The organism is Pseudomonas sp. WC2 (assembly GCF_050586545.1).
In the GTDB taxonomy this organism is placed as follows: domain Bacteria; phylum Pseudomonadota; class Gammaproteobacteria; order Pseudomonadales; family Pseudomonadaceae; genus Aquipseudomonas.
This window is the reverse complement of the sequence record NZ_JBOBDR010000010.1, coordinates 170,319-227,989: the sequence shown is the minus strand read 5'-3', so window position 1 is coordinate 227,989 and position 57,671 is coordinate 170,319. Positions and strand designations below refer to the sequence as shown.

General features: G+C 60.0%; 47 protein-coding genes and 1 pseudogene (2 of these 48 cut by a window edge). 28 read left to right on the top strand and 20 right to left on the bottom strand.

Going from position 1 to position 57,671, the window contains the following annotated elements; translation table 11 throughout:
• The 5 genes from ACQ4OE_RS14825 to ACQ4OE_RS14805 all read left to right on the top strand — a co-directional run.
• A protein-coding gene (locus ACQ4OE_RS14825; RefSeq protein WP_122592903.1) for an asparaginase crosses the window boundary here: on the top strand, positions 1-5 show its final stretch. The gene continues 1,000 nt to the left of window position 1, outside the view; 5 of the gene's 1,005 nt are visible here — the last part of the coding sequence; the start codon falls outside the window, past its left edge; its stop codon occupies positions 3-5.
• Between the two features lie 166 nt (positions 6-171).
• Positions 172-1,164: an AraC family transcriptional regulator gene (locus ACQ4OE_RS14820; protein WP_430947064.1), complete on the top strand. Its 993-nt coding sequence runs from the start codon at positions 172-174 to the stop codon at positions 1,162-1,164.
• 127 nt (positions 1,165-1,291) lie between these two features.
• Positions 1,292-2,317 carry a histone deacetylase family protein gene (locus ACQ4OE_RS14815; protein WP_430947063.1) on the top strand — a complete coding sequence of 342 codons (1,026 nt, stop codon included), beginning with the start codon at positions 1,292-1,294 and terminating at the stop codon, positions 2,315-2,317.
• Positions 2,314-3,414 (top strand): polyamine ABC transporter substrate-binding protein, encoded by a 1,101-nt coding sequence (locus ACQ4OE_RS14810; protein ID WP_430947062.1) that lies wholly within the window; start codon positions 2,314-2,316, stop codon positions 3,412-3,414. The genes ACQ4OE_RS14815 and ACQ4OE_RS14810 overlap by 4 nt, the downstream gene beginning before the upstream one ends.
• A gap of 135 nt (positions 3,415-3,549) precedes the next feature.
• Positions 3,550-8,085, top strand: a complete 4,536-nt coding sequence (locus ACQ4OE_RS14805) for a hypothetical protein (RefSeq protein WP_430947061.1) — start codon at positions 3,550-3,552, stop codon at positions 8,083-8,085.
• Here ACQ4OE_RS14805 and ACQ4OE_RS14800 read toward each other — a convergent pair whose 3' ends face one another.
• On the bottom strand, positions 8,086-9,639 hold the full coding sequence (locus ACQ4OE_RS14800; RefSeq protein WP_430947060.1) for a PLP-dependent aminotransferase family protein: 1,554 nt from the start codon (positions 9,637-9,639) through the stop codon (positions 8,086-8,088).
• Between the two features lie 92 nt (positions 9,640-9,731).
• Here ACQ4OE_RS14800 and ACQ4OE_RS14795 point away from each other — a divergent pair, with 92 nt between their 5' ends.
• The 3 genes from ACQ4OE_RS14795 to ACQ4OE_RS14785 are packed head-to-tail and all read left to right on the top strand — an operon-like array spanning position 9,732 to position 11,496.
• Positions 9,732-10,355, top strand: coding sequence for an FMN-binding negative transcriptional regulator (locus ACQ4OE_RS14795; RefSeq protein ID WP_430947059.1), 624 nt, complete (start codon positions 9,732-9,734; stop codon positions 10,353-10,355).
• Between the two features lie 10 nt (positions 10,356-10,365).
• Entirely contained in the window at positions 10,366-10,812 is a 447-nt protein-coding gene (locus tag ACQ4OE_RS14790) for a GNAT family N-acetyltransferase (RefSeq protein ID WP_430947058.1), read from the top strand.
• Between the two features lie 12 nt (positions 10,813-10,824).
• On the top strand, positions 10,825-11,496 hold the full coding sequence (locus tag ACQ4OE_RS14785) for a GNAT family N-acetyltransferase (protein WP_122592918.1): 672 nt from the start codon (positions 10,825-10,827) through the stop codon (positions 11,494-11,496).
• A gap of 56 nt (positions 11,497-11,552) precedes the next feature.
• Here the strand turns inward: ACQ4OE_RS14785 and ACQ4OE_RS14780 are convergent, their stop codons facing one another.
• On the bottom strand, positions 11,553-12,458 hold the full coding sequence (locus ACQ4OE_RS14780; RefSeq protein WP_430947057.1) for a homocysteine S-methyltransferase family protein: 906 nt from the start codon (positions 12,456-12,458) through the stop codon (positions 11,553-11,555).
• A 112-nt stretch (positions 12,459-12,570) separates the two neighbouring features.
• On the opposite strand from ACQ4OE_RS14780, the gene ACQ4OE_RS14775 reads away from it, so the two are divergent.
• Together ACQ4OE_RS14775 and ACQ4OE_RS14770 are read left to right on the top strand one after the other, a co-directional pair.
• Positions 12,571-13,392, top strand: a complete 822-nt coding sequence (locus ACQ4OE_RS14775; protein ID WP_430947056.1) for an ABC transporter substrate-binding protein — start codon at positions 12,571-12,573, stop codon at positions 13,390-13,392.
• Positions 13,389-14,225: an amino acid ABC transporter permease gene (locus ACQ4OE_RS14770; protein WP_430947055.1), complete on the top strand. Its 837-nt coding sequence runs from the start codon at positions 13,389-13,391 to the stop codon at positions 14,223-14,225. The genes ACQ4OE_RS14775 and ACQ4OE_RS14770 overlap by 4 nt, the downstream gene beginning before the upstream one ends.
• A 32-nt stretch (positions 14,226-14,257) precedes the next feature.
• On the opposite strand, the gene ACQ4OE_RS14765 is transcribed toward ACQ4OE_RS14770, so the two are convergent.
• Entirely contained in the window at positions 14,258-14,536 is a 279-nt protein-coding gene (locus tag ACQ4OE_RS14765) for a helix-turn-helix domain-containing protein (protein WP_430947054.1), read from the bottom strand.
• Positions 14,537-14,753: 217 nt separating this feature from the next.
• Here ACQ4OE_RS14765 and ACQ4OE_RS14760 point away from each other — a divergent pair, with 217 nt between their 5' ends.
• Both ACQ4OE_RS14760 and ACQ4OE_RS14755 read left to right on the top strand, forming a co-directional pair.
• The gene (locus tag ACQ4OE_RS14760; RefSeq protein ID WP_430947053.1) at positions 14,754-17,711 is read left to right on the top strand and encodes an autotransporter outer membrane beta-barrel domain-containing protein; all 2,958 of its coding nucleotides are present in this window, start codon (positions 14,754-14,756) and stop codon (positions 17,709-17,711) included.
• 328 nt (positions 17,712-18,039) lie between these two features.
• Complete coding sequence (locus ACQ4OE_RS14755; protein WP_430947052.1) at positions 18,040-20,085, top strand: autotransporter outer membrane beta-barrel domain-containing protein; 2,046 nt, start codon at positions 18,040-18,042, stop codon at positions 20,083-20,085.
• Positions 20,086-20,284: 199 nt separating this feature from the next.
• On the opposite strand, the gene oadA is transcribed toward ACQ4OE_RS14755, so the two are convergent.
• Both oadA and ACQ4OE_RS14745 read right to left on the bottom strand, forming a co-directional pair.
• Positions 20,285-22,093: a sodium-extruding oxaloacetate decarboxylase subunit alpha gene (gene oadA, locus ACQ4OE_RS14750; RefSeq protein WP_105704709.1), complete on the bottom strand. Its 1,809-nt coding sequence runs from the start codon at positions 22,091-22,093 to the stop codon at positions 20,285-20,287.
• Between the two features lie 11 nt (positions 22,094-22,104).
• Entirely contained in the window at positions 22,105-23,520 is a 1,416-nt protein-coding gene (locus tag ACQ4OE_RS14745; RefSeq protein WP_430947051.1) for an acetyl-CoA carboxylase biotin carboxylase subunit, read from the bottom strand.
• Positions 23,521-23,710: 190 nt separating this feature from the next.
• Here ACQ4OE_RS14745 and ACQ4OE_RS14740 point away from each other — a divergent pair, with 190 nt between their 5' ends.
• Positions 23,711-24,673: a LysR family transcriptional regulator gene (locus tag ACQ4OE_RS14740; protein ID WP_016984010.1), complete on the top strand. Its 963-nt coding sequence runs from the start codon at positions 23,711-23,713 to the stop codon at positions 24,671-24,673.
• Here the strand turns inward: ACQ4OE_RS14740 and ACQ4OE_RS14735 are convergent.
• From ACQ4OE_RS14735 to ACQ4OE_RS14725, 3 genes are all read right to left on the bottom strand, one after another.
• Positions 24,615-24,818, bottom strand: coding sequence for a PA3496 family putative envelope integrity protein (locus tag ACQ4OE_RS14735; RefSeq protein ID WP_077575111.1), 204 nt, complete (start codon positions 24,816-24,818; stop codon positions 24,615-24,617). The two genes, ACQ4OE_RS14740 and ACQ4OE_RS14735, sit on opposite strands and share 59 nt — an antisense overlap.
• 161 nt (positions 24,819-24,979) lie before the next feature.
• The gene (hexR, locus tag ACQ4OE_RS14730) at positions 24,980-25,846 is read right to left on the bottom strand and encodes a transcriptional regulator HexR (RefSeq protein WP_008078846.1); all 867 of its coding nucleotides are present in this window, start codon (positions 25,844-25,846) and stop codon (positions 24,980-24,982) included.
• A gap of 127 nt (positions 25,847-25,973) precedes the next feature.
• Positions 25,974-28,844 carry a putative bifunctional diguanylate cyclase/phosphodiesterase gene (locus ACQ4OE_RS14725; protein WP_430947050.1) on the bottom strand — a complete coding sequence of 957 codons (2,871 nt, stop codon included), beginning with the start codon at positions 28,842-28,844 and terminating at the stop codon, positions 25,974-25,976.
• Between the two features lie 257 nt (positions 28,845-29,101).
• Here ACQ4OE_RS14725 and uvrD point away from each other — a divergent pair, with 257 nt between their 5' ends.
• From uvrD to ACQ4OE_RS14710, 3 genes are all read left to right on the top strand, one after another.
• Positions 29,102-31,285 carry a DNA helicase II gene (uvrD, locus tag ACQ4OE_RS14720; protein ID WP_430947049.1) on the top strand — a complete coding sequence of 728 codons (2,184 nt, stop codon included), beginning with the start codon at positions 29,102-29,104 and terminating at the stop codon, positions 31,283-31,285.
• A 299-nt stretch (positions 31,286-31,584) separates the two neighbouring features.
• Positions 31,585-32,460 carry a Tim44 domain-containing protein gene (locus ACQ4OE_RS14715; protein ID WP_430947048.1) on the top strand — a complete coding sequence of 292 codons (876 nt, stop codon included), beginning with the start codon at positions 31,585-31,587 and terminating at the stop codon, positions 32,458-32,460.
• Positions 32,461-32,598: 138 nt separating this feature from the next.
• Positions 32,599-33,006, top strand: a complete 408-nt coding sequence (locus ACQ4OE_RS14710; RefSeq protein ID WP_008078852.1) for an SMI1/KNR4 family protein — start codon at positions 32,599-32,601, stop codon at positions 33,004-33,006.
• 21 nt (positions 33,007-33,027) lie between these two features.
• Here ACQ4OE_RS14710 and ACQ4OE_RS14705 read toward each other — a convergent pair whose 3' ends face one another.
• Positions 33,028-34,791: a cation:proton antiporter gene (locus ACQ4OE_RS14705; protein WP_430947047.1), complete on the bottom strand. Its 1,764-nt coding sequence runs from the start codon at positions 34,789-34,791 to the stop codon at positions 33,028-33,030.
• A 279-nt stretch (positions 34,792-35,070) separates the two neighbouring features.
• Between ACQ4OE_RS14705 and ACQ4OE_RS14700 the strand changes: the two genes are divergently transcribed.
• Positions 35,071-35,553, top strand: coding sequence for an acyl-CoA thioesterase (locus ACQ4OE_RS14700; protein ID WP_003229693.1), 483 nt, complete (start codon positions 35,071-35,073; stop codon positions 35,551-35,553).
• Between the two features lie 105 nt (positions 35,554-35,658).
• Here the strand turns inward: ACQ4OE_RS14700 and pdxY are convergent, their stop codons facing one another.
• Positions 35,659-36,531 carry a pyridoxal kinase PdxY gene (gene pdxY, locus ACQ4OE_RS14695; RefSeq protein WP_422608980.1) on the bottom strand — a complete coding sequence of 291 codons (873 nt, stop codon included), beginning with the start codon at positions 36,529-36,531 and terminating at the stop codon, positions 35,659-35,661.
• Positions 36,532-36,648: 117 nt separating this feature from the next.
• Between pdxY and ACQ4OE_RS14690 the strand changes: the two genes are divergently transcribed.
• Positions 36,649-37,062, top strand: coding sequence for a DUF3301 domain-containing protein (locus ACQ4OE_RS14690; protein ID WP_430947046.1), 414 nt, complete (start codon positions 36,649-36,651; stop codon positions 37,060-37,062).
• Between the two features lie 6 nt (positions 37,063-37,068).
• Here ACQ4OE_RS14690 and ACQ4OE_RS14685 read toward each other — a convergent pair whose 3' ends face one another.
• A complete protein-coding gene (locus ACQ4OE_RS14685) occupies positions 37,069-38,034 on the bottom strand; it encodes a CobW family GTP-binding protein (protein WP_430947045.1) in 966 nt (321 codons plus the stop codon).
• Between the two features lie 29 nt (positions 38,035-38,063).
• On the opposite strand from ACQ4OE_RS14685, the gene ACQ4OE_RS14680 reads away from it, so the two are divergent.
• Entirely contained in the window at positions 38,064-38,420 is a 357-nt protein-coding gene (locus ACQ4OE_RS14680) for an NADH:ubiquinone oxidoreductase (RefSeq protein WP_430947044.1), read from the top strand.
• Here the strand turns inward: ACQ4OE_RS14680 and ACQ4OE_RS14675 are convergent.
• Entirely contained in the window at positions 38,417-39,061 is a 645-nt protein-coding gene (locus tag ACQ4OE_RS14675) for a DUF1826 domain-containing protein (RefSeq protein WP_430947043.1), read from the bottom strand. The genes ACQ4OE_RS14680 and ACQ4OE_RS14675 overlap by 4 nt on opposite strands.
• Positions 39,061-40,266 carry a zinc metallochaperone GTPase ZigA gene (zigA, locus tag ACQ4OE_RS14670; protein WP_430947042.1) on the bottom strand — a complete coding sequence of 402 codons (1,206 nt, stop codon included), beginning with the start codon at positions 40,264-40,266 and terminating at the stop codon, positions 39,061-39,063. The genes ACQ4OE_RS14675 and zigA overlap by 1 nt, the downstream gene beginning before the upstream one ends.
• 219 nt (positions 40,267-40,485) lie before the next feature.
• Between zigA and ACQ4OE_RS14665 the strand changes: the two genes are divergently transcribed.
• Positions 40,486-40,863 (top strand): glutamine synthetase, encoded by a 378-nt coding sequence (locus ACQ4OE_RS14665; RefSeq protein WP_430947041.1) that lies wholly within the window; start codon positions 40,486-40,488, stop codon positions 40,861-40,863.
• Here ACQ4OE_RS14665 and ACQ4OE_RS14660 read toward each other — a convergent pair.
• Positions 40,860-42,072: pseudogene (locus ACQ4OE_RS14660) on the bottom strand (N-acetylmuramoyl-L-alanine amidase). The gene ACQ4OE_RS14665 and the pseudogene ACQ4OE_RS14660 sit on opposite strands and share 4 nt — an antisense overlap.
• Before the next feature lie 84 nt (positions 42,073-42,156).
• Between ACQ4OE_RS14660 and folE2 the strand changes: the two are divergent.
• Genes folE2 through ACQ4OE_RS14630 form a run of 6 tightly spaced genes read left to right on the top strand, consistent with a single transcriptional unit; the run spans position 42,157 to position 47,363 of the window.
• Entirely contained in the window at positions 42,157-43,053 is an 897-nt protein-coding gene (gene folE2, locus ACQ4OE_RS14655) for a GTP cyclohydrolase FolE2 (protein ID WP_430947040.1), read from the top strand.
• Positions 43,050-43,718, top strand: coding sequence for a metal ABC transporter ATP-binding protein (locus tag ACQ4OE_RS14650; protein ID WP_430947039.1), 669 nt, complete (start codon positions 43,050-43,052; stop codon positions 43,716-43,718). Before folE2 ends, ACQ4OE_RS14650 begins: the two co-directional genes overlap by 4 nt.
• Positions 43,718-44,584, top strand: coding sequence for a metal ABC transporter permease (locus ACQ4OE_RS14645; RefSeq protein ID WP_430947038.1), 867 nt, complete (start codon positions 43,718-43,720; stop codon positions 44,582-44,584). Before ACQ4OE_RS14650 ends, ACQ4OE_RS14645 begins: the two co-directional genes overlap by 1 nt.
• 11 nt (positions 44,585-44,595) lie before the next feature.
• On the top strand, positions 44,596-45,471 hold the full coding sequence (locus ACQ4OE_RS14640; RefSeq protein WP_430947037.1) for a metal ABC transporter substrate-binding protein: 876 nt from the start codon (positions 44,596-44,598) through the stop codon (positions 45,469-45,471).
• Positions 45,468-46,028 (top strand): carbonate dehydratase, encoded by a 561-nt coding sequence (locus ACQ4OE_RS14635; RefSeq protein ID WP_122592964.1) that lies wholly within the window; start codon positions 45,468-45,470, stop codon positions 46,026-46,028. Before ACQ4OE_RS14640 ends, ACQ4OE_RS14635 begins: the two co-directional genes overlap by 4 nt.
• A 3-nt stretch (positions 46,029-46,031) precedes the next feature.
• A complete protein-coding gene (locus ACQ4OE_RS14630) occupies positions 46,032-47,363 on the top strand; it encodes a dihydroorotase (protein WP_430947036.1) in 1,332 nt (443 codons plus the stop codon).
• Between the two features lie 85 nt (positions 47,364-47,448).
• Here the strand turns inward: ACQ4OE_RS14630 and ACQ4OE_RS14625 are convergent, their stop codons facing one another.
• Positions 47,449-47,967 carry a DUF3617 domain-containing protein gene (locus ACQ4OE_RS14625; RefSeq protein WP_430947035.1) on the bottom strand — a complete coding sequence of 173 codons (519 nt, stop codon included), beginning with the start codon at positions 47,965-47,967 and terminating at the stop codon, positions 47,449-47,451.
• A 131-nt stretch (positions 47,968-48,098) separates the two neighbouring features.
• Between ACQ4OE_RS14625 and cls the strand changes: the two genes are divergently transcribed.
• Positions 48,099-49,538, top strand: coding sequence for a cardiolipin synthase (gene cls / locus ACQ4OE_RS14620; protein ID WP_430947034.1), 1,440 nt, complete (start codon positions 48,099-48,101; stop codon positions 49,536-49,538).
• A gap of 34 nt (positions 49,539-49,572) precedes the next feature.
• On the opposite strand, the gene cfaB is transcribed toward cls, so the two are convergent.
• From cfaB to hflK (ACQ4OE_RS14595), 5 genes are all read right to left on the bottom strand, one after another.
• Positions 49,573-50,760 carry a C17 cyclopropane fatty acid synthase CfaB gene (gene cfaB, locus ACQ4OE_RS14615; RefSeq protein ID WP_430947033.1) on the bottom strand — a complete coding sequence of 396 codons (1,188 nt, stop codon included), beginning with the start codon at positions 50,758-50,760 and terminating at the stop codon, positions 49,573-49,575.
• Positions 50,761-50,928: 168 nt separating this feature from the next.
• Entirely contained in the window at positions 50,929-52,836 is a 1,908-nt protein-coding gene (locus tag ACQ4OE_RS14610) for a heavy metal translocating P-type ATPase (protein ID WP_430947032.1), read from the bottom strand.
• Complete coding sequence (gene hflK, locus ACQ4OE_RS14605; protein WP_430947031.1) at positions 52,833-53,882, bottom strand: protease modulator HflK; 1,050 nt, start codon at positions 53,880-53,882, stop codon at positions 52,833-52,835. Before hflK (ACQ4OE_RS14605) ends, ACQ4OE_RS14610 begins: the two co-directional genes overlap by 4 nt.
• A complete protein-coding gene (gene hflC / locus ACQ4OE_RS14600) occupies positions 53,879-54,919 on the bottom strand; it encodes a protease modulator HflC (RefSeq protein WP_430947030.1) in 1,041 nt (346 codons plus the stop codon). Before hflC ends, hflK (ACQ4OE_RS14605) begins: the two co-directional genes overlap by 4 nt.
• Entirely contained in the window at positions 54,916-56,877 is a 1,962-nt protein-coding gene (hflK, locus tag ACQ4OE_RS14595; protein WP_430947029.1) for a protease modulator HflK, read from the bottom strand. The genes hflC and hflK (ACQ4OE_RS14595) overlap by 4 nt, the downstream gene beginning before the upstream one ends.
• A gap of 211 nt (positions 56,878-57,088) precedes the next feature.
• Here hflK (ACQ4OE_RS14595) and lpdA point away from each other — a divergent pair, with 211 nt between their 5' ends.
• A protein-coding gene (gene lpdA, locus ACQ4OE_RS14590) for a dihydrolipoyl dehydrogenase (RefSeq protein WP_430947028.1) crosses the window boundary here: on the top strand, positions 57,089-57,671 show its 5' end (the start). Its footprint extends 818 nt past the window's final position; 583 of the gene's 1,401 nt are visible here — the first part of the coding sequence; the start codon lies at positions 57,089-57,091; the stop codon falls past the right edge of the window.

Genomic DNA, 57,671 nt, shown 5'->3' with positions numbered 1-57,671 from the left:
TCTGACACAACGCAATACCCTGTAGGAGTGAGCCTGCTCGCGATAGCGTTCTGTCAGGCGCCATAGAGTTTACTGACCGTCCGCTATCGCGAGCAGGCTCACTCCTACATTTTGATCTTCATACGGCATGCAACTTGCTGCATTCCCGCCATCTCAAGGCTGGAAGATCCCATGCTCCACTCCCACCTCACCACCCTGAACGCGGTCTCGCTGATCCTCAACACCTTCAAGGCCGAAGGCCTGTCGAGCGAGGCGTTGCTGGCCGGCAGCGGTATCAGTGCGGCGGATTTGAACCGCGCCGACACGCGCATCACCACCAATCAGGAGATGCAGGTCTGCGCCAACGCGGTCGCGCTCAAGCATGACATTGGTCTGGAGCTGGGCCGGCGCATGCATGTTTCCTGCTACGGCATCCTCGGTTACGCCCTGCTGACGTGTGCCACCTTCGGTGACGCTTTGCGCCTGGCGATCCGTTATCCGGCGCTGTTGGGAACACTTTTCGAACTGAGCCTGGAAGACGATGGCGAGCGTGTCTGGTTCGTCGCCGCCGATTATCGTGAGAGCCCGGCGATGGCGGTGTTCAACGCCGAGTTCTGCCTGGTGTCGCTGAAAGTCATTTGCGATGACCTGCTCGGGCATCCGCTGCCCTTGCTCGCTACACGGTTCGAACACGGCGCGCCGGACTATCGCAACAGTTATGCCGAGCACTTCGACAGCCCGCTGCATTTCGCCGCCAAGGACAACGCCTTCGCCTTCGATCGCCACTGGCTCGATCAACCGCTGCCGCTGGCCGATGGCATTACCCATCAAGCCATGGCCGAACGGTGCCGCAAGCAGAATCTTGAGTTCACCGGGCGTCAGGCATGGCTCGGGCGCATCCGCCAATTGCTCAGCGCCCAACTCAACGCTGCGCCCGGGCTGGAAGGTCTGGCGCAACAGATGAAGTGCTCGCCACGCACGCTGCGCCGGCATCTCAAGGACATGGGCAGCAGCTATCAGGAACTGCTCGATGAACTGCGCTTCGAGCGGGCCAAGCAGATGCTCTGCGAGGATCAACTGCCGATCTACCGGATCGCCGAAACCCTTGGCTTCAGTGAGACCGCCAGTTTCCGCCATGCCTTTGTGCGCTGGAGTGGCGTGGCGCCGAGCCAATTCAGAGCCTGAAGAAGGGGCGAATTGCGGTCAGGATTTTTGGCCATATCGATCCCCTTTTGGCCTTTCCTGCCGTTCTCCGATTCGCTCCGCGCCGCAACACTGGACGCAACCGAATCAGCCCTGCGGAGAACAACAAATGCTGACGATCTACTCAGACGATCACCACTTGCACCATGGCCGCTGCGAACTCATCGATGGCCAGCTCAAACCGTGCTTCGAGATGCCGTCGCGCGCCGACCATGTTTTGCAACGGGTGAAAAACCAGAACCTCGGCGCGGTCGAAGCGCCGAAGGATTTCGGCCTGGAGCCGATCGCCCGGATCCACAGCCGCGACTATCTCGACTTTTTCAAAGGTGCATGGGATCGCTGGACCGAACACAACACCGACGGCGATCTGCTGCCCTACACCTGGCCGGCGCGCACCCTGCGTGCGATCAAACCGACCAGTCTGCACGGCCAGCTCGGCTATTACAGCTTCGACGGCGGCGCACCGATTACCGCCGGCACCTGGCAAGCGGCGTACAGCGCGGCACAGGTAGCCCTCACCGCTCAGGCAGAAATCCAGCGCGGCGCACGTGCGGCTTTCGCCCTCTGCCGTCCACCGGGACACCACGCCGCCAGCGATTTGATGGGCGGTTATTGCTACCTCAACAACGCCGCCATTGCCGCGCAAGCGTTCCTCGATCAAGGCCATAAAAAGGTCGCGATCCTTGACGTCGACTATCACCACGGTAACGGCACGCAATCGATTTTCTACGAGCGCAGCGACGTTCTGTTCACCTCGATCCACGGCCACCCGGAAGCGGAATTCCCGTTCTTCCTCGGCTATGACGACGAGCGTGGCGACGGCGCCGGTGAAGGCTTCAACTTCAATTATCCGCTGCCAGCCGGTTCCGGTTGGGACGTGTGGAGCGCGGCGCTGGATCAGGCCTGCAACGAGATCGACCGCTACGGTGCCGACATCATTGTCGTATCCCTCGGCGTTGATACGTTCAAGGACGATCCGATCTCGCAATTCAAACTCGACAGCCCGGATTACCTGGCGATGGGCAAGCGTATCGCCGCCCTCGGCAAGCCGACCCTGTTCGTCATGGAAGGTGGCTACGCTGTGGAAGAAATCGGCATCAACGCGGTCAACGTGCTGGAAGGTTTTGAGCAATGAAAAGCCTCACGCACGTCATCGCGCCAGCCCTGTGCGCCGCGCTGCTGAGCGGTGCCGTCCACGCTGAAGAACGCACGTTGCGCGTCTACAACTGGTTCGACTACATCACGCCCAAGGCACTCGAAGACTTCAAGGCGCAGAACACCCAGACCAAACTGATCTACGACATCTTCGACACCAACGAAGCACTGGAGGCCAAGTTGCTCACCGGCAACTCCGGCTACGACGTGGTGGTGCCGTCCAACGTGTTCCTCGCCAAGCAGATCGAGGCCGGGGTGTTCCAGCCGCTGGATCGCAGCAAGTTGCCGAACTGGAATCACCTCGATCCGAAACTGATGAAGCTGATCGAAGCCAACGATCCGGGCAACAAGTTCGCCGTGCCGTACATGTACGGCACCATCCTCATCGGTTTCAACCCGGCCAAGGTCAAAGCGGCGCTGGGCGACAACGCACCGGTGGACAGTTGGGATCTGATCTTCAAGGAAGAAAACATCAGCAAGCTCAAGCAGTGCGGTGTCGCCCTGCTCGATTCGCCGTCGGAGATTCTGCCGCTGGCCCTACAGCACCTCGGTCTCGATCCGAACAGCAAAAACCCGGCGGATTACGCCAAGGCTGAAGCGCTGTTGATGAAGATCCGCCCGTACGTGACTTACTTCCATTCGTCCAAGTACATGGCCGACATCGCCAACGGTGACATCTGCGTGGCGGTCGGTTATTCCGGCAGCTTCTCGCAAGCCGCCAATCGCGCCAAGGAAGCCAAGAACGGTGTGGTGGTCGACATGCGTCTGCCGAAAGAAGGCGCGCCGATCTGGTTCGACATGCTCGCCATTCCCAAGGGCGCGAAGAACACCGAGGACGCCTACACCTTCATCAATTACCTGCTGCAACCGGCAGTGATTGCCCCGGTCAGCGACTTTGTCGGCTATCCGAACCCGAACAAGGACGCCAACGAATGGGTCGATCCGGCAATCCGCAATAACCCCAACCTGTATCCAACCGATGCGGCGATGGGCACGCTGTACACCCTGCAACCGCTGCCTCGCGATGCCGAACGGGCGCGCACTCGCGCCTGGACCAAGATCAAGTCCGGCACCTGAAATCGCATCTGCCAGGCCAAGGCTCGTACACGTACGGGCCTTTTTTCATGGCATAAATAGTTACCGCCAAGCGCGGTGCGCGTCTCGATAACGTCGGTGGGGTGATTCCTTCTCCTGCACACCGAGGTAATTGTCATGAGCATCAAATCAACGTCGAATGCCCTTCAGGGCTCGACTGCGCTAGTGGAAAAAAGCGACTTGGTCAGCCAGACCAGCCATGGCCCGACCCTCAACGCCGTGGCTGCGCAATTGCTGCGGCAAGGGCTTGAACAACACTATCCGCAGCTGCACATCGACCCCGACAAAACCTTCGTCGGCACGCCGCAGTGGCAGGTCATCGATGACGAGGTCGCGGAGGGGCCGATCGCCTACGAATCGCTGACGATCGTTTTGCTGCGCCAGAGCCTGGAAGGTGGCTCCGCCGATTATTTTCCGGGCGAACACTTTCTGACCCTGGAACCGGACGCCATCGAACCGGTGCACCTGGCCGTTGATATCGAGCGGATCGCGGAAATACTCAATGACGGCACGGCGCGCTTGTTCATCGAACTGCAGAAATATCAGCTGCGGTTCTGGAATGAACAGGGCGAAAAACTGCCGCGCTGGCAAGAGCTGTCCAGCGCCTTGCAGAAAGTCTTGAATATCCGCGCCGTGAAAGGTCTGGATGAAGACGAATGCGCGATGGCCCGGGAAGTCTTCACCTACCCGGATAAAGCCGACCGCAAGAACTCGACCAGTCACCTGACAGATGTCCACGCCAGCCTGATCGATATCGATACCGTTGAAAACGAGGTCGCCACGCATCTCGTGCTCGGTGGCGCGCTGGTGCTTCAGGCCGAAGTTGAGAAACGCGATCTGCTGGTGATGTACACCATCGAGCGGGGCTTCGAGTCGTTCAGCTCGCTGCAGCAACTCGGCGATTCGCTGCCGGCCAGCCTGGAAGAACTGCTGGCGGGGCGCGACATGACCTGGCGGCTCTACCAGCCGGACGGCAACATTTTTGACCACATGGCCTGCGCACTGGTGACCTCGCAACTGGACGCGATCGGCGCACTGCAATCCGTGCAGGCGCCGCCATGGAGCGATGAGCCGCCACCGGCCGAACCCGATACAACCGACGCCACCCGACAACTGGAAGCCGCCGTTCCGCCGTGGCTGCGCCAGGCCTCGGGCACCGAGCTGCAGGATTACAGCCGTTACATCACTGGACTGGGCAAGCTCTATCGCGATCCCGAACGTCACAAGATCCGCAACGCCATCCCTTCCATCAACGCCTACGCCCAGCGTCAGATGAGCGCCGCCATCATCGCCGACAGCAGCGCCGTGGGTGCGGCGGATTTGCCTCTGGACCAACTGCGCATCCGAATCACCAACAGCTTCACTGCCGGCAATTTCACCCTGCCCAACCCGCTCGACCGTCGCATCATCAACCTGGCTGAATTCGCCTTGGAGAATGAGCCGCCCTTTCAGGCGACGTTTTCATTCGCCACGGATAAAAAGGTGCCGGCCTGGCTGACCCCGGCATTTCTCAACCGAATCGCCGCCGAGGTCGACATTGGCCAGGCCTATCCCGCACTGATCAAGAAAGCACTGATTGATGATCCCGTGCAGGCTGAACGGCAGAAAACCTTCTATGGCGAACAGTTGCGCTGGCTGCTGCCGCTGCTCGCGCTGGAGTGCAAGGTCCGCCACTCGGGGGGTGTCGACGAGCGCGGCTACGGCTTTATCTGCGACTTGCTCAGTCAGGACAGCGCCAAGCGAAAATCCATGGTGATCTGCCCACTGACCCTGACGCCGCAGCACCGGATCACCACCAGCAGCGACACCGTCAGCAACATGTTCATCATCCACTCCCGTCTGGCGCCTGACGGTATCTGCGTGCTGTACCGACCACTGATGGATCAAGCGCTGATGCAGTTCCCTTCGCCGCAGAACTTGCTGTACGCGATGCATCAACCCGGCGAACTGCGCGATTCCGTACTCGCCTGGCTGCCGGACAAAACCCTGAGTTTCGAGTACGCCCAGTACGTGTTTCCGGTGGGGATTCCGTCGCCGTGGCTGGTCGCCGAGCAATTGGTGAATCCGACCCTGCGCGCAGAAAACCTCGGTGAAGTGGTGATCGAACAAAACGAAATCAGCGATGACCTTCTGGCCACTCTGTTCAGCCACAACGCGCAAGCCATGGCCGAACTCGCCGATCGTGAATCTCAGTCCAATGCCGAGCGCCGCTGGACCTTGCTCAAAGACAGCGCAGCGGCGTTACTGGCCGTCGCATCGAACTTTCTCAGCGGTTCGGTGGGTGCCGCAGTGTGGGTCTGGCAGACCATTGATCAACTCCAGCAGGCGCTCGATGCCCGTGAACGCGAAGATGCCTTCAGCGAATGGACGGCAGCGTCGGACATCCTTCTTACCCTCGGCATCCTCCTCAGTCATCGCGCGGTTCAGCACAACCGCAACCTGTCGGCCAAGCGACCGTTGAAGTCCCTGCCGCTAAAGAAAGCGGCAAGCCCTCGGAGCATCATCACTACTTTCGATCCCGAGACCGTGAAGTCGCCGCTGCCCAGCGACCATCTGACGTCACTGGATACCATCGGCGTGCTGCCACGCCGCACGCCTGGCGCTCTGGGCATTTATCTGGACACCTTCAAGGTGCCTGCGCTCGATGTGGCGGACAAAGACGTGACCACCACCGGCATGCAGGCCCCGCATGTCTATCACTTCAACGAGAAGAGTTATGTGCAGGTCGGTGAGCGCTGGTTCCGGGTCGTGGAAACCTATAAAGCCGATGTGCAAATCATCGCGAACGACGACGCCAACAAAACCGGGCCGATGCTGACGCATAACCAGAAAGGCCAATGGTTCGTCGACGTGCGCCTGCGTCTGCGCGGCGGCGGTGGCAATGCCTATAGCAAAATCGCGGTCGATCCCAAGGAAGTGCGCTTCAATCGACTTGAAGATGCGCTGCACTCTTTCAAAAACCAGGAGAAAACCACACAAGCGCTTTTGCGCACCCGCCAGGTCGCCCTGAAAGACCTGTCCAATGAAGACTTTGCCAAGGAATCGAAGGTCTACGCGGAAGAACTGGCCGTTTCGATCCAGGCGCACCGGCAGGCGCTGGAGCAGTTGCGCGAATGGCGCACCTTGGGCGGCAAGGAAAACTACCGCGAGGATTTGCTGCGCATGACCACGACGCAAGCGTTGAATGTGGCGCAGTGGCTGATCATCAAGCAGTCGGAATATGCCGCAGCGATCAACGTCGTCCTGACCGAGCATGAAACGCAGCTGTCGCGAGAGGTTTTTGTCTCGAATGTTCAGCAGGCCTGCGACCTGTCGCGGGACATGGCCGACAAATTGACGCTGGCGACCACCACGCTGAACGACTTGCAGGCTACGGGCAAAATCGGCGTGGAAAAGATTCTCGACATCCGCAGGCGCCTGCCGACGTTCACCGTGCATGAACTCAAGGCCAACGAGATAGGCCTGTCCACCGAGCTGTGCCTGCAACATGTCGCCGAACCGTTGTTGAGCCAGTTGCATGGAAGTCTCGGCGGGGTTGGCATACGGGCGGCCATCGCTGCACGGGATGCGCTGGAAATGATCGACGTCAGCGGACCGCAAAGCCTGACGCCGCAACACATCGAGGGTTTGAGCAATCTGCTGGACACCTTTGCCGATGCCAGTCAGCGCCTGCGCGAGCTAGGGCAGACCTATTCCGAACAGCTGGAAGAGGAGCCGATGACGCACTTGCAGGGCCTGATCGATGAATTCATTCAATTGACCGAGACACGCACTCTGGAGCTACTGGCAGAAGTGCAGGCAGATAACGCCAGATTGGGGTCTACACGCGAACGCTATCCCTCAGGCTCCAGCCGCGCCACGGTGAAAGTGCGCAAGAGTCGGCCACGCACCTCTACAAGTGATGAACCGGCCCGGGCCAGAGAACTGCCGCTGACACCGTTCATTCCTGCCATACCCGCCACTGCACCGGCAGCGCCACGCCTCAAGGACCTGGAAATCATCAACGACGGTCTGGAGCTGAACCTCGATGCCAACGACTTCATCGAGCGCTCGCGCAAGGACGCCATGCGCCCGCGACGATTGGCCAGTGAAATGCAGGATGTGTTCGAGCAACAGGCACTCAAGCTTGCGCAAACCGCCGATAGCGTCGATGAAGCCATGAACCGGATCAAGGAGGCCAAGGGTGATTTACCGCCAGTCGCCACCCTTGGCAATGAGCTGCGTGCCGCTGCCGGAAAAACCCGACAACAGGGGCTGAGCACGCGCACTGCGTTGTACAAATTGCGCAAGCCGACCCAAAGCGCCTTCAAGTGGTTGAGCGACAACGCGCAAATCGATATCCGCCGCGATGAACGTGGGCGGATACAGACCAAAGGCCTGGGCGATTACTTTCAGGAGTACCGGATCCTCGACAAAAACAATAAAGACGCGCCGATGTGGGTGGCTCACTTTCATTACGAGCGCGCCACCAGCCCGGCGGACGAACCGAGCGCAGCCCACTTGAAAGTCGCCGATGACTATCTGGCAACGCTTACAGCAGCCCAGAAACAGACGCTCAATACCTTCGAACCGATTGATGGCGTCCTGCGCAAAATCACGGATCCGGCGCTTCGCCAGCTGTTCCTGACCCTGGAGCCCAAGACCCCACGCTGATCATCGGCGCCAGACCTTTTGCAGTTTCCCTAGCGCCGTGTTGATCGCCGCCTCGGGCACTGCCGCAAAGCCGAGCACCAGACCGGCACGTTGATCCAGCGGCGTGGTGGAATCCGGCAGCCAGTAACTGCTCAGCGCGTTGATTTCCACGTCGACGCTTTGTGCCTGTTCAATCAATTGCTGCTCGCGGGCCACGCTGTCGACTTTCACCGTCAGGTGCAGGCCGGCGGAGACGGCGGGCAGGCTGCCGACTCCGGGCAGATCCGCCGGCCAGCCCTCCATCAAAGTATTGCGCCGACTCAGTGCCGCGCGACGCATGCGCCGAATGTGGCGCTGGAAATGCCCGGCGGCCATGAACTCCGCCATCACCGCTTGCGTACTGACTTCTGAATGGCGCACGTCCACCGCGCGCCGTTGCGCAAAGGCATCGACCAGCCCCGGCGGCAATACCAGATAGCCGAGACGCAACGCCGGGAAGGCGATCTTGCCGAAGGTCCCGACGTAGAGAACATGGCCCTGCCGGTCAAGCGCCGCCAAGGGTGCCAGCGGTGCGCCGCTGTAACGGTACTCGCCGTCGTAATCGTCCTCGACGATCCAGCCTTGGTTGCGCTCGGCCCAGGCGAGCAATTCCAGACGCCGGGCCAGGCTCATCACCACACCGGTCGGGTACTGATGAGAGGGCGTGACGTAGGCGACCCGACAATCGCTGAGCCCGGCCATTTCCGCGCAGTCGATACCTTCGCCATCCACCGCTACCCCGTGCAAACGCGCACCGGCCACGGCGAAGGCATGCCCCGCTGCGCGATACCCCGGATTCTCGATTGCCACGCCGTCGCCCGGCGCCACCAGCAACTGTGCACAAAGGCTAATGCCCTGCTGTGCGCCACTGGTGATCACAATTTGTTCAGCCGTGCATTGCATACCCCGTGAACTGCGTAAATACGCCGCGATCATCCCGCGCAAGCGAGCGTCGCCCGCCGGGTCGCCGTAACACAGTTGCTGAAGATCCGGTTTGCGCCAGAAAGCCGCATTCAGCTTGGCCCAAACCTCAAAAGGAAACAGATCAAACGCCGGAACACCCACCCGAAAAGCCCGCGGCGGACCACTCGGCGGCGTCGCCAAATGGTTGTTTTTTATACGCTCAAAAGTCCCGCTGTGGATAACTTTACTGGATGGAACCACAGGTAAATCCAGCCAATTTGTGGATAAGGCTGTGGGTAAGCTTGTTGAAAACCCTGTGGATACTTTTGTGGATAGTTTTTTCGGCGATGTCAGTGCGTGGGTCAATTGCGCGACATAAGTGCCATCGCCGACTTTGCCTTCGATAAACCCTTCGGCGTACAACTGATCGTAGGCGCGCACCACGCTGTTGCGGGAAATGCCCAGCGCCGCGGCGAGGTCGCGACTGGCCGGCAAACGCGTGCCGCTGGCCAGACGCCCGTCGAGCACGCGCAGGCGCAACGCCTGATAGAGCTGGCGGCTCAAGCCTTGGCGACGATCCAGTTCGATCCCCGCCGGATTGAAGGGCATCGACAACGTCGGCGAGTCGGGCATGGCAATGGACCTATGAAATTGATCGTCAATGGCTCTTACAACAGACCAATAGCCTGCCTACGATGCAGGCATTCGCCAAGGAAAATCTGTCCATGTACACGCCCCGCGCCTTCGCCATCGAAGAACTGTCCCAGCTGCACGAACTGATCCTCGCCACTCGCCTGGCGATTCTGGTCACCCACGGCGAAAACGGCCTGCAAGCCAGTCATGTGCCGGTGCTGCTGCATTGCGAACAAGGCGAGTACGGCACGCTGTACGGACACTTGGCCCGCGCCAACCCACAATGGAAAGACCTGCGTGACGGCGCTGAGGCGATGCTGATTTTTGCCGGGCCCGATGCCTACGTCAGCCCAGGCTTTTATCCGAGCAAGGCCGAGCATGGCAAAGTCGTGCCGACCTGGAATTACATCGCCGTGCACGCCTACGGCCATGCCGAAACGTTCAGCGATGGCGGGCGCCTGCTCGACATCGTCAGCACCCTCACCAACCGCCACGAAGCGGGCCGCGCGCAACCGTGGTCCGTCGATGATGCGCCCGCCGATTACATCGACGGCATGCTTAAAGCAATTGTCGGTTTCGCCATTCCCATCGACCGCCTCGAAGGCAAACGCAAACTCAGCCAGAACCGCAGCGCCGAGGATATCGCCGGCGTGCGCGAAGGCTTGGCGGCCAGCCCCGAGGTCAACGACCAAACCCTCGCCCGATTGATGCGCTAAGGAAATCCCCATGAGTCAGATCGACATTCGCCAGGTCAGCGCCGCCGACCGCGCCGCGTGGCTGCCGCTGTGGCAGGCGTACCTGCGGTTCTACAACACCGAACTGCCGGACGCCGTGACCGACAGCACCTGGCAGCGCTTCCTCGACCCGAACGAACCGACCCACGCGGCGTTGGCCTGGGCCGATGGCAAAGCGGTGGGCATGGTGCATTACATCTACCATCGTTCGAACTGGAGCATCGAAAACTCCTGCTACCTGCAAGATTTGCTGGTCGCGCCAGACACTCGCGGCACCGGCGTCGGCCGCCTGCTGATCGAACACGTTTACGCCACGGCCAAGGCTGACGGCTGCTGCAAAGTGCACTGGCTGACCCACGAAACCAACGCCACCGCGATCCAGCTCTACGAGCGCATCGCCGAGCGCCCGGGCTTCATCCAGTTTCGCAAAGCCATTTAAGGAGACGCGCACATGACCGCTTCACTCGCTGACTGGAAAGGCGTCCCCGCCCCCACCGCCACGCTGCTCGAAGGCCGCTTCATTCGCCTGGAACGTCTCGATCCGGCGCGCCACGGCGAACAACTGTTCGCTGCCCTTGAAGGCCCCGGTGCCGACCCGAAACTCTGGGATTATTTGCCCTACGGTCCGTTCCCAGAACGCAGCGTTTTCGACGCCTGGCTGAACAATCATGCGGCCGCCAGCGACCCGTATTTCTTCGCCGTCATCGACCGCGCGACCCATCAGGTGCAAGGCATCCTCAGCCTGATGTCGATCGTCCCGGCCCAGGGCCGCATCGAAATCGGCCACGTCACTTTCGGCGCGCCGATGCAGCGCTCGCCGAAAAGCACCGAAGCGGTGTATCTACTCGCCAAGCACTCGTTCGACCTCGGTTACCGCCGCCTCGAATGGAAATGCAACAACGGTAACGCCCGTTCCAAATACGCCGCCGAACGTCTGGGCTTCAGCTTCGAGGGCGTATTCCGCCAGCACATGGTGGTCAAAGGACAGAATCGTGATACTGCGTGGTATTCGATTCTGGATTCGGAATGGCCGGCGATTGGCGCCGGGTTCGAGCGCTGGCTGAGCGATGAAAACCAGACCCCGGATGGACAGGTGAAAGGATTGGTTGAGTGCCGTAGTTAAGGCACAAAGCAAAAGATCGTCCGAAGGCTCGGGCCGCGTTCGGACGATCTTTTGATCTATTTCCAGCCTAGCTTTTGCGCCAGCACCGCAATGTGTTCCGGCCCAATCCCGCAGCAACCGCCCAAATGGCTGGCGCCACGCTGCTGCCAATCAATCGCCCAGTGCAGGTAACCCGGTGGATCAAGATCCTCGCGCAAAGGATCGAGCCCGTCATTGGCGGTGGCCTCTTTTGGCTGCGGCGGAAACGCATTGGCGTAAGCACCAATGTGAATCTTCACTCCCAAACGCTTGAAAGTTTCACGCGCGGCATCAATCGCAGCGCCGATCACTTCCGGCTGACTGCAATTGAACAACAACGTCTCGACACCCAACTCAGCCGCAACGGCAGCCGCTTCGGCGACCGGCTCACCGGAACGCAAACGCGGCACTTCATCAGTGTCTTCATCCTTCAAGGTGAACGACAACCAGAGCGGTTTGCCATCCTTCGGCAAACCGGCATGGATGGCTCGCGCTTCGATGATCGAACTCTGGGTTTCCGCCAGCCACAGATCAACGTGTGGCGCCAGACCGGTGACCAAAGGTGTCAGCAACTCGGTGACCCGGGCGGCTTCGAACAGATCCGGACGGTAGGAACCAAATAGCGGCGGCAATGACCCGGCGACACGCACTGATTTCCCCGAAGCCTGCACCGCGCGCCGCGCCAGCTCACCGGCCAATGCCGCCAACGCCTCGCCTTCAGCGGCGAAGCGTTCCTCGCCAATGTGAAAGGGTACGACCGCGTAGCTGTTGCTGGTGATCACGTTTGCACCACTGGCGATATAAGCAGCGTGCACCGCCTCGACCGCTTGCGGCGCTTCGCTCAGCGCCAGTGCCGACCACTCAGGCTGGCGAAACGGCGCCCCGGCACGTTGCAACTCACGGCCCATGCCGCCATCAAGAATTACCGTGTTGGCTGTGCCCATATGCGTTTCACTCATATGCTTATGAAAATAACTCACTATCAGAGTCGTTCTTATAACTATTTAATACGCACCAATCGGTTAATCACAACCTATTTTTTTTCAGGACACGACTGTGAAACTGCAACCGCTACTGGCCTTGGGCCTGACGATTCTGGCTGCCTCCACCCAAGCCTTCGGCGGCGCGACACTGGATCGCGTCGAGCAGAAAAAGGAACTGGTCGGCGTGCTGATGGAGAGCTATCCACCCTTCTCGTTTCTTAACGATGAGAACCAACTCGATGGCTTTGACGTCGACGTCGCCAAAGCCGTGGCCGATAAACTCGGCGTCAAATTGCGCCTCGAAACGCCGTCCTGGGACGTCATTGCGGCCGGCCGCTGGAGCGGACGCTACGACATCTGCATCTGCTCGATGACGCCGAGCAAGGCGCGCGCTGAAGTGTTCGATTTCCCGGTGGAGTATTACGCCTCGCCGGCGGTGATCGTGGTCAACGCCAAGGATGACCGGATTCACGATGCCAAGGATCTGAGCGGCAAGAAAGTCGGCCTCACCAGCGCTTCCAGTTACGAGAGCTACCTGAACAAGAACCTGGTGATCGAAGGCGCCGAAGACACGCAGTTGCAGTATCCGTTCGAAGATGTGCAGATCGCGCCCTACGATACCGACAACGTCGCCTTTCAGGACTTGGGCCTGGGGGCCGGTGTGCGTCTGGATGCAATCCTGACCAACCTCGTCACCGCGCAACCACGACTGAACCAAGACAAACGCTTCAAGCTTGCCGGCGAGCCGTTGTATTCGGAACCGAACTCGGTGGCCATCGAAAAGGGTGACGCGCAATGGGACGCCAAGGTGCGTGAAGTCTTCGCGCAACTGAAGCAGGACGGCACCCTGAGCAAGCTGTCGCAAAAATGGATCGGCGCCGATATCAGTCAATGACTTCTTTCCCGACACCTCCACAGCCACCGCAACCGTTGGCTGAATCACGCCTGCAACGGATGTTCGGTTTTCGCACGCGGCTGTACCTGACCTGGGCAGCACTGTTCTGCCTGTTCGCCGGGTTCTTCCTGAGCTTCGACCTGAAGTTCTCGATCATCCTCGACAAACTGCCCAACTTGGTCGGCCTGCACCTGGCGCCCAACGGCTTCTTGCAAGGTGCGGCGCTGACGCTGTTCCTCTGTGTGTGCTCGATTGTCGCCTCGTCGCTGCTGGGCTTCATCACGGCATTGGCACGCCTGTCGAAAAGCGCCGTGGCGTTCGGCATCGCCAGTTTTTACACCTCGTTCTTTCGCGGTACGCCACTGCTTATCCAGATCCTGCTGATCTACCTGGGCTTGCCGCAACTGGGCATCGTGCCGGGTGCCATCGTCGCAGGCATCATCGCCTTGTCGTTGAACTACGGCGCCTACCTCAGCGAGATCTTCCGCGCCGGCATTCTCGGCGTCGACTATGGCCAACGCGAAGCATCGCTGGCACTGGGCATGCGCGAGACCGTGATTTTCTGGCGCATCACCCTGCCGCAAGCCATGCGCACGATCATCCCGCCGACGACCAACCAATTCATCTCGATGCTCAAGGACTCGTCCCTGATTTCGGTGATGGGTGTCTGGGAAGTGATGTTTCTCGCGCAGTCGTACGGGCGATCAAGCTACCGCTACATCGAAATGCTGACGACGGCAGCGATCATTTACTGGCTGATGTCGATTGGACTGGAATTGATTCAGGCGCGGATGGAGCGGCATTACGGCAAGGCTTACGTGCGGCGGAGCTAGGGTAATCGGTGCGTTAAACGGGAGGTTGGGTTTTAAGTGACCTCTCGGCGAACTCGTACAACGCCCATTTTCAGTCCAAACGGACGAAACACCGCATTCAACGATTTGAGTGTCTGATTGCCTTCGCCATGCTCAATATGCACCAGCGTACGGACCGATATTTTGTACATCCTGGCAAACTGGGTCTGATGCAAACCGGTCACTTCCACGCGGAGACGCCGAACGGCTTCACCGATCTCCAGCGTTCCTTGGGCCAGTGACTCTTGAATGTTTTCGATGAGCACCGTGCGCTCGGCTACCGTGATGCTCATTGCAGATCCCACTCTTTTATTCCTCTTCTTTTAAATGCATTTCAACAGAGCCGTCATTGATGGCGGATGCAATATAGTGCCTGCAACAAAATGCAGATTAATCTGCTGGTCTGTCAGATCTGAATGCAAAACAATGCAGATCAACCCACCGACATCATTCTGTAAAAACCCCTCGCTATACAGGACGGCCCGCTTATAACAAAAAGGCCCTTCGCCCATGCCGTTCTCGCCCCAGCGTCTGTCCCTCGCCATTGCCCTGTTGATCTCGGCGACTGCTGCCCACGGCAAAACCGTGCAGATCGACACCGCCACCACCGCTGCGCAAACCCTCGGCGGCAGTGACACGCTGACGATTTCGGCGCCGGGCAGCATCACCAACAGTGGCAAGACGGTGAGCTTGAAAGACAGCACCAGTGGCGCGGGCGTGGTGATCGACAACGCCGGGAAAATCATTTCAACCGGCGGCCGGGCCATCGACAGCAGCGGCGATCTGACCCAGGCGCGCAACTACACGATTTACAACCGCAGTGGCGGTCAGATTCTCGGCGCCAACGATGCTTTGCGCATCGACAGCAATTTTGTCAGCGGCAGTCTGTTGATCGACAACAGCGGTGTGATTCGCTCCACCACCGGCCAGGGACTGGACCTCGATGCGCTGCGCAGTGACGGCGTGAAGACCACCATTATCAACCGCGTCGGCGGGCTGATTCGCGGCGACGCCAGCGACGGCATGAAGACCGGCGCGAATGCGACGATCAGCAACTATGGCGAGATCTCCACCGGCGATTCGCACAATGCCGACGAGAAATTCGACGGCATCGATATCGATTCCGCGAGCGGCGTCAGTGTGACCAACTACGGGGTGATTTCCGGTGGCCGTCACGGCATCACCACCGACCTCGGCGCGACGCTGGTCAACTACGGGCAGATCATCGGGCGCAACGGCTCCGGTTTCGGCTCCGATGGCGACGGCACGGTGATCAACCACGGCACCATCACCGGGGCTTACTCAGGTTTGCAGGCGAACGGCGACGGCGACGGCGTGGACATCGACAAGATTGCCCACATCGAAAACTACGGCACCATTCAAGGCGTCGGTGCCGGCGGTGTCGACAAGGGCGGTTTCGCCAACGGCAGCGAAGGCATCGCCCTCGGCGGTGGTTACATTCTCAACGCCAGCGGCGCGCTGATCAGCGGCGCCGACAGCGCCATTCTGGTCGACGATGGCAGCGGCGGCTCGGGGCTCGCAGCGACCACGCTGGAGAACTTCGGCACCATTCAAGGCCTCAACGGTTTCGGCGTGAAGCTGGTCGGCGAATTTGCCGACAACGTGATCAACGGCGGCACCATCAGCGGCAGCAACGGCTTGGCGCTGGACCTGGGCGGCGGTAACGACAGCCTGACTTTGCGCAATGGCAGCCGCTTCGTCGGCGTGGTCGATGGTGGCAGTGGTTACGACCGCGTGGTGATGGACGACGCGGCCGGTGGCAGCTTCGGCACCAGTCGCAACTTTGAATGGCTGGAGGTCAAACAAGGCGCCTGGACGCTGACGGGCAGCGGCGATTTCAGTGACGGCGGCGCGGTGCGCAATGGCGCGACATTGATCAACCAGGGCGGCATTGCCGGGACCCTGACCGTGGACACCGGCGGCGTATATGGCGGCGGCGGTTCGGTGGGCAACCTCAACATCAACGGTACCTTGCGCACGGACACCGGCCTGGGTCGCGCGACCATCGTGCATGACTTGAACATGAGCAGCGCCTCCACCCTCGCCTACGGCGTCAACGCCGATGGCAGCAGCGCGCCGGTGCAGGTCGGCGGCGTTGCCAATCTGAATGGCGCGACCCTCGCGGTGAATCCTGGCGCCGGCACTTATCCGTGGCAGAGCCAATACACCGTGTTGCAGGCCGCGCAGGTCAACGGCACGTTCGGCAGGGTCACCAGCGACTACGCGTTTCTCACGCCGACCCTCGCCTACACACCGACTCAGGTTGATCTGACCTACACCCGCAACGACGTCGCCTTCAATCAATTCGCGGTCACCGGCAACGGCAGCAACGCCGCCAACAGCCTCGCCTCCATGAGCAAAAACAATGCGCTGTACAACGCGTTGCTCAACACCACGCAAAGCAGCGCCGGCGCGGCCATCGAGCAACTGGCCGGCGCCAGCAACGCCAACCTGACCAGCGCCACCCTCGGCGCCAGCAGCCAGATCGGCAGCAGCATGCTCTCGGCCATGCAACCAATGGGCGGCAGCCCGGGTTTGCTGGTCGGTCTCGATCAACGCGAGACGCCCGTGTTGGCAGCCAATGGAGTGCCCTCCGAAGCGCGCAACCTGAACGACCCGAATGCGCGCGGTCGCCTCTGGCTGCAAGGCATCGGCGGCTACGGCAAGCTGGACGGCGAACACGGCAGCAGCGGTCTCGAACAACGCACCCGAGGCAGTGTGCTCGGGGCTGACTGGTCACTGAATTCGGCATGGCGTCTGGGCGTGCTCGGCGGCTATTCGAAAACCGATCTGGACGCGACCGGCGTCGATGGCAACGTCGAGAGCTGGCATGCCGGTGTCTACGCGCTGCATCAGCACGGCCCGATCTCCCTGCGTCTGGGCGCCGCGTACAGCGGCCATCAGGGCGAGAGCAAACGCAGCATCGCCTTCAATGGTTTTAGCGACCGCCCGAAAGGCGACTACGACGCCGACAGCCAGCAAGCCTTCGCCGAACTGGGTTACGCCATGGGCAGCGGCCGCCTCAGCGCCGAGCCGTTTGCCAGCCTCGGTTACCAGCGTTATCACCGCGATAGCTACAAGGAAAAGGGTGGCGCCGCCGCCCTGCAGGTCGACAGTCAGACTCAAGACAACTTCAGCAGCACCTTCGGCCTGCGCCTCGCGCACCTGAGCAGCCTCGACAACGGCATGAGCGTGACACCGCGCATGACCGCTGGCTGGAAACACACCTATGGCGATGTCAGCAGCTCGACACGTCAAGCGTTTGTGGTCGGTGGCACGGCGTTCAGTGTCGATGGCAGCTCGCTGGATCGGGACAGCCTGGTGCTGGAGGCTGGACTGGATGTGGGCATTTCCGCGCGGCATACGCTGGGGGTCGGGTACAGCGGCGAGATTGGCAGCAACAGCCGCAACCACGGATTGATCGGGCAGTGGCAGATGAGTTTTTGAGGATTGAACAGCCGGTCGCTTCCGGGTTGGTTGTAGGAAATCACGCCGGTTGCGACGACCAAAAGACTCGCTTGCGCGTCTGAGGCGAGATTTCTACCGTACGATCCGACATCGCCTGCAAGAGTGCGGGAAGCAGCCGACATCGGTTTTTTCCGCGGATCAATAGAGTCAGGGCCTCTTCCAACAGAGGCCCTGCTAAATGTCTGATCAACACAAATACCCACCCAAAAAACTCGCGCTAGCGATTGCGCTGACATTCAGTTGCGCTCCGCTCGCTTTCGCCCAGCAAGCTTCTGATCCGGCGCCTTCCGCCGAAGGGGTGGTCGTGATGCTGAGTAATTTCGTCGACGATCCCGACACTATAAAGACTCCTGCAAAAACCAAAGACATGGCCCTTCAACTCGGTGATGGAAACGACCTGGTCATTGTGTCGGGCCGGGGAAGCCTCGCTGAAGGACTGGATGGCGCGGGCGGTACCAACGTTATTCAACTCGACGCGGCGAAGAAAGGAACACTGCGGGCAACGCAGAATTTTTCCGGGCTGGAGGTCAAGCAAGGCGAATGGACACGCAGCGGCGATCGCGATTTCGAATTAGGCGTGCTGGTTCGGGCGAAAGCGTCCCTGACCAATGAGGGACACATTCAGGGGCACGCGTTGACCCAAGGAATCCTCATTAACAAGAACGCAATCGGCGGTGATGCCATTGTGTTTGCCGGCGGCGACCTCACCAACATGGGATTGATCAGCGGCAACGTCACCGTGCACGAGAACGGACATTTCGCCGGTCAAGGCGGCGTGGGAAACCTGACGGTCCACGGAAGGCTTTCGGTCGATCAGGTCTACGGCGCACCTGTGGTGAACGGCGACCTCAGCCTGTCTCGAACGGCTGTGCTGGCCTACGCGCTCGATGCTGGCGGCAAGAGTCCGACAATTGTCGTCAAGGGAACTGCACAACTGGGCGATTCGACGCTGACCCTGGTGACCGCTGGCGAATATCCGCAAAGCAGTCAACACACGCTACTGACCGCAGAAAAGGTCGTGGGGGAATTTGGCACTGTAGAAAACAAACTCGCCTTCATGACCCCCGAGTTGCATTACAAAGAACAACAGGTCGGACTGACCTATACGCGCAACGAGGTAGGACTGGAGGACGTCGCCACGAACGATAACGCGCGCGAGATTGCGCAAAGCATTATTGATCCACTTGCCAGCCCTTCAGCACCCGTATCAAAACCCACCCCGGAAGCAACAACCGCGAAACCGGAAAAAGCGCTCGCCGCCAACGCCAGCAACGCCGCGAGAGCGCCCACCCCTCAACCGCAAAAACCCGCGAACGCCGCTGTCGCAGCACTGCTCGCCAGCGACAAGAGCACAGCCCCGATCGCCCTCGACCAACTCGCCGCCGGCAGCAACGCCAACCTCGCCAAAGCCACATTGAGCAGCGTCAACCCGGTGAGCGCGAGCATGCTGTCGGCCATGCGCCAATTGGATAACCGCAGCGGCGCGGCTTACAACTACGGCAACTCACCACGCCAGGCCAGCAAAGGTGCGCAAAGCGGGCGGGTGTGGATTCAGGCACTCGGGCATGGCGGCAGTGTCGACCGCGAGTTCGACAGCACCTTGAAACACGCCACCCAAGGTTTGGTGATGGGCGCCGACTGGCGTCTGAACGAGCAATGGCACTTCGGCATGCTTGGCGCAAAATCCCAGACCCGCCTCGACGCCCGTCAATACGACGGCGACCTCGACAGCTGGCACCTCGGCGCCTACGCCGTGCGTCAGGACGGGCCGCTGGCACTGCGTTTCGGCGCCACCTATGGCAGCCACGACGGCAGCAGCAAACGTCGAGTTGCGTTCAACGGCTTCAGTGATCGCCTCAAGAGCAGCTACGACGCGAATACCCAACAGGCCTTTGCCGAAATCGGTTTCAACTTCGGTCGCCAGAACCTGACCTTCGAACCGTTCGCCAGCCTTGGCTATCAACGTTATCAGCGTGACAGTCACACGGAAAAAGGCGGCGATGCGGCGCTGAAAGTCTTTGGCCAAACCCGTGACAACCTCAGCACTACGTTGGGCTTTCGCGCAGCGAAAACCGGCCAGTTGAATAACGGCATGAGCCTGACCCCAAGATTCAGTGCGGGCTGGAAACACCTTTACGGCGATCTCGACGGCGACACGAGTCAGCAACTGGTCAAAGGTGGCAAGCGCTTCGCGGTGACGGGTGCGGAATTGGATCGCAACAGTCTGGCCGTGGACGCAGGTCTGGATCTTGGCCTGTCGTCCAACCACACCCTCGGCGTGGGCCTGACCGGCGAATTCGGCACGGAAAGCCGCTCTCACGGCGTGATGGGCCAATGGCGCATGGCGTTCTGATGAGCTAAACGCCGTCATTGTGGGAGCGAGCCTGCTCGCGAAGAGGCACTGTCAGTCGACGAATGCTTCGAATGGCACGGCCCTTCCGCGAGCAGGCTCGCTCCCACAGGGGATTTGTGTAACTCAGTCAAATCCCACCAAAAAAAAAGGGGAGCACATGCCCCCCCGAGGTTTAAAGCGTTGGATCGCGGCCGTTATCTCAGCCTTCGATCTCGATCAGAATTTCGCCCGGATTGACCCGATCACCCTTGGCCACATGAATCGCGGTGACCTTGCCGGCAATCGCTGCCTGGACTTCGGTTTCCATCTTCATCGCTTCGGTGATCAGTACAGCCTGGCCGGCCTTGACGGTGTCGCCCTCTTTGACCAGTACATCGACGATGTTGCCCGGCATGGTGGTGCTGACGTGGCCCGGTGCGGACGCTTGCTTGCGCTTGCTGCTGCCACCGCCGACGAATTCGTTGAGTGGCTCGAACACCACTTCTTCCGGCATGCCGTCGATGGACAGGTAGAAGTGACGCTTGCCTTCAGCCTTGACGCCAACACCGGTGATGTCGACGCGGTAAGTTTCGCCGTGGACGTCGATGACGAACTCGGTCGGCACGCCTTCGCCGCCCGCCGAAGCAACGCTGCCGGCCTCCGGGATCGGCAGCAGCACTTCCGGCGTGAGGGTGCCAGCGGCACGCTCTTCGAGGAATTTGCGACCGATGTCCGGGAACATCGCGAAGGTCAGCACGTCTTCTTCGGACTTGGCCAGTGCGCCGATGTCGGCACGCAGCTTGGTCATTTCCGGCTTGAGCAGATCGGCCGGACGCACGTCGATGACTTCTTCGCTGCCGATCGCCTGGCGACGCAGCTTTTCGTTGACCACGCCCGGCGCCTTGCCGTAGCCGCCCTGCAGATACAGCTTCACTTCGTTGGTGATGGTCTTGTAACGCTCGCCGGCGAGGACGTTGAAGAACGCTTGGGTGCCGACGATCTGCGAAGTCGGCGTCACCAGCGGCGGGAAGCCGAGGTCTTCACGCACCCGCGGGATTTCCGCCAGTACTTCGGCCATGCGGTTCAGGGCGCCCTGCTCTTTCAACTGGTTGGCAAGGTTGGAGATCATCCCGCCCGGCACCTGGTTGACTTGCACGCGGGTGTCGACGGCGGTGAATTCGCTTTCGAACTGGTGGTACTTCTTGCGCACGGCGTAGAAATACAGACCGATCTCTTGCAGCAGCTCGAGGTTCAGGCCGGTGTCGTACTCGGTGCCCTTGAGCGCCGCGACCATCGACTCGGTGCCGGGATGGCTGGTGCCCGAAGCGAAGCTGGAGATCGCGGTGTCGATGTGGTCGGCGCCGTTTTCGATCGCCTTGAGCTGGCACATGGTCGCCAGACCGGCAGTGTCGTGCGAGTGGATGAACACCGGCAGCGATTGCTCGGCTTTCAATGCACGGACCAGTTCACCGGTGGCGTACGGGGTCAGCAGACCGGCCATGTCCTTGATCGCCACCGAGTCGCAACCCATGGCTTCCATTTGCTTGGCTTGGGCCACGAACGCATCGATGGTGTGCACCGGGCTGGTGGTGTAGGCGATGGTGCCTTGGGCGTGTTTGCCGGCAGCCTTCACCGCTTCGATGGCCACGCGCAGATTACGCACGTCGTTCATCGCGTCGAAGATGCGGAACACGTCGATGCCGTTTACTGCAGCTTTGGCGACGAAGGCTTTGACCACGTCGTCGCTGTAATGCCGGTAACCCAGCAGATTCTGGCCGCGCAGAAGCATTTGCAGACGGGTGTTAGGCAGCGCCGCGCGCAGTTGGCGCAGACGCTCCCACGGATCTTCTTTCAGAAAGCGAACGCAGGCGTCGAACGTCGCGCCGCCCCAGCATTCCAGCGACCAGTAGCCGACTTTGTCGAGCTTGTCGCAGATCGGCAGCATGTCTTCGGTGCGCATGCGGGTGGCGAGCAGCGATTGGTGAGCGTCGCGCAGGATGGTGTCAGTTACGAAGATCTTCTTGGACATTGTTGTATTCCTCACAGGCCTGCGTGGGCGGCGATGGCGGCGGCGATGGCCAGGGCCAGCTCTTCGGGTTTGCGCTTGATCGAGTAGTTGGTCAGTTCCGGGTGGCTTTCTACGAAGCTGGTATTGAACTGGCCGCTACGGAATTCCGGGTTGCGCAGGATTTCCTGGTAGTACGCGGCGGTGGTCTTCACGCCTTGCAGACGCATGTCGTCCAGCGCCCGCAGGCCACGGTCCATCGCCTCTTCCCAGGTCAGTGCCCAGACCACCAGTTTCAGGCACATCGAGTCGTAGAACGGCGGAATCGTGTAGCCGGTGTAGATCGCTGTATCGGTGCGCACGCCCGGACCGCCGGGGGCGTAGTAACGGGTGATCTTGCCGAAGCTCGGCAGGAAATTGTTCTTCGGGTCTTCGGCGTTGATGCGGAACTGCAACGCGAAACCCCGGTGCTGAATGTCTTCCTGTTTCACCGACAGCGGCAGGCCAGAGGCGATGCGAATCTGCTCGCGGACGATGTCGATCCCGGTGATTTCTTCGGTGATGGTGTGTTCCACCTGCACCCGGGTGTTCATCTCCATGAAGTACACCTCGCCCTCGGCGAGCAGGAACTCCACGGTACCGGCGTTTTCGTAACCCACAGCCTTGGCCGCACGCACCGACAGGTCGCCGATGTAGGCGCGCTGTTCCGGGGTCAGTTGCGGGCTCGGGGCGATTTCGATGAGCTTCTGGTTGCGACGCTGGATCGAGCAGTCACGCTCGAACAGGTGCACAACGTTGCCGAAGCTGTCGCCGAGGATCTGCGCTTCGATGTGCTTGGGATTGACGATGCATTTTTCCAGAAACACTTCGGCAGAACCGAAGGCCTTGGTCGCTTCGGATATGACGCGAGGGAAATTCTGTTCGAGCTCTTCGCGGCTGTTGCAGCGACGGATGCCGCGACCGCCACCACCGGAGGTGGCTTTGAGCATCACCGGGTAACCGATACGGTCGCCCTCGGTCAAAGCTTCTTCGATGTCGGCAACGTTGCCTTCGGTGCCCGGCGTGACCGGTACGCCGGCCTTGATCATGCTGCGGCGCGCTTCGGTCTTGTCGCCCATGCGGCGAATGACTTCTGCCGACGGGCCAATGAATTTGATCCCGCGCTCGGCGCAGATATCGGCCAGTTCGGCATTTTCCGAAAGGAAACCGTAACCGGGGTGCAGTGCATCGCAGCCGGTTTCGACGGCGAGGTTCACCAACTTGCGCGGGTTCAGGTAACCGGCCAGCGGCTCGGCACCGATGCTGTGGGCCTCGTCCGCACGCTTCACATGCAAGGCATGACGGTCGGCGTCGGAAAAAATCGCGACCGAGCGAATGCCCATTTCGGCGCAGGCTCGCACGATTCGTACGGCAATCTCACCACGGTTGGCGATCAGGATCTTTGTTATCACTTGGAGGTTCCCTTGAGCCGGTGGCACCACGACCTGCTAGACCCAGGTCGACGCGTGACCAAATGTTTCAATTTAGTCGCAGGACCACACTAGCGCTCATGAGGGATTAACAAAAATGAATAAAAATTGGGTCAGCCATAAGTAAAGACTTATAGTTAAACGACAAGCCTGCCGTCAGAGCCGATAAAAAATGCGTAAGTCCTTGATGCGTATGACATTGCGTCAGTTACAGATCTTTAACGAAGTGTGTGATTTACGCTCTTACAGCCGTGCAGCTGAAGAAATGTCGCTGACTCAACCGGCCGTCAGCCTACAGATTCGTCAGCTGGAAGAGCTCATCGGCCAACCATTATTCGATTATGTCGGCAAAAAACTCTACATGACCGAAGCCGCTGAGGCACTTCAGCGCGCCAGCCGGGACATTTTCGGACGCCTGGAAAACCTCGATATGCAGCTCTCGGATATGCAGGGCTCGCTGCAAGGTCAGCTGAAACTGGCCGTGGAATCCAGCGCCAAGTACTTCGTCCCGCACCTGTTCGCCGCGTTCAAGCGCCAGCATCCGGAAGTGAATCTGCAACTCACCGTGGTCAACCGCGGCCAAGTCATCCGCAGGCTGTCGGACAACCGCGACGATCTGGTGATCATGTCGATGGTGCCGCAGGACATGGGTCTGGAATTCCTGCCGTTTCTCAACAACCCGATTGTTGCCGTGGCGCGCCCGGATCATCCGTTGGCGCACATGGGCCCGCTGCGTTTGCAGGATCTGGAGCCTTACACGCTGCTGATCCGCGAGCCCGGCTCGGGCACGCGACTGGCTTGCGAAGAGTATTTCAAAGAGAAACGCGTGCACTTCACTCAGACTCAGGAAGTGGCCTCGGCCGAAGCGCAGCGTGAATGCGTGCAGGCGGGTCTGGGCCTGGCGCTGTTGACGCGCCACGCCCTGAACCTGGAGCTGGCGACCGGCGGACTCGTCGAGTTGCCGGTCGAGGAGTTGCCGCTGCTGCGTAGCTGGTGCCTGGTGCAAGCCAAGGCCAAGCGCCTGTCACCGGTAGCCCACGCCTTCCTGGCGTTTATCCGCAGCGAACGCGTGCAGATCAGCGCGCTGGTTGAGCGCTTCGACGGGAAGCTGCGGGTGCTGCCTGCCAGTGAGTGATGTCGGGAAAGTCGCCGATTTCGGCTTGAAGCTGACGGAGTTCGAAGCGATCTTCGATGGCGCGACGGAATTCCATGCGGCGCTGGTCTTCCTGCTGACGACGGGTTTTCGCGGCGCTGTTGCGTTCTTCGTAAGGCTGAGCCATTTCGAGTCTCCCAAGGCGATGACGGGAGTTTCACGATAGGCGCGGGGGATGACGGTTTGATGAAAGTAACCGCCGTAAAGCAAAAGATCGCAGCCTTCGGCAGCTCCTACAGGGATCGCATTCCACATGTAGGAGCTGCCGGAGGCTGCGATCTTTTGATCTTAATCATCCAGAGCTTTGGCGGCCTTAGGCGACAGACGCAAGCTGCGCAGACTGCGCTTCACACTCTTGAGGTGATTGACCAGACTCGGCCCACGCGCCATGGCCACGCCCATCGCCAGCACATCGATCACCACCAGGTGGGCGATACGCGAAGTCAGCGGGGTATAGATTTCAGTGTCTTCGTGCACATCGATCGCCAGATTGACCGTCGACAGTTCGGCCAACGGCGTCTGGCTCGGGCACAAGGTAATCAGCGACGCCCCGCTCTCGCGCACCAGATTGGCAGTGATCAGCAAATCCTTGGAACGCCCTGACTGGGAAATACAGATCGCCACATCGGTCGGCTTCAACGTCACCGCCGACATCGCCTGCATGTGCGGATCGGAATACGCCGCCGCCGTCAGCAGCAAGCGAAAGAACTTGTGCTGCGCATCCGCGGCCACTGCGCCCGACGCCCCAAAACCATAGAACTCGACGCGCTGCGCTTGCGACATCAACGTCACCGCGCGCTGCAACTCAATCGGATCGAGTTTCTCGCGAACCTCCATCAACGTGTGCAACGTGGTGTCGAAAATCTTCAGGCTGTAATCGGCGACCGAGTCGTCTTCGTGGATCGCGAACTGGCCAAAACTGGCACCAGCCGCGAGGCTCTGCGCTAACTTCAGTTTGAGATCCTGAAAACCGGAGCAACCGATGGCGCGACAGAAGCGCACGATGGTCGGCTCGCTGATGCCGACGCTGTGCGCCAGGTCGGCCATGGAACTGTGCATCACGGCCGCAGGGTCAAGCAGCACGTGGTCGGCGACCTTGAGCTCCGACTTGCGTAACAGGTGACGTGACTGGGCGATGTGTTGCAGCAGATTCAAGGGGCTGGACTCTTCTTATGGGCAAGGATGTAGCACGCTTGTAGTTATACTACATGAATTGGCTTTTTGCCTGCTCAATGCGTAACTCCATGTCCCCATATCAGGCGCGATGGCGTGCATGTAGCCCTTAAAGCGGTTTTTCCTGTTCGCGCAAAAGCCCGGCCAGAGCCGTCGCCTCAACCGGACGACTGATCAGATAACCCTGCACTTCATCGCAACGTTCCTCACGCAGGAAATCCAGCTGATCCTGGCGCTCAACACCTTCGGCCACCACCTTCAGTGACAGCCCATGGGCCATGGCAATGATCGCGCGCGTGATCGCCGCGTCCTCACTGCCCTCGCCCAATCCGCGAATGAACGCCTGATCGATCTTCACGTAATCCACCGGAATACGCTTGAGGTAACTGAGCGACGAATAGCCGGTGCCGAAATCGTCGATGGCCAGTTTCACCCCCAGATCACGCAGCTGCTGGAAGGTCGCGATGATGTGCTCGACGCTGTCGAGCAACTGGCTCTCGGTCAGCTCCAGTTCGAGGTAGTGCGGCGCCAGACCGGTTTCCTCGAGCACCTGGCGCACCAGACTGACCAGTTTGCCTTGGCGGAGTTGATGCACCGACAGGTTCACCGACACACGGATCGGCTCCAGGCCCTGACGCTGCCATTCGCACGCCTGCCAGCACGCCTGACGCAAGACGAATTCGCCGATTGGCCCGATCAAACCGGTTTCTTCGGCCAGCCCGATAAAGTCTCCCGGCGGCACCCGTCCCATGGTCGGATGATCCCAGCGCACCAGCGCTTCCGCCGCGTTCAAGCGACCTGATTCGAGGCACAGCTTGGGCTGATAGAACACCTTCAGCTGTTTTTCCTCGATGGCTTTGCGCAGCTGGTTTTCCAGCTGCAAGCGCTCAAGGGTACTGGCCTGCAGACTCTCGGTGTAGAACTGGAAGTTGTTGCCGCCGAGGTGCTTGGCATGTTGCATGGCCATGTTCGATTGACTGACCAATGCGGAAATTTCCCGGGCGTTGTCCGGCAGCATGCTGATGCCCATTGACGCGCTGACCACCAGTTCATGCCCTTCCACGGTCAGTGGCAAACGCAGCTTGCTCGACAGCCGCGTGGCGACCCGAGCCAAGCTCGATAGGTTGCCGTAGGCATCGAACAGCACCGCAAACTCATCACCGGACAACCGCGCGATGGTGTCGGCTTCCGGCAAGGCGTTGACCAGCCGCCGCGCCATTTTCTGCAGCAACTGGTCGGCAATCTCATGGCCCAAGCTGTCGTTGAGCAATTTGAAGCGATCCAGATTGATGTGCAGCAACGCCAGACTGCGTCGGCCCTGCCGCGAGCGCTGATGCGCTTCATGCAAGCGCTCACGGAACAGCGAGCGGTTGGCCAGCCCGGTGAGTTCGTCGTAATGCGTCAGATAACGCATGCGCTCTTCGGATTCGCGCCGCGCCGAGAGATCGGCGAAGAAGCCGACGATATGACTGACATTTCCCCGACTATCGCGCACCGCATTCAACTGCAACCACTGCGGATACAGCTCGCCATTCTTGCGCGTCTCGACCAACTCGCCTTGCCAACTGCCGTGTTGCTCCAGTGCATGACGGATCGCCACGTAATGACGCCGGGCATCACGGCTGCACGGCAGTTCGACGACATTGCGTCCGAGCATGTCGTCGATGTCGTAACCGGTGACGCGGCTGAAGGCCTGATTGATCGCGATCAGCGCGTAGTTCGGGTCGAGAATGACGATACCTTCGCTGGCTGCTTCGAACACCGTCGCCGCAAGGCGCTGCTGCTCTTCGAGGCTTTTGCTGGCGCTGATATCGCGGCGGGTGCCGACCATGCGGATCACTCGCCCGCTGGCGCTGCGCTCGACCGCGCGGCCACGGTCTTCGATCCACACCCAATGACCATCGCCGTGGCGAACGCGGTATTCGATCTGGTAGTCCTCGGTGCGGCCCTTCAAATGCTCGATCAACGCGTACTTCAGCGACGGCACATCGTCGGGATGCAGCCGTGGCTTGAGGTCGCGCAGGATCGCCGTGACATACTCCGGGGCGAGGCCGAACAGTTCCTGAATCTGCGTGTGGTGGACCTCGTCGGTTTGCAGGTTCCAGTCCCACAAGCCCAGCTCACTGGCCTTCAACGCCAGCGCCAAGCGCGCTTCGCTTTTGCTCAAGGCCTGATTGGCGGCGTCCAGCTCGCGGCTGCGCTGGGCGACCCGATCTTCGAGTTCGACCTGGGCTTGGCGCAACTTGCCCTCGGCACAACGTCGATGCTCGATTTCCTTGGCCAGCTCCAGATTGAGCTGCTCGCTGCGCGACTGGGTTTGCTGCAAGTGCTCGATCAAATGCTGATTCTGGAAGCGCCGCAGCAAACCGCGATCGATCAGCCGATTGACCTGCCACGCCACCACGCTCAGCGAGCCGAGCAAAATCAACCCGAGCCAGCCCCAGCCACGCGCCTGTTCATCACCGCCCCAGAACAGAAAGCCAATCGCCGGCAACAGACAGGGCAAGGTAAAGGACAGGAACGCCGGCAGGCTCACCGCATAAGCCACGCTAGCGGACAGCGTCGCGGCGCCGATCAAGCCGAACACCCAGGCTTGCTGCATGAAATTATCGGCGGGCACCAGCGCAATGCCGGCACCGGCCAGCGTCAGGCCGGTCATGGTCGAACCGAGCAGGAACATCCGGAACCAGATCGGCTGGGCCTGACGATTGGGAATCGCCGAGTCGAACGCCGCCACCTGAATCACCCGCAAGGCGACCAGCGACAGCAACCACACCAGCCAGACGCTGACCACGAAGTAGCGCTGCGGGCTCCAGAGCAAACCGGCGCAGACCAGACCATTGATCAACATGAACAGGGTGGGCAACAAAGAGCCCTGATACAGCAGACGCGTGCGCTCGACCGCCATTTCGACGGCATAGTGCTTGCGGATAACCCGGGGTTCCACGGAGGGGCCCGACAGTTCGGCGCTGAGGGTCATGGGCAACGTTCTTGTTCTTATAAGGAGGGCGTGCGCCCGAAACGTGGACGGAGCATACACAAGCCGACCCCGTTGCCAAACCGGTCCGGATCATAATTTCATCGAAACTTTTCCCCCGCCAGACACCGACGAAACCCGCAGAGCGAGGCGGGCTGACGCTTGCAGCGGGTGACCGACCGGTCGTCATCGACGGGAGTTTCATCGGCTAATGCAAAGCTCGGTTTGCCCGGGCCTGCGGCGCACCCTAGAATGCCCCGATGCGCGATGATCTCTCCCTTCTGCTGAACTCCCTCAACGATGCCCAACGCCAGGCCGTAGCAGCCCCCGTTGGCCGTCAGTTGGTCCTGGCCGGTGCTGGCTCCGGTAAAACCCGAGTGCTGGTGCACCGTATCGCCTGGTTGATCCAGGTCGAAAACGCCTCGCCCCACTCCATCCTGTCGGTGACCTTCACCAACAAAGCCGCTGCCGAGATGCGTCATCGCATCGAGCAGTTGCTGGGGATCAACCCGGCCGGCATGTGGGTCGGCACCTTCCACGGCCTGGCGCACCGCTTGCTGCGGGCGCACTGGCAGGAAGCGGGCCTGAGCCAGACTTTCCAGATTCTCGACAGCGACGACCAGCAACGGCTGGTCAAGCGGGTGATCCGCGAGTTGGGTCTGGACGAGCAACGCTGGCCGGCGCGCCAGGCGCAGTGGTTCATCAACGGTCAGAAAGACGAAGGTCTGCGTCCGCAACACATTCAGGCCAGCGGCGATTTGTACCTGGCGACCATGCGCGGCATCTACGAAGCCTACGAGGCGGCGTGTCTGCGTGCCGGCGTCATCGACTTCTCCGAACTGCTCCTGCGCGCCCTCGACTTGTGGCGCGATCATCCAGGCCTGTTGGCGCACTACCAAAAGCGCTTCCGGCATATTCTGGTGGACGAGTTCCAGGACACCAACGCCGTGCAGTACGCCTGGTTGCGTCTGCTCGGCAAGGGCGGCGACAGCCTGATGGTGGTCGGCGACGACGACCAGTCGATTTACGGCTGGCGCGGCGCGAAGATCGAGAACATCCATCAGTATTCTTCGGACTTCCCGGATTCCGAAACCATTCGTCTGGAACAGAATTACCGCTCTACCGCCGGTATCCTGAAGGCTGCCAACGCGCTGATCGCCAATAACACCGGGCGTCTGGGCAAAGAGCTGTGGACCGACGGCGGCGACGGCGAAGCGATCAATCTGTACGCCGCGTTCAACGAACACGACGAAGCACGCTATGTTGTCGAAACCATCGAAAGCGCGCTGAAAACCGGCTTGGCCCGTAGCGATATCGCGATTCTGTACCGCTCCAACGCCCAATCGCGCGTTCTGGAAGAAGCCCTGCTACGTGAACGCATTCCATACCGCATCTATGGCGGCCAGCGCTTCTTCGAACGTGCGGAAATCAAGAACGCCATGGCCTACCTGCGTCTGCTCGAAGGTCGCGGCAACGATGCGGCGCTGGAACGGGTGATCAACGTACCGGCCCGTGGCATCGGTGAGAAAACCGTCGAGGCGATCCGCGAGCACGCGCGCCACAGCGATGTGTCGATGTGGGAAGCGATGCGCCAACTGGTGGCCAATAAAGGCCTGACCGGTCGCGCCGCCGGCGCGTTGGGTGCGTTCATCGAGCTGATCGAAAACCTCGCCGCCAAGTGCATGGAAATGCCACTGCACCTGATGACGCAAACCGTCATCGAGCAATCGGGCCTCATTGCCTATCACGAGGCGGAAAAAGGCGAGAAAGGCCAGGCCCGGGTAGAAAACCTTGAGGAACTGGTCAGCGCCGCGCGCAACTTCGAGAACACCGAAGAAGACGAAGACCTGACCCCACTGGCGGCATTCCTCGGCCATGCTTCGCTGGAGGCCGGTGACACCCAGGCCGACGAGCACGAAGACAGCATTCAGCTGATGACCCTGCACAGCGCCAAAGGTCTGGAATTTCCTTACGTGTTCCTCGTGGGCATGGAAGAAGGCCTGTTCCCGCACAAGATGAGCCTGGAAGAACCGGGACGTCTTGAGGAAGAACGGCGTTTGGCCTATGTCGGTATCACCCGGGCGATGCAGAATCTGGTGATGACCTACGCGGAAACCCGTCGTCTGTACGGCAGCGAAACCTATAACAAGGTCTCGCGTTTCGTACGCGAAGTGCCGAAAGGTCTGATTCAGGAAGTGCGCCTGTCGAACAGCGTCAGCCGACCGTTCGGCGGCAACCAGTCGATGAGCGGCAGCAACCTGTTCAGCGGCAGCGAAATCCCGGAGACGGGTTTCAGCCTCGGTCAGGCGGTACGCCATTCGATCTTTGGTGACGGCGTGATCCTCAACTTCGAGGGCGCCGGAGCACAGGCGCGGGTGCAGGTGAACTTCAGCGAAGGCAGTAAGTGGCTGATGCTCGGTTACGCCAAGCTGGAAGCTATTTAACGCCTGTCTTGCTTTTCTGTAGGAGTGAGCCTGCTCGCGATATCGGTCTGTCATTCAATGAATTTGTTGACTGACACTCCGACTTCGCGAGCAGGCTCGCCCCCACAGGGTTCGCTGTTCTGAGCAACAATCTCGCTGAACCTATCCCCTTTTCCTACAGACAAAAGTACATAGGCTGATTGCCTCGCGAAGCTGAACGCAACCTGTCAGGCAAAAGCCCGAAACACTCTCTCGCTAGCCAGTAACACTTCAGCTGTGCAACATGGCGCGCGTGTCTCCACAAAACGGGAATTCCCTTTATGAAACGTTTTCTTAGCATCGCCATGGCGTTGTGCATCGGCCTGACGATGAGCCTCGACGCCAATGCCAAGCGCTTTGGTGGCGGCAAAAGCGCCGGCGCTGCGCCGTCGCACCAGACCAGCCAGATGGCTCCTTCTTCTCCAGGCGTCGGCGGTGCCGCTGCAACCGCGGGTGCTGCCGGTGCCGCAGGCGCTGCGGCCAAGGCCGGCGGTGCTTCGAAATGGCTCGGCCCTCTGGCCGGTATCGCCGCCGGTGGCCTGCTCGCGTCCATGTTCATGGGCGGCGGCTTCCAAGGCATGCAGATCTTCGACATCCTGATCATGGCCGTGATCGCGTTCGTGATCTTCCGTTTCATCGCCGCACGTCGACGCAAGCAGCAGGAGCAGTTCGCTCCGGCCGGCGCGCCAATGCAGCGTGAAGCGTTCGAGCAGAAGCCTGCTGCCATGGGTTCGATCTTCGGCGGTTCGGCTGCACCTGCTGCCGCTCGTCCGGTGATCAACGCGCCGGCCTGGTTCAACGAGCAGAGCTTCCTTGAAGCTGCGCGTAGCCACTTCCAGTCGCTGCAGCAGCACTGGGACGCCAACGAAATGGACAAGATCGCCGAGTTCGTGACCCCGCAAATGCTCGAGTTCCTCAAGCGTGAGCGTGCGGATCTGGGCGACGCGTTCCAGTCGACCTACATCGACAACCTCCAGGTTCAACTGGATGGCGTGGATGATCGTGCCGACAAGACCATCGCCACCCTGACCTTCAGCGGTGTGTCGAAGTCTTCGCGCTTCGATCAGGGCGAAGTGTTCAGCGAGAGCTGGAACATGGAACGTCCGCAGGGCGAGAACCAGCCTTGGCTGGTCGCCGGTATCCGCCAGAACGGCTGATCCCCTCGCACGGTTCACTTGCTGTAATAAAAACCCCAGCCTCGGCTGGGGTTTTCTATTTCGCGGTTGCATCTATAGCGAGCTACTGTATAAACCGGCCCATATAAACCGCGCCATTCAAGCAAGAGGATCCCGGACGTGGAAGAAATCATCGAACAACTGCGTGAAGCCAACGAACCCGTGCCGGTTCCTTTGGAATTGCCTGACGAAGACCAACTGGTGGAAGTCGAAGAAGAACTGTTCATCAACATTCCGTTCGTCTTCAAAGAATTTTTACTGACCGTCAGCGACGTGGTGTACGGCAGCCTGGAGCCGGTGACTGTCACCGACCCGCAATCGCATACCTATCTGCCGGACGTTGCGGCCAATGCCTGGGACATCGGCGTACCGCGTGACCTGATCCCGATCTGCCAGGATGGTGAGAACTACTACTGCGTCGAAGAAGACGGCACTGTGGTGCTGTGGTCCGGCGAAGAAGAGCTGATCACCGAAGAGTCCTGGGAGTCGGTGTGGCACTGGGCGCGGGACGTCTGGCTGGAAAGCTGATCGGCCAGCCGCCCCGGTGGGTCAATGCCCCGACGACTCCTTGTGGTTGTCGAGGGTTTCCAGCAGCGCCACCTGCATCCGCGTGTGCACGCGGATGAACCAGCGCCAGAGCAACGCCGCCACGGCGGCCGCGACCACGGCGATCAGCACCAGCAACTTGTTGGTCGGCAGAATACTGGCCGACAAGGCTGCCAACAGCAGGAAAATCACCAGCAGCGAGAGAATCGGGATCACTTCGGAGATCACCCGGCGCACTCGCTGCGTGTGCCGCCCGGCCATTTCCGGCTTCACGCCCATCTCCGCCAACAGCATCGACAGCGCCTTGAGCTTGCGATAAGCCGCGATCAGGAACGGCAACGACAGCAGCAACGCCCCACCCCAGATCAACGCCTTCTGCCAGCTCGGATCGGCAATCCAATCCTGCAGCCAGGTGGAAAGTCGTCCGGCGAAAAATGCGCCGCTAAAGAAGATCGCGATCACCAGCGCCAGATTGACCCCGACTTGCAGGAGGATCTTGCGGATAATCGACGCCAGCATTGCGCCCTCGCCTTGCGGCTGAATGCTGCGCAGCCATTCGCCGTACATGCCCAGCACACGACCAAGAGGCTTGGGCACCGCCGCTGACAGCTTGATCGACAGCGGATCCGCCGCACGAATCAGGTACGGTGTCAGCAATGTGGTGATCACCGAAACGGCCACCGCGACCGGATAGAGGAAGTTGCTGGTGACCTGCAACGTCATGCCCAGCGCGGCGATGATGAAGGAAAATTCGCCAATCTGTGACAGCCCCATCCCCACACGCAGTGAGGTGCGTCCGTCATTCCCAGCGATAAACGCCCCGAGGCCGCAGGACAACATCTTGCCCAACACCACGGCGACGGTGATGACTGCGATTGGCCACGCGTATTCGAGAAGAATCATCGGGTCGAGCATCAGGCCGATGGCGACGAAGAAAATCGCACTGAACAGATCGCGCACCGGTTCGATCAGACGCTCGATTTTCAGCAATTGCCGGGACTCGGCCATGATCGCGCCGATCAGGAAGGCGCCGAGCACCATGCTGTATTCAAGTTTGACGACCAACAGGCAGAAGCCGAAACACAAGCCCAGCACGGTGATCAGCAACATCTCATTGCTTTCGAATTTCGCCACGTAAGCCAGCAGGCGCGGCACGAGCAGAATGCCAATGACCAGCGCAACGATCATGAACAGCGAGAGTTTGCCGACCGTGGAAAACACTTCGCCTGAACTGACCGTGCCGCTGACGGCGATGCTCGATAGCAGCGCGATGATGCCGATGCCGAGAATGTCTTCCACGATCAACACGCCGAAGATCAACTGCGCAAAGCGCTCGTTCTTCATCTTCAGGTCATTGAGTGCCTTGACGATGATGGTCGTCGAGGAGATCGCCAGAATTGCGCCGAGGAACAACGAGTCCATGGTGTTCCAGTCGAACCACTGGCCGATTTCGTAGCCGATCCAGATCATCAGGACGATTTCGAGGAACGCTGCGATAAACGCCGTTGCACCGACCTTGAACAGCTTGCGCAGGCTGAACTCCAGCCCGAGGCAGAACATCAGGAAAATCACTCCCAGCTCGGCAAGGGTCTTGATGGTTTCTTCGTCGTGGATCAGGCCGAACGGCGGTGTGTGCGGGCCGATGATGAAGCCGGCGACAATGTAGCCCAGCACCACCGGCTGCTTGAAGCGGTGGAACAACACGGTCACTACACCCGCGACCAACATGATCACTGCCAGGTCCTGAATAAAACTGATGGCATGCATGGCGTGGGCTCCTTGAATGACGAGGCTCGCGAGCAGACGTCTGAAAAGTCTGAGCGAGCTAAGTAAAAATCCGCTTTTCGTGTGGGAATTGCCCTTGGGATGGGCTTTTGCAGGTTAACACCGCGACTTGCGGCTGGAAGGCGGTGCAATATATGGAAACAGATCGATCCCGGCGTGACGGCTCGCCGTTGCCCGGCGTCCCGATAACGGTGCTTTTGAAAAGCGACCAGGCACCCGCAGAGGTGCCTCCAGAAACCAGCCTTGATCCGTGAGAACGTTATGGAACCCGGAAACGCCCAGCTGTCGATGACGGTACTGATGACCCCCGACATGGCCAACTTCTCTGGCAATGTCCACGGCGGCACCCTGCTCAAATACCTCGACGAAGTGGCTTATGCCTGCGCGAGCCGCTATGCCGGCCGCTACGTGGTGACCCTGTCGGTGGATCAGGTGATTTTCCGCGAGCCGATTCACGTCGGCGAACTGGTGACTTTCCTCGCGTCGGTCAACTACACCGGCAACACCTCGATGGAAGTCGGCATCAAAGTCGTCACGGAAAACATCCGCGAACGCTCGGTGCGCCACACCAACAGCTGCTTCTTCACCATGGTCGCGGTGGATGACCAGCGCAAGCCGGCCGCCGTGCCGCCGCTGCAACCGCAGAACAGCGAAGACAAACGTCGGTATATGCAGGCGCAACAGCGTCGGCAGATTCGTCAGGAGCTGGAGAAGCGCTATCAGGAGATCAAGGGCGACGCCTGAGATTTATAGCGATCCGATGACCGCTTTCGCGAGCAAGCTCGCTCCCAAAAAGTTGACGGGGTACCTGTGGGAGCGAGCTTGCTCGCGAATGGGCGTAACGCGCTCTTACAGGCTGATCGCAGTAGCCTCGAACTTCACCCGCGGATGCGCAATTCGATCCTGCGCCCGCACCAGCTGCAACTCATAACTGGCGCACGCCTGAGTCTCCAGTAGCACCTCATGCACAGCCGCAGCCGTGAATTCAAACGCCGCCACCAAGCTGTCACCCAACAACACCCGCGCCAGAAACAGACCGGAGGTCAGATCGCCCACGCCGACCGGCTGACGCGGAAACGCCAGTAACGGACGGCGCAGATGCCAACTGCCTTCTGCCGTCACCAGCAACATTTCGAAGCCATCCGCCGGTTTGCCCGGGTAATCCAGATGCTTGACCAGCACTGCTTTCGGACCGCGCGCGAGCAGCGCCCTTGCCATCGCGAGGCAATCGAACAGCGACTGCGGTTTGCGCCCGGAGAAGCTGTCCAGCTCCAACTGGTTCGGGCACATGATGTCCGCCACGGCCGCCGCCTCGTCCAGCAGGAAGTCGCTGACCTCGGTGGGTACGCTGCAGCCCTTCTCCGGGTGACCCATCACCGGATCACATAGATACAACGCCTTCGGATTGACCGATTTGATCCGCTCGACGCCGCTGAGAATCGCCCGGCCCTGCGCCGCGCTGCCGAGGTAGCCGGACAGCACCGCATCGCAGTTGCCCAACTCGCCAATCGCCGCGATGCCTTCAACCAGCTCGGGAATCTGCTGCGGCGCCAGCACTTCGCCGGCCCATTGGCCGTACTGGGTGTGGTTGGAAAACTGCACGGTGTTGAGCGGCCAGACATTGACCCCGACCCGCTGCATCGGAAAAACCGCCGCGCTGTTGCCGGCGTGGCCGAACACGACGTGGGACTGAATGGCGAGCAGATGAGGCGTACGTTTCATTCGGGGCATTCCGTAAAACGATTGAAATTCAAGCCGCGCAGTATGCGACGAAACGCAGCCTGTACGACAGACCGGCGACGCAGTTAAGCTGACGCTATCTTTTGGAGTTTGATGTTGATGCTGAGCCTCGAAAACATCTTTGTGCTGATGCTGTTCGCCGCGGCCGGCGCCTGGCTATGGCACAACCACGGCTTGCGCGAGCGGGCGCTGGAGCGGGTCAAACAGCATTGCCTGAACGTGCGCGTCGAGTTGCTCGACGGCAACGTTGCACTGAAGAAGATCGGCTTCATAAAGGATGCCAACGGTCGCCGCCGCTTGGCGCGGGTGTACAACTTCGAATTCACCGTGACCGGTGAAACCCGGCATAACGGCACCATCACCCAGTTTGGCGCGCACAGTGCGCAGATCGAGCTGGCGCCCTACCCGGCCCCGTTCGACGATACGCCGCCGGTGGTTGAGGTCCAGCGGCCGCGTGCGGAAGTTATTGAGCTGAGTCAGTGGCGGCAGGAACACACGAAGTGGAAGCCTTGAGCTGATTCACTTTGTTTGGCATTGCGCCAAACCCTTCTGCAACTGATCAATATTTTGCGGTTCGACGAAGATCAGTTCTATTCGCGAATCTTTTCGCCATTCGCTGGCTTGCCAGATCAGCTCGGCATTATCCAAGGCATTCGCAGACAGCCAGCCATCCTGGGTCTGGATCACCAGTTTCGCCCGCTTCGAATCGAGGCCGGTTAGCCAGTCGGTAATGCGTTGCTTGTCGAACATCTGACTCGGATGCCAACGCCAGCCAATACTCCAGCCGCCCTCCTGCGCCTGACTCAGGCAGATCGGCACAGCCGGATCGCTCCAGACTGCCGGCATTTGCCCTAATCCTCCGGGCACGACCAGATTATCCGCGCCAGTGATCGCTTTCGCAGCCAAACCCGGCAATTCGCTCAAAAGCAATTGCGCCTGCTGCGTCCAGATCAGCCTGACTGGCGGCAACTCGCTCGTCATTCGCGCGCGCACAGTTTCATCAAGGTTTTCCGCCTTGTTCAGCAGCAACAGTCCGGCGCTGGCCAAGGCTTCCTGTTGCGCTGCCGGCAACGCTTTCCCCGCGTGCAGCGCCTGCGCATCCAGCACCAGCACACACGGCTGAACCGCTAGCACGCCCAGCCATGGCGCCTCATTCAGCTGCTTGAGCAACTGCGCCGGATGTCCCAGCCCGGACGGCTCGATGAACAATCGATCAGGCTTGGCCTTGCGCAACAAACGCCCAAGGCCAATCTGAAACGGCGCGCCATTGACGCAACACAGGCAGCCCCCGGCCACTTCGCCCAGTGCGATACCATCGGCGTCAGTCGTCAGCAGTGCGGCGTCGAGGCCGATCTGGCCGAACTCGTTGATCAGCACCGCCCAGCGCTCGCCTGCGGGCCGCTGCGCCATGAGCTGGCGAATCAGGCTGGTCTTGCCGGCACCCAAAGGGCCAGCAATGACATGGGTAGGAATGTTCTGCAACATGGCCGGGAGCTTTCTTGGGAGATTCAAAGATGCGTTGGTTGGGATGGTCGTTGCTGTTGGCGTCACTGTCGAGCGAAGTGTGGGCCCAGGCTTGTGTGGTGCACAGTCAGGGCGAGCGGCTCGACGTCAAAGTCTGTCAGCAGAACCGCAATATTCCGCAGAAACTGTTCAACGACGGTTTCTGCCAACCAACGCTGGCCGGGCAGAAAGTCGAGGTGCAGTACGTCGATGAATGCCCGAGCGGTGCGTTCGGTGTGTGCAGCAACGCGCAAGTCGCCAATATGCCTTATCGCCAGGACATCCACTATTACGGTGTTGCCACTGACGCGGCGTATTTGAAGCCGTATTGCGAAGGCCACAGCCAAGGGTCTTGGCTCAAGCCTTAACCGAGCCAGTCTAAAGTCAGTATTAATCGGCGCTCGCCAGCGGCCGGTTGCGGCGAGCGATGGATGAGTCCGAAGCCTTCATTGCCGTGCCATTTCTCGCCTTTCAATAGCGCGACTGCACCGCTGTCGAGTTGCTGAACCTGTGCTTGGGGCTCGGCGTTTGCCTGCCCCAGTTGCGCTCTATCCATTGCACCTTCCTTGAGCCATTGGCTGCCGGCGCCGGCGTACGTGGTGATCAGCCTCACCGGCACGTGATCGACGTGAAAGCGCGGGCACATGGCTTTATCGAGCACCCGCAGGCGCAGGCCAATGCGTTTGGCGCCCAGCAAGCAGGCGAAGGCGCTGACCAGCCATTTCAGATCTTCCATAAAGCCTTCGTAGCCTTCCAGGTCACGGAAGCCTGACGCCAGTCCGGCGAGATCAGGCTCTGCGTCTTCATCAGCCATTTCCAGACATAACGACTCCGCCAAAGGCTCGTTAAGCGACAACAGCAAGTCGGCGAACTCGCGGATGTGCAGCGGCACTTGGCGCTGCCAGACGGCAAGGTTTATGTCGTCCTGGAGAATTCGTGTCAGCGCCTTGGGTGACGAGCCTTGATGCTGATGGCGCGTGCGGTTTTGCAAAAGTTTGAGGGCGAGCATCAGGCGGCCTCTTCATGCCAAGGACCGAATGGATCCGCCAGCAAACGCCAACCCTCGACGCCGAGGGCCATTTCCTCATCGGTGAGCAGGCAGTCATCCAGTTCGTCGGAAAGCTGTAGGAAATCGATGTTCTGACCGATGAAAACCAGCTCTTGGCGACAGTCTCCTACGCTTGGGGTCCAGTTTTCCATGATCGCTGCGGTGCTTTCCTGATCCTGTGGCCACTGGTTTTTCGGCACGAAACGCCACCAGCGTCCGGCGAATCCGTGGCGCATCAAACCGCCGGCCTGCGACCAACTTCCCGCGTCTGTAGGTTTGCTTGCCAACCAGAAGAAACCTTTGGAGCGCAGCAACTTGCCGTTCAGCCACGGACGGTCGATGAAGCTGAAAAAACGCTGCGGGTGAAAGGGCCGGCGCGCGCGGTAGGCCGTGGATGCGATGCCGTATTCATCGGTTTCCGGCACGTGCTCACCGCGCAATTCCTGCAGCCAGCCCGGTGCTTGCGCGGCTTTCTCGAAGTCGAAACGACCGGTATTGAGGATCTTCTCCAGCGGCACCTCGCCCATCACCATCGGAATGATTTCGGCTTGGGCGTTGAGGCGTTTGAGGATGGCGATCAACTCCTCACGCTCGGGCTGGCTGATCAGGTCGATCTTGCTGATCAACAGCACGTCGGCGAACTCAATCTGCTCGATCAACAGGTCGGTGATGGAGCGCTCGTCTTCCTCGCCCAGAATCTCGCCGCGTGAGGCGAGACTTTCTGCAGCTTGGTAGTCCGGCAGGAAATTCACACCGTCGACTACAGTGACCATCGTGTCGAGACGCGCGATGTCGGAGAGGCTTTGCCCGTGCTCATCGCGGAAGGTGAAGGTCTCTGCGACCGGCAAAGGTTCGGAAATGCCGGTGGATTCGATCAGCAAATAATCGAAGCGACCTTCACGGGCAAGTTTGCTCACTTCTTCGAGCAAATCCTCGCGTAACGTACAGCAGATACAGCCGTTGCTCATTTCGACGATTTTTTCTTCTGCACGGTTCAGGCTGACATCACGCTGGACTTCGATGCCATCGATGTTGATTTCGCTCATGTCATTGACGATGACCGCTACGCGAAGACCCTTTCGGTTACGTAGTACGTAATTCAAAAGTGTACTTTTTCCGGCGCCCAAAAATCCTGAAAGTACGGTGACGGGCAATTCGGCTGACATTGGATAATTCTCTTTGGATAGCAGCCGATTGGCGCATTTGCTAGCGCCTGGCGTTTTGCTGCTTCATACGATGGATTTGCTGAAGGTAAACGCTTTAATCGATCCGCTCAGGCTAGGTTACGATTTATGTTATAGTATAACAACGCAAATACACCAGCCCTGCTCTTGTCTTACGCGACAAAGCGCAGGAAGCTGAGCCACCCCGCTGCGGAAATCGCGATGAAAACTGCGCTGAAATGCACCCTGTTGGGCCTAGGCATGATGGTCTTCGGCAATGCATGGGCGCAGATACCGGAGCTCGCGACCTGCACACGCAGCGCCAACTTGCTGGCCTGCGTGGACGCAGACGGCAACGCTTACAGCGTGAATACCGTCGGCAGCACGCTTTACCTGCGGGGATTTGAAAAGAACGGCCAGCGTTACTGGGCTCAAACCAACAGCCGCTTCGGCCAACTGACGTTCTTCACGGGCATCGCTTCGGACGGTGAAGCATGGGTTGGCTATACCCGTCGCGTTGGCTGGACGACCATCAACCGCTTTTCCAGCTCGGGTGGCAACAGCGCGAAGTTCACCTGCAGTCGAATCGCCGGCTGCTAGGCCTGGGCATTTTGCTGTTCCTTCTGCCAGGCGAGATAGCTGTCGATGGGCGGATTCTTCTGAAAGTAACGCTGCAGACCTTCAAATAAACCATCCGCTATAGCCTGTTGATGCCGCGCCGTGACCAATCGTTGACTGTCGCGCGCATTAGAAATGAAGCCTGTCTCAACAAGAATTGACGGCACGTCAGGCGATTTCAATACCGCGAATCCGGCTTGTTCCACGCGCTTCTGATGCAGGGTGGTGATGCCAGCCAGGCTGCCGAGAACCGTGTTACCAAGCTGCAAACTCGCAGCAATCGTCGCGTTCATGGACATGTCGAGAATTACTCCGGCGAGCATTGGATCTTTGTCCTTGAGATTGAGCAGACGGGTGGCGCCAAGCAGATCCGCGCCGTTCTCACGCTGCGCCATGAAACGCGCCGTCGCGGATGTAGCGCCACCCTCCGACAGGCAATACACCGAGGCTCCCGAAGCAGTCAGCCGCGGCGCAGCATCAGCGTGCACCGAGATAAACATATCGGCTTTATGCTGACGGGCAATCTCCACGCGCTTACGTAAAGGCACGAAGAAGTCGTCATTGCGCACCAGTTTTACGTCGAATCCTTTCTCCTTTTTCAGGCGTTTGGTGAGTAGCTGAGCAATGGAAAGCACCACATCTTTTTCCCGCTCACCTTTCGCGCCGACCGCTCCGGGGTCCTTTCCGCCATGTCCTGGGTCGACAACTACGATGATGTCGCGCTTCGGATGAATGCCGATCCGAGGTGTTTCACGTGGAACCATTGGCGACCTAGGCGCCGTTTTCGCGTTGACTAAATCCAGAACCAGTCGATGACTCTGGCCGTCCTGCGGCGCCAAAAGGAAGCTGTTGAGCAGTACGGGATTGCTCAGATCGAGAACAATTCGCGTATCTACCCGGCCAAAAGGCCCGGATCGAATCGAATCGAATCGAACGAATCATCGTGCCATCCAGCGCTAACTGGCCGAAGTCTGCGCTCAGGCTTGCCCCGGACACATTAATAATCAGCCGTTCCGGAGCGCTGAGCGTGAACGTTTTGTATTGCACCGGGCCGCTCAAATCGAATACCAGTCGTAGCTTTTCATCAGAACGCCAAAGCCGCGCGCTGCGAATTTGCGTCGCCGAAACACTGAAAGGAAGGGCGAAGACCGCGCTGCCCAGAATCAAATTAAGCAGATGGCGTCTGTGCATATGAAAGCCTGTTCATGAAAAAGGCATCGTGATTCGAACTGTTATAATGTAACATCGAATTCAATCAACACGATGGTCCCGAACATGAATTCGATGACACTCCCGGATATCGCCGCGCAATTCGCTCGCCAAGCCCTACCGCTCGAATGGGTGGGCATGCACGGCATCGCGTTACCTGTTTTATTGGAAGGCCAACGCTTGAGTGCGAAGGTTGATGCGGGGGTAAGTCTGGATGATGGCGAGGCACGTGGCATTCATATGTCCCGGCTGTACCTGGCACTGGAGGCGCTCGAACAGGAGAACCTGTCCCCTGCCCTCCTGCATCAGGTACTCAAGCATTTCCTCATGACTCACGAAGGCTTATCGAACTGTGCCTATCTGAATATACACACCAACTTACTGCTCAAGAGACCCGCACTGATCAGCCCATTAGCCGGTTGGAAATCCTATCCAACTACGATTTCGGGAAGCCTCAAAAACCAGATGTTCCACGTGGAACTCAAAATCGATGTGCCCTATTCGTCCACGTGCCCATGTTCCGCAGCCTTGGCACGACAGTTGATTCAGCAACAATTCATCGACGACTTCGCCAATAAATCTATTCAGCACGCAGACATTCTGGCTTGGCTCGGCTCGACTAAAGGGATCGTCGCCACGCCTCATAGCCAACGCAGCACCGCGCAATTGCACCTTCACCTTGACGAATTCATCGATGAATTACCGCTCAGCGTGATCATCAATGACGCCGAAGCTGCCCTCGGCACCGCCGTGCAAACCGCCGTAAAGCGCGCAGACGAACAAGCCTTTGCCCTCGCCAACGGACAGAACCTGATGTTCTGCGAGGACGCCGCACGCCGACTGAACCTAGCGCTTCGCAGAACTCCCGGCATCAACCAATTCCATCTTCGGGTGATCCACGCCGAAAGCCTTCACGCTCATGACGCCGTCGCTGAAAGCCACTGGCAGCGCGAGCAAGCATGATTCGCTGCCAAGCCCTGAGCTGGGGCGCACCTGGCCAACCGTTAACGTCCCCTCTGAATCTTGAGCTGGAGAGCGGCAGCCTGACAGCCATCATCGGAGCTAACGGCTGCGGCAAGAGCAGCCTGTTGAAGGTCATCGCCGGGTTGCAAAAACCTTTGGCAGGAAAAGTCACCCTGAGTGTTCCACGTCAAAGCGGATTGTCCTTCCTGCCTCAACAGCAACACTTGGATCGCCAGTTCCCCATAAGCCTGGAAGAACTGATCTCCGCAGGATTTTGGGGACGTCGACTTTCCACCCATCTGCGCGCACAACGCCTCAGAAACGCCTTGGAAAACTGGCACCTGAGCGGCCTCGAACGACGACCACTCATGGCGCTGTCGGGTGGTGAATTACAACGCGCCTTGCTGGCCCGCTTGAGTCTGACCGATGCTCCCGTTCACCTCCTCGACGAACCCCACGCCGCTCTTGATGAACTCGGCCAACAACTACTCTGGCAACACATCCACGCTTGGCATAAAGAAGGTCGAACACTGGTCGTCGTGTGCCATGACCTCGCCGCCGTACGCCAACACATCCCGCAAACCTTGCTGATCAAAAACCGTGAATGCGTGTACGGCGCCAGCGTCGAACTGATCCAGCAAACGCCTCAAACGCAGGTGGCCTGATGCTCGCCGTCACCCACTTCTGGCAGCCGTTCAACGAGTTCGTATTCATGCGCCGTGCGCTATTGGGCGGTTTGGTCTTGGCCTGCAGCACAGCGCCACTCGGCGTATTTTTGATTCTGAGGAGGATGAGCCTGATCGGTGACGCGGTTGCCCACGGCATCCTCCCCGGTGCCGCACTAGGTTTCTGGTTCGCCGGTTTGAGTCTTCCCGCCCTAACAATCGGCGGCCTCGGCGCCGGCCTGAGCATGGCCGGACTCGCCGCATGGATCACCCGCCGCACCGGTCTGCGCGAGGACGCCAGCCTCGCCGCGATCTATCCGATCTCACTCGCCAGCGGCGTGCTGATTCTCGGCATCGCCGGCAAACGCCTCGACCTGCTTCATCTGCTGTTCGGCTCAGCATTGGCCGTCGACGGTCCGACCCTAACCGGCATGTTGTGGGTCTCGGGATTCAGCCTGATCGCCATGTCGCTGATCTATAAACCGCTGCTGCTCGACACCCTCGACCCACTGTTTCTCAGAACCGTCAGCCGCCTCGGACCACTTGCTCACGGCGTATTTCTGACCCTGGTGGTGCTCAATCTGGTGATCGGTTTCCAGGCCATCGGCGCGTTGATGGTGGTCGGACTGATGATGCTCCCCGCCGCAGCTTCGCGATTCTGGAGTCGCCGGCTGCCGATCCTGATAGCCATTGCCGCCGTCATCGGATGCCTCTCGGTGTGGTTCGGCCTACTGCTGTCGTTCTACTACTCGCTGCCGAGCGGCCCGGCCATCGTGCTGGTCGCAGGCGCCGGTTATCTGCTGTCGGTGGTGTTCGGGCCGGTTCACGGTCTGCTGCGCCGCCCGCCTTTGCTCACATCCCAATGAGGTGTTTCCCGATGCGCGTTCTTCTCGTGTTGTTCAGCCTGCTGCTGTCGATGTCATTGTCGGCGGCGGAAAAACTACCGGTAGTGACCAGCTTCAGCATCCTTGCCGACATGGTCCATCAGGTCGGCGGCGAGCATATTCAGATCACCAATATGGTCGGCCCGGACGCAGACGCGCACACCTACGAGCCGACGCCGGACGATGCCAAAGCGTTGCTCAGCGCCAAACTCATTATCAAGAACGGGCTCGGTTTCGAGCCGTGGCTGGATCGGTTGGTGACCAGCACCGAAACCAAAGCGACCGTCATCAGTGCCAGCCATGGTGTGATTCCACGCTCACTGGATGAGGACGGCGAAACCGTGCCCGACCCGCATGCCTGGCACAATCTGGCGAACACCGAGTTGTACATCGCCAACATCACCCGAGCGCTGATCGCCGCCGACCCGGCGAACAAAGCCGACTACGAACGCAACAGCAAAACTTACCTCAAGCAGATCTACGCGTTGCTCGCCGAAGCCAAAAGCAAACTCGGCTCGTTGCCGCCAGGCAATCGCAAGATCGTCACCAGCCACGACGCCTTCGGTTATCTCGGCCAGGCCTACGGCATCGACTTCATGGCGCCACAAGGTTTGTCTACCGAGCGCGAACCCTCGGCCGCCGAAGTGGCTGCACTGATCACCCAGATCCGCCAAGCCAAAGTCAAAGCCCTGTTCATGGAAAACATCAAGGACGCGCGTCTGCTCAAGCAGATTGCCGATGAAAGCGGCGCACACATCGGCGGCACGTTGTACTCCGACGCCCTCGCGGCCAGCGGCCCGGCCAGCACCTTCACCGGTCTGTTCGAATACAACCTCGACACCCTCTACGACGCGCTGAGCAAACCATGATCCGCAAGAATCCTTCAGGTGATTTACCGCAGATTGCCGAGTCGGCCTACGTCGACAAAACCGCAATCATCTGCGGCAAAGTGGTGATCGGCGAAAACGTTTTCGTCGGCCCCTACGCGGTGATCCGTGCCGACGAAGTGGACGCCTCGGGCGACATGGAGCCGATCACCATCGGCGCCAATTCGAACATTCAGGACGGCGTGGTGATCCACTCAAAATCCGGCGCGGCAGTGACCATCGGCGAATTCACTTCGATCGCCCACCGCTCGATCGTACATGGCCCGTGCGTGGTCGGTGATCGCGTGTTCATTGGCTTCAACAGCGTGTTGTTCAACTGCGTCGTCGGCAACGGTTGCGTGGTCCGACACAACTCAGTGGTCGATGGTCGGGATTTGCCCGACGCGTTCTACGTGCCCTCCACCACCCGCATCGGACCGAACACCGACCTCACGCAATTCCCGCCGGTGAGTGTCAGTGCCTCGGAGTTTTCCGAAGACGTAGCGCGCACCAACGTCGATCTGGTGCGTGGCTACAAAGCCTTGCAGAACGAGTTCTGAGCCATGAGCAGCGTGCTGATTCGCAACGCAAGACTGGTCAACGAGGGGCGCGAGTTCGACGGGGATTTGTTGGTCAGCAATGGACGCATCGTCAAGATCGCCCGCAGCATTGAAGGCGAAAACGCAAAGGTGGAAATCGACGCGAACGGCCAATGGCTGCTGCCGGGGATGATCGATGATCAGGTGCATTTCCGCGAACCGGGCGCGCCGGCGAAGGGCAGCTTTCACAGTGAATCGCGCGCGGCCGTTGCCGGTGGCATCACCAGCTTCATGGATATGCCCAATACCAATCCGGCCACTCTCGACCTCGACGCACTGGCAGATAAAAAACGTCGGGCGGCAATTAGTTCGGTGGCCAATTACGGCTTTCACTTCGGCGTGAGCCGGGACAACCTCGACACCATCGCCGCGCTCAATCCGTGCGAAGTGGCCGGGGTGAAAGTCTTTATGGGCGCCTCGACCGGCAACATGCTCGTGGATGATCCACACATCCTCGAACGGCTGTTCGCCGAAGTGCCGACCATCCTGTTGGCCCACTGCGAGCACACACCGAGCATCGACGCCAACGCCGCCAATCTGCGCGAGCTGTTCGGCGAGCGAATTCCGCCCGCCGCTCACCCACTCATCCGCGATGCCGAGGCGTGTTATCGCTCCTCTTCATTGGCGGTCGAGTTAGCGAAACGGCACGGGACGCGCCTGCATGTTTTGCACCTGACCACGGCGCGCGAACTGGCATTGTTCGAGGACAAACCACTGCCTCAAAAACGCATCACTGCTGAGGTCTGTCTGCATCATTTGTTGTTCGATGACCGCGATTACCCAGGCCTCGGCAACCTGATCAAGTGCAACCCGGCGATCAAAACCCAAGCGGATCGCGATGCCCTGCGTGAGGCTTTGAACAGCAATCGATTGGACGTTATTGGCAGCGATCATGCGCCGCATACCTGGGAAGAAAAGCAGCGGCCTTATGCGCAAGCGCCGGCGGGATTGCCATTGCTGCAGCATGCGTTGCCAGCGTTAACGGAGCTGGTGGCGGATGGATTTTTGCCGATCACGACCTTGGTAGCGAAGACCAGCCATCGCGTCGCGGATCTGTTTGCGATTCCGGATCGTGGTTATTTGCGAGAAGGGTACTGGGCTGATCTGGTGCTGCTTGAACCGCAGACGCTGGAGGTCGATCGACAACCGATTCTGTCGCAGTGCGGCTGGACGCCGTTTGCCGGTCGCAGCTTTCGCCATCGGGTGAGCACGACGATCGTGTCGGGGCAGATTGCCTGGCAGGAGGGTCGGGTGAATGAGAGTTGTCGCGGGTTGGCGCTGAGGTTTATGCGCTGAATCCAAAGATGCCATCGCTAGCAGGGGTAGCTCCCACAGTTGGAATGCATTCTCCTGTGGAAGCCAGCCCTACTGGCGATGCTTTTTAGGCGCGGGGCTTAACCGCGCCGCAATCCTGGCCCAACCAAACTGCGCGCGTCTCAAGGCTGCCCTTCTGGTTGATCCCGATCGCATTGAACGTGCCGTTGGCCACGGTGGTGAACTCGCGATCACTGAGGAACGTCGCCACGCCGGTGCCCTGGGCTTTCGGGCAGCTGAAGCGGAATTTCCACTGATTGCCGGTGCGATCGGTGATCTGCTGTTTGCAGCCCGACTGCGGGTCCGCCAATGGAATGTCGTTGGTCGCCACCTGCTCTGGCGTCAGGCAGGCGCGGATGCCCTTGCCGCCGATATTGATCCCGTTCTTCTCCAGCGCTGCGCGCTGTTGCGGGGTCATCTGCCCTTGCAGTTGACCGAGGATCGATTGCACATCCATCGGCTGGTCATCGACCTTGACGTTGCTCGATGTCATTTCCCACAGCCCCGGCTGCAGCATCTGCGCTTGCGCAACTACCGGCAATGCCAAACCCAGGCCCAGCGCCAAACTCAGCAGACGAACGTTCATCGAAAAACTCCTGATCAGTAGTGGCCGTTAGACGTCGGCCGGTTGCTTCGGTTCATGCGCCAATTAAATAGCGACATTCGCGACAGAACATGGTCTGTTAAGCATTGAATCTTCCGGAGCAAGGCTGCCCCATGGATTATTTTGGACCGCACATTTTCGGTTATCTGATCGCCCTGATACACACCCTCGGCTTGATCGCCGCCGTTCATGCGGTGCTCACCGTGCGCACGGCTCAAGGCTCGATCGCCTGGGCATTGTCGCTGATCTTCATTCCTTACCTCACGCTAATTCCATACCTAGTGTTTGGCCGCAGCACGTTCGATGGCTATATCAAGGCGCGGCGCCAGGCCAACGAGCAAATGCGTCAGGCCATCTCCGAGCTGAACTGGCGCCCATGGGTGGAAGAAGCCCTCACCGCGCGCGCCTCCAGTGCCTACGCCTCGTTGCGCGCAATGCCCAAACTGGGTCGCATGCCCTGCCTGGCCAACAACGAAGTACAGCTTTTAATAAACGGCACCGCCACGTTCGAGGCAATTTTCCGCGCCATCGATCAGGCGAAAGAAGCCGTGCTGATCCAGTTTTTTATCATCCACGATGACCGCCTCGGCCAGCGCCTGCGCGATTTGCTGCTGAAGAAAGCTGCCGAGGGCGTGTCGATTCACTTGCTCTACGACGGCATCGGCAGCCACGCCCTGCCCCACAGTTATGTGCAGACACTGCGCGATGGCGGCGTCGAGGTGAAAGCCTTCGCCACCCGCAGCGGCTGGCTCAATCGATTTCAGGTCAACTTCCGCAACCATCGCAAAATCGTCGTGGTCGACGGCGTAGTGGGATTTGTCGGCGGACACAACGTCGGCGACGAATACATGGGTGAGAAACCACCGCTGGCACCGTGGCGTGATACCCACGTCAAAGTGCGCGGTCCGGTGGTGGCGTGCATGCAGGAATCCTTTGCCGAAGACTGGTTCTGGGCCGCACGCACCTTGCCGCCGCTGATCCTGCCGGATGAATACCCCGACGACGGTGTGCTCTGCCAACTGCTAGCCAGCGGCCCGGCAGACGCCTACGAAACCTGCTCGCTGTTCTTCGTCGAAGCGATCCACGCCGCCACCGAACGCGTGTGGATCACCAGCCCTTATTTCATCCCCGACGAAGCCGTGTTCGCCGCGCTGAGACTGGCCGTGCTGCGTGGCGTCGACGTGCGACTGCTGCTGCCCTCGCGCCCCGATCACCGCATCGTCTACGCCGCCTCCAGCCTTTACGCCTTTGAAGCGGTGCGCGCCGGCGTGCGGGTGTTCCGCTATGAACCCGGTTTTCTGCATCAGAAAGTGGTGTTGATCGACAGCGAAATCAGCGCTATCGGCAGCGCCAATCTGGACAACCGCTCGTTCCGCCTGAACTTCGAAGTGATGCTGCTGACCGTCGACAGCGACTTCGCTGCCAGCGTGGAACACATGCTCAATCAGGATTTCGAGCAATCCTACGAAATCGCCAAAGAAGAAAGCCGGGAGATCCATCGACTGCAACAAGTCGGCATGCGGATCGCCCGGCTGATTTCACCGATTCTCTGAATCCCCCCTCATCGGCTGGAGGACCTAGAGAGCATCAAGGGTGATAGATGTCGTCGCGGGTCCATGGCAGTTCATGGCTGCCATCCGGATGCGCTTTGACCGCCAGGATCTGATGCAGATTGATCCAGCCGCGCGCAAACGCGTAGGCGCAACCGGCCAGGTACAAGCGCCAGATGCGCAGCGCTTGATCCGGCACCAGTTTGCCGGCGGCTTCAAGGTTGTCCTCCAAGCGCTCGCTCCAGTGATCCAGCGTACGCGCGTAGTGCAGACGCAGGCTTTCGACGTCCACCACTTCGAGCCCGGCTTCGCTGATCTCGGCGGAGATCATCGACAGGTGTGGCAGCTCGCCATTGGGGAACACGTATTTCTCGATGAAATCCCCGGCGCCGCGCCCGACCGGACGGCCATCGGTGTGCTTGGCGGTAATGCCATGGTTCATCACCAGACCGCCCTCCTTCACCGCGCCGAACAGGGTTTTGCAGTACTCGGCCAGATTAGCGTGGCCGACGTGTTCGAACATGCCGACGCTGACCACCTTGTCGAAACGCCCGTCCTGAGGCAGATCGCGATAGTCGAGCAATTGCAGTTCAATCTGGTCTTCAAGGCCTTCAGCTTTGACTCGCTCGCGCGCCAGCTCCAGCTGCTCCTTGCTCAGGGTGATGCCGAAGACTTTCGCGCCGAACTCTCGCGCGGCATACCGCGCCAACCCGCCCCAGCCGCAACCGACATCCAGCAGATAGTCGCCCGGCTGCAAACGCAGCTTGCGGCATAAATGACGGAATTTGGCTTGTTGCGCCTGTTCGAGGGATTCGCTGCCCGTTTCGAAATACGCGCAGGAATACGCCATGTCGCTGTCCAGCCAGAGCTGGTAGAACGCGTTGGACAGGTCGTAATGGTAGGAGATGGCTTTGGCGTCGGTTTCCTTGTCGTGCAAGGTGCGCACAGGATGGCTGTCATCATCGTCGCCGAGCAACGCATTGCTCAATTCATCGCAGACCCGGATGACCTCGCTGATCGAGCCCTCCAGTTCCAGCTTGCCTTCGACGAATGCCGCTCCCAGCGCATCGAGGCTTGGATGGGTGAACTGGGTAACCATCTGCGGGTCCTTGACCACGATGGTGACGCTGGGCGTCGGCCCGAGATTGAACTCATGGCCGTCCCAGAGTCGCAGGCGAAGCGGAAGCTGCAGATTCTGTAAGGCCGGTGGAAGTTGCGCGAGCATGGAAAATCCCCCTTGTTTCAGACCGTCAGATCTGAGGGTAGACCATCCTGAAAAAATAGCAGGCTATCGATTTGATAGCCGCCGACTATGAATCGCCAAGGCAATCAGAGGTATTTCCACACTGTTGATTTAAAAAACCAACAGCCCGGCAAGCAGTTCAAAAAATGATCAATCCTGCTCTTTTATCTTTAGCAGAGGCTCCTGAAAACGCAACAAACGTCCGGCGTTACCCAGCACCAACAACGTGCTGAGGTTGTGCAACAGCGCGGCGATCATTGCCCCCGCGGCACCGAGCCAGCCGAACGCGGCAAATACCACGATGGCCAGCGTCCAGCCCAGACCGATGATCACGTTGACCTGCAACGTCCGGCGGCATTGGCGACTGAGCCGCACGCAAGTGCCGAGGCGGCGCAGGTCACTGCCGATCAAAACGATGTCTGCCGACGCCAGGGCGATGTCTGCACCGCCCGCGCCCATGGCCACGCCAACCACGCCGGCCTTGAGTGCCAGCGAATCATTGATGCCGTCGCCCACCACCATCGGCCGGAAGCCGTTGTCGATTTCCTTGAGCACGCGGTTGAGCTTGTCTTCGGGCAGGGCCTGAGCCTCGACCTCTTGTAAACCGACATCGTTGGCCAGCGACAGAGCGACGCTTTGCCGATCCCCGGTCAGCAGCAATTGCCGGCCCAAGCCTAACTCCCGTAACTCAGCGAGGGCAAATCGAGCCTCCGGCTTGACGCTGTCGGCCAGCAGCAACCACGCGAGGAATTCACCGTTCAACGACAGTCCGGCAATCGGGCCGTCGTGCTCGGGAACGGCGGTTGTGACGATGCCCAATTGCGCAAACAACTCTGGCCGACCCAACGCCGCTTCGCCTTTCGCCGTCATGGCGACCACGCCGAAGCCTTGGCGCTCGTGAATATCACTCAAGACCACAGACTGTTCGTGATCGACCAATCCTGCCAACGCTCGACTGACCGGGTGACTGCTGGCCGCGCCGAGACTGGCCGCCAACCCAGTAACCGCAGACGTCTCCGTGTGAGCGCTGTCGATCGACTGCAAACGCAAAGTGCCGTAAGTCAGCGTGCCGGTCTTGTCGACCACCAGCGAGGTCAGGTCAGCCAACTCCTCGAGAAACGCCGAACTGCGGATCAGAATCCCGTGCCGCGCCGCCACGGCCACACCGGCAATCGCTGTGGCCGGTGCCGACAGCACCAACGCGCACGGACATGCTGCGACCAACACCGCGAGCATCGCTTGCGCATCGTTGGTGACAAACCAGGTCACCGCTGCGAGCAGCAACACCAGCACCATGTAGCTGCCGGCATAGCGTTCGAGCAAACGGGTGATCGGTGGTTTCGAGCGCTCGGCGTTCTGCATCAGCGCGATGACCTTGCCCAGGGTCGACTCATCACCGGTGCGGGTCACTTCAATGCGCAGCAGACCGTCGAGGTTGATCGCGCCGCCAAACACGCTCATGCCGAGGCCCGCCTCGACCGGCACTGATTCGCCGGTAATCGACGCGGTGTCGAGACTCGCCTGACCGGACATCACCCGTCCGTCTGCCGGCACACGATCACCCGCACGCACCTCAACGATATCGCCGGATTTGAGGGTGCCGTTGTCCACTTCGATGATCGAACCATCGGCCTGAACCTTGCGCGCATGACTACGCGTCAATTGCCCGAGCGCATGAATTGCCTCCTGGGAACCGATGACGCTGCGCTCTTCCAGCACATGGCCAAAGATCATGATGATTGGCAGCAACGCCGCCGTCAGCAGATCACCGGTCGCCCATGCGCCGAGCATGGCCAAGGCAATCAATTGATCGGTGATGCCGTGCAGGCTCGGATAGCGCAGGCTGTACCACGCCGAGCGCATCACTGGGACCGCGACTAATAAAGACGCGAAACCTAGCAGCAACTGACTGACACCGGTTTGCTCCGGCACCAGCCAACGCCAGATCAAACCGAGACCGAGCAAGCCCAGCGCAAGCATGGCGAGGGTCAGCTGCCGAGCAGCGCGGCGTTGTTCGGCCGAGGACAACAGGCTCGGTGCGGCGGTCGTCGCAGTCATTTACTGGCTCCCTGAATGATCAGGCGTGAATCGTCTTTCGGATCGACCGTGGTCACTGAACCGGCCTGGCCGAGAATCTTCGGCAGGCGCTCGCGATACAGACGCAGGAGCATTTGCGGGTCGGTGCTACTGGCCAGACTCGACACCGTTGCGGTGTCAGCCGAAGCTTTGGCCAAGCGTTCACCGGCCTGTGCGTGAGCCACTTGCAGCGTGCGGTCGGCTTGTTCGTTGGCGGTCTGGGTCAGTTTCTCGGCGTCGGTGCGCGCGTTGGCCACGGCTTTATCGGCTTGCTGACTGGCGGTCAGCACGGCGTTGAACGCACTTACGGCGGGGTCAGGCAGACTCGATTGCACATCGACCCGTGCCACTTCGATACCGATGCCCTGCCCGCTCTCCTTCAACTCGGCCAAGCGTTTGTTGATGCCCTGCACCAGATCGCCGCGCAGCCTTTCACGGCGCTCCGCGGCTTGATTGTCGGCACCGATCAACTCCGGGCGAGCGACCAGAATGGTGTCGAGATCTCGCGCGGCAGTCAGTGCCACCGCGCTGCGAGTGACCAATCGATCCAGTGCCGGCAGCACATGATCGGCCTGCAAGACGAAGTCGTAAGGGTCAGTGACTTTGTAAAACACCCGCACATCCAGTTGCACCACGCCGGCATCACCGGTCAATAAATAACCAGAGCCGGCCAGCGCATCGCTCAGCGGAGTGGCGAAGGAAGCGACGCGATCAGCCTTCAACGCCTCATCGCTGCGCAAGAGGTTTTCCACTCGGCGTTCGATGACTCGATCCGCCGCTGGCAACAAGATCACCTGTTCGAACGGCTGTGGCCAAGCCAATAACAGGCCGGCGTTTTGCACGCGATCCAGTGCGCCAAAGTGCAAAACTACGGCGCGATTCTGCGGATCGATCTGCCGCACATTGGAGAATGCCCACGCCAGTGCGGCCAGCACCGTCACCGCGTACAGGGCGAAAAACGCCAAACGACCGGCCTGAATCCACGGGCTGTTCAGCGCATGTGTTCCACGTGGAACTTCTTCATTCATGGCTGCGATCCGGATTTGCTGTCGAGTGTCGGCGGGCCATCGACCAGCACGCGAAATGGCGCGGCGTCGGTGCGCAGAATCAGCTTGGTGTCCGGAGTGACGATGGTGCCGAGGGTGTCCAGCGAACGCAGCAGGTTATACAGCTGCGGCGAACTGGCATAAGCACGGCCGTAGATCTGCGCGGCTTCGACGCGAGATTGCGCTTCGATTTCGGCGGCCTTCACCGTCGCATCGGCTTGGACAATCCGCGCGTCACGTTCGGCAGCGGAGCGAATTTGCGCGGCCTCACGTTTGCCAATCGCCGTACGTTCGGTGGCGATTGTTTCACGCTCGGCGCGCATGCGGTCGACCGTCGCGGTGAGCGTCACCGACGGCAAGGTCAAGCGCTCAATGCCGACTTGCACAACCTGCACGCCATAGGTCGCGAGCAATTGCTGATCAATCTGCTGACGCAACTGCGCTTCGAAATCGGCAATACGCACTTGATTGGCATCGGTATTCACCAGATTCGCCAGATCGAAACTGCTGGCCGTGGTTTCCAGTGCCGAGCCCACAAAAGTGCGAATCTGCCGTGCCGCTTCATCCGGCTGATTCTGCACCGCGCGCATGAAACGCTGCACATTGTCCGGGTCGCCCTGCACCTGCCACGCCACATAGGCCTGGACGATAATGCGCAAACCGTCGCGGGTACCGACGTCCTGCAAGCCGCTGGAGGTTGTGCGCAAACGCAAATCCACGGGGATTGCCGCTTCGAAGGGCGCCGGCCAGCGCCAGCTCAAACCCGGATCAAGCAGTACCCGCGCTGGATTGCCGAATCGAGTGATGACCGTGGCTTCACCTGAACGTACTTGCACCAGGCTCGCCGCAGCAATGGCGAACGCCACCAGCAACACTGCCCAACCCATGCGTCGCCACGGGAAAGGCCCCGCCTCTTCCGGCGCTCCGTGGTGATGGTGATGCCCGTGATGGTGGTGTCCGCCGTGGCCGTGATCGTGGCCGCTGTGATCATGCGGTTCGTGAGTGTGCGACTGGCTCAATGGGCAACTCCTGGTTGAGCGGTGGTGCGCGTGGGCGTCGGGTCAGCCGGCAGCGTGAAGGTGCGCAGGTCGATGGTCGGCGCATTGCTGCTAGCACCGAGGCGATGATCGAGTACCAGCAATTTGGCTTTGCTCAGGCCTTGGCTGAGCTGCGCGAGGTATTGCTCCAGCACAAAGGCCTGGCCGGCACTGGCGTAGGCTTTTTGTTCGGCGCTGAATTTCAGATCCGCCGCCTGCGCCGTGGCACTGGTTTCGCGCGCATTGGCGCTGGCCTGATCGCGAGCAAGACTGGCCTGCAATTGCGCCTGATTACTTGCTTCGGCCGCCGCGCCGCGCTCGCGCGAGATCAACGCTTGCGCGCCGATCTGCGCAGCTTGAACACTGTGATAAGCGTTGGCGGCACCGGCCGGCGGATGAATGGCTTCAACGACCGTGGCGAGAATTTCCACGCCACTGTGGAGTTGCTGCAGATCGCTTTGCACCGCGCGCCCAATCTCTTCGCCCAGCCCTACCCGGTCTGCACCGAGCAAACCGTCCAGTGTGCGCGAGGCAAAGTCGTGCACCAGAATTCGGCTGGCGGTGCTGCGAATCAGCGTCGGCACATCGGCGCTGTTGTAGGTCGCGTCCAGCGCGGCCTGATCAGTCAGGCCAATGCGATAGACGAAGCGCACGTCCATGTTGACGATCTGAAAGCTCTGCTGATCGCCACGGCTGCTGGCGATGACTTGCGACTTGTCGTTGACGTGACTGGCGTCCCACAAGCGATTGGCCGTCATCGGCGCCGGGCCTTCAGCAGGATCAGCTTGCAGCGGCGCCGCGTTCTCACCGACGCTAGTTGCCAGTTCATGCACCACGCCGTTTTCGACGATCAACACGCGCCCCAGCGGCCAAGGCAAACCGCTGTGCAAACCGGGGCCAAACACCTGCACCGGTTTACCAAAACGCTCGTAAATACCACGGCCCTGCAGCGGGATCTCATGGATGCCGGTGAGCAACCATCCCACCGCAGCCACTAATGCCAGCACCGGCACAAACGCTCGGCGCATGTAACTGAACGCCCAGATCTGCCGCAGATCGATGCCAAAGCGGTTGTGCAATTCGTGCTGCAAAGCGAGCAGCGGCTGCGGTGGCCAACGCAGCATGTCGGCGACAAAACTGCGTGCCAAGAGAGTCGGTTCCAGCAGTTCACGACGCGGACTAAAAACCGAAAGCACGGCGCGTATTGATAGCTCGATCGCGACCAATCCAGGCAAGATCCCGATCAGAACGGCACCGCGAACCGGCCACACGGCGTTCTCGCCAGCGAACAATAAACACAGTGCACCTAGCACAAGGCTGATGATCGCTACCCGCGTCAGTTGCGCCAGTGATCGCGCTTCTGGCCATTGCGTCGGGTGTTCCTGGGCGAACTGTCGCTCCAGCACCAGTAAACCGAACGCCAACAGCAACGCCAACGCCGCCCCCACGGAAGCGGACAATCCAACGGCTGCTGCGGGCAACGCCAGGTTCCACACCTGTTCGATACTCAGCACCGCCAGCAACGCACAGCCGCCCAACCACAGCGTTGCCGCGCCGATCTGGCTGAGCACATGCAAACCGCGCTGGCTGAGGCGATCCAGCAACTGTTCGTACCAACCTTGCGCAGCAGAATGTTCATCCTCGGCAACCGGCGTCAGCACGACAGGATTGATCACCCGCGCACGCCACTGCGTCACCCACCACGCCGATTGCAGCCCGGCAACCAGCACGAGCAGCGCCGCGCTTTGATTGATCAGCAGCGGCAACCACAACGACTGCGGCGCAAACAGCCCGACGAAGAATGCCGTGATCCAGCCAGCCCCCGCCAATCCGCCAAGCCCGAAAGCCCAGCGCCGCAGCCGGCAGCCCTGAGTGGCCGCCTGTTGAAAGCGCGGCAGTCCGGTCACTTGCGTGCCCTCCACCTCCAGATCGACTTGCATATCACCCCAGATTCATTGGCCCACGATTCATATCGTTACGATATAGCGAAAAGCGTGAAATATTCGTACACAATTACCCTTATTCAAAGACGCCCTACCTGTCGCTTGCCTGAAGCCTTGACCGAAATGTCCGGGAACGCACATATTACGTTCGTAATTTTCAACCAACGCTATTTTTAGCGATCCGCATCCATCCATCAGGAGCAAGCGCATGAGCAACTATGACGTAGTGATTCTGGGCGGCGGCCCCGGCGGTTATAACGCGGCGATCCGCGCTGGCCAGTTGGGGCTCAAGGCCGCTTGCGTGGAAGGTCGCGCGACCCTCGGCGGCACTTGTCTGAACGTCGGTTGCATGCCGTCCAAAGCCTTGTTGCATGCCTCGGAGTTGTACGACGCGGCCATGGGTGCGGAATTCGCCAACCTCGGCATCGAGGTCAAACCGACGCTGAACCTCGCGCAAATGATGAAACAGAAAGACGAAAGCGTGACCGCCCTGACCAAAGGCATCGAGTTTCTCTTTCGCAAGAACAAGGTCGACTGGATCAAGGGCTGGGGCCACATCGACGGGCCGGGCAAAGTCACGGTGACCGACACTGAAGGCAAAAAAGTCGAGCTGACCGCCAAGGACATCATCATCGCCACGGGTTCCGAGCCCACTCCCCTGCCCGGCGTCGAGATCGACAACCAGCGCATCCTCGATTCCACTGGCGCGCTGTCACTCAGTGAAGTGCCCAAGCATTTGGTAGTGATTGGTGCTGGCGTGATCGGTCTGGAATTGGGTTCGGTGTGGCGGC

Coding starts and splice junctions, on each gene's coding strand:
- folE2 (WP_430947040.1), top strand. CDS start 42,157: ATGAATTCGATGACACTCCCGGATATCGCCGCGCAATTCGCTCGCCAA.
- ACQ4OE_RS14740 (WP_016984010.1), top strand. CDS start 23,711: ATGCGTAAGTCCTTGATGCGTATGACATTGCGTCAGTTACAGATCTTT.
- ACQ4OE_RS14735 (WP_077575111.1), bottom strand. CDS start 24,818: ATGGCTCAGCCTTACGAAGAACGCAACAGCGCCGCGAAAACCCGTCGT.
- cfaB (WP_430947033.1), bottom strand. CDS start 50,760: ATGCTCGCGCAACTTCCACCGGCCTTACAGAATCTGCAGCTTCCGCTT.
- ACQ4OE_RS14675 (WP_430947043.1), bottom strand. CDS start 39,061: ATGCTCGCCCTCAAACTTTTGCAAAACCGCACGCGCCATCAGCATCAA.
- hflK (WP_430947029.1), bottom strand. CDS start 56,877: ATGCAAGTCGATCTGGAGGTGGAGGGCACGCAAGTGACCGGACTGCCG.
- ACQ4OE_RS14625 (WP_430947035.1), bottom strand. CDS start 47,967: ATGAACGTTCGTCTGCTGAGTTTGGCGCTGGGCCTGGGTTTGGCATTG.
- hflK (WP_430947031.1), bottom strand. CDS start 53,882: ATGAATGAAGAAGTTCCACGTGGAACACATGCGCTGAACAGCCCGTGG.
- ACQ4OE_RS14805 (WP_430947061.1), top strand. CDS start 3,550: ATGAGCATCAAATCAACGTCGAATGCCCTTCAGGGCTCGACTGCGCTA.
- ACQ4OE_RS14645 (WP_430947038.1), top strand. CDS start 43,718: ATGCTCGCCGTCACCCACTTCTGGCAGCCGTTCAACGAGTTCGTATTC.
- ACQ4OE_RS14715 (WP_430947048.1), top strand. CDS start 31,585: ATGAAACGTTTTCTTAGCATCGCCATGGCGTTGTGCATCGGCCTGACG.
- ACQ4OE_RS14785 (WP_122592918.1), top strand. CDS start 10,825: ATGACCGCTTCACTCGCTGACTGGAAAGGCGTCCCCGCCCCCACCGCC.
- ACQ4OE_RS14630 (WP_430947036.1), top strand. CDS start 46,032: ATGAGCAGCGTGCTGATTCGCAACGCAAGACTGGTCAACGAGGGGCGC.
- ACQ4OE_RS14690 (WP_430947046.1), top strand. CDS start 36,649: ATGCTGAGCCTCGAAAACATCTTTGTGCTGATGCTGTTCGCCGCGGCC.
- ACQ4OE_RS14725 (WP_430947050.1), bottom strand. CDS start 28,844: ATGACCCTCAGCGCCGAACTGTCGGGCCCCTCCGTGGAACCCCGGGTT.
- cls (WP_430947034.1), top strand. CDS start 48,099: ATGGATTATTTTGGACCGCACATTTTCGGTTATCTGATCGCCCTGATA.
- ACQ4OE_RS14780 (WP_430947057.1), bottom strand. CDS start 12,458: ATGGGCACAGCCAACACGGTAATTCTTGATGGCGGCATGGGCCGTGAG.
- ACQ4OE_RS14765 (WP_430947054.1), bottom strand. CDS start 14,536: ATGAGCATCACGGTAGCCGAGCGCACGGTGCTCATCGAAAACATTCAA.
- oadA (WP_105704709.1), bottom strand. CDS start 22,093: ATGTCCAAGAAGATCTTCGTAACTGACACCATCCTGCGCGACGCTCAC.
- ACQ4OE_RS14685 (WP_430947045.1), bottom strand. CDS start 38,034: ATGTTGCAGAACATTCCTACCCATGTCATTGCTGGCCCTTTGGGTGCC.
- ACQ4OE_RS14790 (WP_430947058.1), top strand. CDS start 10,366: ATGAGTCAGATCGACATTCGCCAGGTCAGCGCCGCCGACCGCGCCGCG.
- ACQ4OE_RS14770 (WP_430947055.1), top strand. CDS start 13,389: ATGACTTCTTTCCCGACACCTCCACAGCCACCGCAACCGTTGGCTGAA.
- ACQ4OE_RS14635 (WP_122592964.1), top strand. CDS start 45,468: ATGATCCGCAAGAATCCTTCAGGTGATTTACCGCAGATTGCCGAGTCG.
- ACQ4OE_RS14795 (WP_430947059.1), top strand. CDS start 9,732: ATGTACACGCCCCGCGCCTTCGCCATCGAAGAACTGTCCCAGCTGCAC.
- zigA (WP_430947042.1), bottom strand. CDS start 40,266: ATGTCAGCCGAATTGCCCGTCACCGTACTTTCAGGATTTTTGGGCGCC.
- ACQ4OE_RS14665 (WP_430947041.1), top strand. CDS start 40,486: ATGAAAACTGCGCTGAAATGCACCCTGTTGGGCCTAGGCATGATGGTC.
- ACQ4OE_RS14640 (WP_430947037.1), top strand. CDS start 44,596: ATGCGCGTTCTTCTCGTGTTGTTCAGCCTGCTGCTGTCGATGTCATTG.
- ACQ4OE_RS14650 (WP_430947039.1), top strand. CDS start 43,050: ATGATTCGCTGCCAAGCCCTGAGCTGGGGCGCACCTGGCCAACCGTTA.
- pdxY (WP_422608980.1), bottom strand. CDS start 36,531: ATGAAACGTACGCCTCATCTGCTCGCCATTCAGTCCCACGTCGTGTTC.
- ACQ4OE_RS14820 (WP_430947064.1), top strand. CDS start 172: ATGCTCCACTCCCACCTCACCACCCTGAACGCGGTCTCGCTGATCCTC.
- ACQ4OE_RS14810 (WP_430947062.1), top strand. CDS start 2,314: ATGAAAAGCCTCACGCACGTCATCGCGCCAGCCCTGTGCGCCGCGCTG.
- ACQ4OE_RS14755 (WP_430947052.1), top strand. CDS start 18,040: ATGCTGAGTAATTTCGTCGACGATCCCGACACTATAAAGACTCCTGCA.
- ACQ4OE_RS14815 (WP_430947063.1), top strand. CDS start 1,292: ATGCTGACGATCTACTCAGACGATCACCACTTGCACCATGGCCGCTGC.
- ACQ4OE_RS14800 (WP_430947060.1), bottom strand. CDS start 9,639: ATGCCCGACTCGCCGACGTTGTCGATGCCCTTCAATCCGGCGGGGATC.
- ACQ4OE_RS14760 (WP_430947053.1), top strand. CDS start 14,754: ATGCCGTTCTCGCCCCAGCGTCTGTCCCTCGCCATTGCCCTGTTGATC.
- ACQ4OE_RS14680 (WP_430947044.1), top strand. CDS start 38,064: ATGCGTTGGTTGGGATGGTCGTTGCTGTTGGCGTCACTGTCGAGCGAA.
- uvrD (WP_430947049.1), top strand. CDS start 29,102: ATGCGCGATGATCTCTCCCTTCTGCTGAACTCCCTCAACGATGCCCAA.
- ACQ4OE_RS14700 (WP_003229693.1), top strand. CDS start 35,071: ATGGAACCCGGAAACGCCCAGCTGTCGATGACGGTACTGATGACCCCC.
- ACQ4OE_RS14705 (WP_430947047.1), bottom strand. CDS start 34,791: ATGCATGCCATCAGTTTTATTCAGGACCTGGCAGTGATCATGTTGGTC.
- ACQ4OE_RS14610 (WP_430947032.1), bottom strand. CDS start 52,836: ATGACTGCGACGACCGCCGCACCGAGCCTGTTGTCCTCGGCCGAACAA.